Source organism: Kitasatospora sp. NPDC091335 (assembly GCF_044757205.1).
Lineage (GTDB): Bacteria > Actinomycetota > Actinomycetes > Streptomycetales > Streptomycetaceae > Kitasatospora.
This window is the reverse complement of the sequence record NZ_JBIVUM010000010.1, coordinates 55,285-110,146: the sequence shown is the minus strand read 5'-3', so window position 1 is coordinate 110,146 and position 54,862 is coordinate 55,285. Positions and strand designations below refer to the sequence as shown.

The following is a 54,862-nucleotide window of genomic DNA, read 5'->3' as shown; positions in this document are numbered from 1 at the left end:
CCCCGCGCCCGCTGCTGGCCGTCAACCCGCGGGCCCGCTGGCGCGAGCTGATGGAGGCCCGCCGCCCCCTCTACCTGGAGGTGGCCACCGCCGTGGTCGACACCGCCGGGCGCACCCCGGAGCAGGTCGCGGACGCCGTACTGGAAGCACTGGAGCTGAAGACCCCCCATGACTGACACCACCGTCAGGATCCACGTCGGCGGCAGCGCCGGCCACGACCCGTACGACGTGCTGATCGGGCACCAGCTGCTCGGTGAGCTGGCGCCGCTGATCGGTCCCCGGGCCAAGCGGGTCGCGATCATCCACCCGGAGGCGCTGGCCGCCACCGCCGACGCCGTCCGCGAGGACCTGGCCGGCGAGGGCTACGAGGCGATCGCGCTCCAGGTGCCCAACGCCGAGGACGCCAAGAGCGCCGAGGTCGCCGCGTACTGCTGGTCGGTGCTCGGACAGACCGGCTTCACCCGCAGCGACGTCGTTGTCGGCCTCGGCGGCGGCGCCACCACCGACCTGGCCGGCTTCGTGGCCGCCACCTGGCTGCGCGGGGTGCGCTGGATCTCCATGCCCACCACGCTGCTCGGCATGGTCGACGCGGCGGTCGGCGGCAAGACCGGCATCAACATCGCCGAGGGCAAGAACATGGTCGGCGCCTTCCACCCGCCGGTGGGCGTGCTGGCCGACCTCGGCACCCTGGAGACCGTGCCGAAGCACGACTACGTCTCCGGCCTCGCCGAGGTCATCAAGTGCGGCTTCATCGCCGACCCGGCCATCCTCGACCTGATCGAGGCCGACCCCGAGGGCGCCAAGACCCCGGCGGGCCCGCACACCGTCGAGCTGATCCGCCGCGCCATCCAGGTCAAGGCCGACGTGGTCTCCGGGGACCTCAAGGAGTCCGGGCGCCGCGAGATCCTCAACTACGGCCACACCCTCGGCCACGCCATCGAACGCAACGAGCGGTACAAGTGGCGGCACGGCGCCGCGATCTCCATCGGCATGGTCTTCGCGGCCGAACTCGGCCGGCTGGCAGGGCGGTTGGACGACGAGACGGCCGACAGGCACCGCACCGTGCTGGCCTCGGTCGGCCTGCCGCTGAGCTACCGGGCGGACGCCTGGCCGAAGCTGCTGGACGCGATGAAGATCGACAAGAAGTCCCGCGGCGACCTGATCCGCTTCATCGTGCTGGACGGCCTGGGCAAGACCTCCGTGCTGGAGGGCCCCGACCCGTCCCTGCTGGTCGCCGCCTACGCGGAGGTCTCGGCGTGACCAGGGTGCTGGTGCTCAACGGCCCCAACCTGGGCCGGCTGGGCAGCCGCGAGCCGGACGTCTACGGCGCCACCTCGTACGCCGGACTGGTCGAGCGCTGCACCGCGCTCGGCCGGGAGTTCGGCTTCGAGGTCGAGGTGCGCGAGACCAACTCCGAGCAGCAGATGGTGGAGTGGCTGCACGAGGCGGCCGACGGGCAGCTGCCGGTGGTGATCAACCCCGGCGCGTTCACCCACTACTCGTACGCGATGCGGGACGCCGCCGCGCAGCGCACCGCGCCGCTGATCGAGGTGCACATCTCCAACCCGTACGCCCGGGAGACCTTCCGGCACACCTCGGTGATCGCCGCGGTGGCCTCCGGCACCATCGCCGGATTCGGGCTCGGCTCCTACGAGCTGGCGCTGCGTGCGCTGGCCGAGCAGCTCACCACGCGCTGAGGGTACGGGCGGTGGCCCGGCGGCGGACTGTGCCCGCTGCCGGGCCTCCGTGTAGTGTCCCCGCTGAGAGGTGTCGGGAGGTGTCGTGACGCAGTACGCCGGAGGCGGGCAGGTCCCGCCGCGTCCCGTCGCTCCGCCGGTGCCGCCGGGGGGCGGTCCGCGGGGGACGTCGTCGGGAACGCCGATCTCCGCTCCGCCGCCGGTCCGTCCGGCGCCCGCCCCCGCACCGGCTGCGCCTCCCCCCGCACCGGCGCCGAGCGCGCCGGTGCCCGCGGGAGGCACCGGGCACTTCGTGCTGCCGGCCGGGATGCCGGTCCAGCTGCCCACCCACCCGCCGCAGCGGCGCGCGCCCACCGGGCCGATCGCCGTCCTGCTGATCGGACCGGCCGGGGCCGGCAAGACCACCGTCGCCCGGTACTGGGCCGAGCGCAGGCCCACCCCGACCGCGCACATCAGCCTGGACGACGTCCGCGAGTGGGTGCAGTCCGGCTTCGCCAACCCGCAGTCCGGCTGGAACAACGCCTCCGAGGCGCAGTACCGGCTCGCCCGCCGCACCTGCGGCTTCGCCTGCCGCAACTACCTGGCCAACGGCATCTCCTGCATCGTCGACGACGCCGTCTTCCCGGACCGCCCGGCGATCGGCCTCGGCGGCTGGAAGCGGCACATCGGCCCCGGCATGATCCCGGTCGTGCTGCTGCCCAGCCTGGACTCGGTGCTGCACCGCAACGCCCGGCGCAGCGGCAACCGCCGCCTCGGGGACGAGGAGGTGGCCCGGATCCACGGGCGGATGGCCGGCTGGTACAACTCCGGGCTGCCGATCATCGACAACTCCGCCCTGGACGTCGCCGGGACGGCCGCCGAGCTGGACCGCGTCATCCTGGCCAGGCTGATGGGCGTCCCGGTCCGCTGACCCGCACGGTCGTGGAAGTGTCAGGGCCGGCTGCGATGATGGACGGGTCCTGTCGCAGCGCCCGGAGGAGCTGACGCCCGTGCCGGAAGGCCACATCATCCACCGCCTCGCCACCGAGAACCGGAAGGCCTTCGGCGGCCGCCCGGTCAGGGTCTCCAGTCCGCAGGGCCGGTTCGCCGACGAGGCCAAGGTGATCGACGGGCAGCTGCTCACCGGCGCGGAGGCCACCGGCAAGCACCTCTTCCTCGGCTTCGAGGAGGGCGGCTGGGTGCACGTCCACCTCGGCCTCTACGGCGGGTTCACCTTCGGCACGGGCCCGGCACCGGAGCCGGTCGGGCTGGTCCGGCTGCGGCTGGAGAACGAGGACGGCTACGCGGACCTGCGCGGCCCCAACACCTGTGCGCTCGTCACGGAGGAGCAGAAGGCGGCCGTCGCCGCCCGGCTGGGGCCGGACCCGCTGCGCGCCGACGCCGACGCGGAGGCCGCCTGGCGCCGGATATCGGGCAGCCGGACGACGGTCGCGGCGCTGCTGATGGACCAGAAGGTGCTGGCCGGGGTGGGCAACGTCTACCGGGCCGAGGTGCTGTTCCGCCACGGCATCGACCCGCACCGGGCCGGGCGCGACCTCACCCGCCGGGAGTGGGACGCGATCTGGGCCGACCTGGTCGCGCTGATGCGCGAGGGTGTCACCGCAGGCCGGATCGACACCGTCCGCCCCGAGCACACCCCCGAGGCGATGGGCCGTCCGCCCCGGGTGGACGACCACGGCGGTGAGGTCTACGTCTACCGGCGGGCGGCCATGCCGTGCCTGGTCTGCGGCACCGACGTGCGGACGGAGGAGCACGCCGCCCGCAACCTCTTCTGGTGCCCGAGCTGCCAGGCGGCCTGAGCGGAACCGGTCCTGTGTCGTAGGCGGCCCTGCTGACCTGCGACGATGGACACTGTGCTCGTCGAGCCGCCCGTCCCCGAACCCGTACCGCCACGTGTGAGCGTGGCGTGGAAGGAAGCCCCATGATCTTCATCACCGTCAAGTTCCCGGTCCGCCCCGAGCGCGTCGACGGCTGGCTCGACCTGGTCGACGAGTTCACCCGTGCCACCCGGAACGAGCCCGGCAACATCTTCTTCGAGTGGTCCCGCAGCGTCGACGACCCCAACGAGTTCGTCCTGGTCGAGGCGTTCCGCGACGGCGAGGCCGGCAAGGAGCACGTGGAGTCCGCGCACTTCGCCAAGGCCATGGAGGACCTGTCGTACGCGGTGGCCGCCAAGCCGCGGATCGTCTCCACCGAGATCCCCGGCATGGACGGCTGGGCTGAGATGGGGGAGATCACCCCCCGCTGACACCCGGAGTGCCCCTCCGGCCCGGCGCCCAGCCCGTAGGCTGGGGCCCGGGCCGGTCGGAGGGAGCGGGCAGATGGAGCGGCACGAGGTGGCCAACACCCTGTCGGGGGCCACGGTGGGCGGCCATGTGGTGCAGGCCGGGACCATCGGATCGCTGCACATCCACCAGCCCGAACAGAAGGCGAGACCTCGTCAGGTCCGGTCGCCGCACGGCCCGTTCGTCAACCGCGAGCCGGAACTCGCCGCCCTCGCCGAGGCCCTGGCCCCGGTCGAGGCGGGCGGACTCGGGATCGTGGTGTTCACCGGTCTGGGCGGGGTCGGCAAGACCGAGCTGATCGCCAAGTTCACCGAGGAGCACCGGGCGAGCTTCCCGGACGGCGACCTCTACGCGGACCTCCTCGCCTACCGGCACCAGGGCGGGGTGGACCTCCCCGAGCTGCTGGCCGGCTTCCTGCGCGCCCTCGGCACCGAGCCGCCGGCCGTGGAGGCCGAGCGGTTCACGGCCTTCCGCACCGCCACCGCCGAGCGCCGCTGCCTGTTCTTCCTGGACAACGTCGAACACGCCGCGGAGGTCCGGGCGCTGCTCCCGGCCCGCGGGCTGGTGGTGGTCGCGAGCCGGCGCCGGCTGCCCGCGCTGCGGACGGACGGCGCGCGGGTGCGGCAGCTCGGGCCGCTGAGCGCGACGGCGGGCGCCGAGCTGGTGCGCGGCTGGGTGGGCTCGGGGCGGGGCACCGACGGGGAGCTGGCGGAGCTGGTCGAGCTGTGCGGCGGACTGCCGCTCGCGCTGAACGCGGTCGGCAGCCAGCTGCTGGACCGCGACAGCCTGCCGGTCGGCCGGGTGGTGGCCGAACTGCACGACCGCGAGGGCAGGTTGGCGATGCTGGAGGACGAGGAGAACGATCTCGGCGCGACGTACGACCTGGTCTACGAACGGCTGTCGCCGGAGGGCCGGGCGCTCTACCACCTGATCGGCGTGCACCCGGGCCCCTTCGTGTCCGCCGGACTGGCGCGGGCGGTCGGCGTCCGGCGGGCCGAACGGGCGATCGGGGAGCTGCGCGGCGTCCACCTGCTGGACGAAGTGCTGGACGACGACGGCGAGGACCGCTTCCGGGCCCATGACGTGGTGCGGACGCACGCCTACGGCCGGGCGCGGGAACTGCCCGACCGCGAGGGGCTGCTCGCCGGAGTCGTCGCGTACTACCGCGGCCGGGCGTCGGCGGCCGACCGGGCGATGGCAGGGAAGCGGCTGCGCCTCCAGGAGCCGAGCGGTGACGACCTGCCCCGCTTCCCGTCCGGGACCGCGGCCCTGGAGTGGCTGTACGCCGAACGCGCCAACTTCCGCGCCGTGGTGGAGGCGGCGGCCGAGCAGGGCCGGCACGGCGAGGTGTGGCGGCTCTGCGAGTCGCTCTGGCCGCTCTACCACGGCCGGAAGCTCTACCAGGACTGGATCGCCGCCCACCGGCTCGGCATCGAGTCGGCCCAGTGGGACAACCGGCCGGCCGCCGTGGTCCGGATGCGCAACCAGCTCGCCAGGGCCCACTTCGAGCGCGGGGAGCACCGGCTCGCCGCCGAGCAGTTGGCGCTCGCCACGGAGCTGGTCCCGCTGGTGACCGACCGTCAGGTGGTGGGGGTGCTCTACGAGACGGACGGTCTGCTCTGCCTGGCCGACGGGCGCCCGGCCGACGCGGTGGAGCGGTTCACCCTGGCCCTGGTGGCGAACCGGGGCGACGACCACGGCGAGATCGTCCAGAGCTACAACGTGGCGCAGGCGCTGATCGCCGACGGCCGTCCCGGGGAGGCGCTGGCCCTGCTGGCCGGGGCCACCGCCCAGGCGGGGCGGACGCGGGACGAGGACATGCTGATGAAGCTGCCGCTGGTCCGCGCCCGGGCCCACCGGGCGCTCGGGCAGCTGGACCTCGCCGTCGCCCAGGCGGACGACTGCGCCCGGCAGGCCAGGGAGCGGAGCCAGTACGCCAAGGAGGCGCAGGCGCACACCCTGCTGCTCGGCCTCGCCGAGGAGCGGGGCGACGTGGAACTGGCGGAGCGCAGCCGCGAACGGCTGCGGGAACTGGCCGGTCAGGGCCCGTCCTAGGAGCCTACGGGCCGGTACTGAAGGACACCCGGGTACGGTGGCCGCCGGTGCGGACGGTGAGTCCGTGGTCGGGGAGGCCGGCCGGGTCGCCGCCGTCGGCGAGCCAGGAGGCGACGGCGGAGCCGAGCAGCAGCGGGTCGATGCCGGGGTCGGGGCGGCCCCAGTCCGGTTCGGCGCGGGCCTCCAGCAGCGGGCCGCCGCGCAGCCGCAGCAGGTGGCGGGCCGGGCCGAGGGCGGCCACCGCGACGGCGAGGCCGGGCAGTTCGGCGGCGGTGTCGGCGAGCCAGCGGGTGGCGGGGCGTTCGGCGTGGGCCTCGGTGCGGGCGAGCACCTCGGCGGTGTGGCGCAGGGCGTCGCCGGGGTGGTCGTCGGTGAGGGCGTGGAAGCCGCGCGGGGTGTGGTCGCGCGGGTCGAAGGGGTAGCGCCGGAGGCTGACCTCGGTGCCCTCGCTCACTCCCTCGACGTCGTACGCGGTGGGCCCCTCGGCGGTCGCGGGGCGCGGAACGGGCCTGGGGTAGGGCGGTACGGCCGGTTCGTCCGCGGGTTCGTCGAGTCCGTCCAGGAAGGAGTAGAGCAGCGGGCGCAGCAGGTGGGCGGATTCGCCCTGGTGGGCGAGCGAGCGGCCGGTGACGCCGCTGAGGTCGGCCGGGCCCCGGGCCAGGGCGAGTTCGAGCTGGGCGGCGAGGTCCCCGTCCGGGTCGAGGACGGGCGCGGCCTGGCCGAAGGCGTAGCCGGGGGAGTGCGGGTCGAGTTCGGCGGCGCCGGTGGCGACGAGCACGGTGTGGTGTTCCAGGGCGGCGCCGTAGACGGTGACCGAGCCGTGGTCGCCGATCACGCAGTCGGCGGCGACGAGTGCGGCCTGCCAGCCCTGGTGGGGCGGGATCAGGCGCAGGCCCATCCGGCGGGCGTCGTCGAGCAGCGCCTCGGGGTCGTGGCGGCTCCAGACGTTGGGGTGCAGGACGACGGCCACGGTGTACTCGTCGGCGGGCAGCCGGCGGACCAGCCGCTGGGGGAGGTCGGGGTGGCGGCCGAGCAACGAGTGCCCGCTCCAGGTGGAGCTGACGACGACGAGCCGTCGGCCGCCGGTGGCGCCGAGCGCGGCGCGGTAGCCGTCGCGGGAGCGCCGGCTGGTGAGCATCCGGTCGAAGCACGGGTCGCCGACGACCCGGGCGACGTCCAGCGCCTCGGGGCAGGAGACCCGAAGCCGGTCCAGCTGCTCGGGGTGGGAGAGGCCGAGGACGTCCACGAACACCCGTCCGCGGTGGGTGAGTTCGTTGCGGGACAGGCCGGCGGCGGTGACCGTGTCGCCGGTGGACTCGGTGACCAGGCGGTTGTAGCCGACGCCGTGCGGGAGGACGACGAGGCGGGCGTCCAGGCGGTGCATGGAGGAGTGGACGGCGCAGGCGACGGCCAGGTCGAAGCGGTGCCGGACGGCGTCCTCCCAGTCCAGCACGGTGAAGCCGGGCAGGCCGCGCAGGTAGTCGTCCAGGGCGCGGTCGGCGAAGGCGGAGCCGGGGTTGACGGTGAAGTACCGCTCGATGCCGTCCGGGCTCAGCAGGGTGAGGACGTCCAGGACCCGGGTGGCCGAGGTGAGGGTGCGGGCGACCGCCAGCACGCGGGCCCTGACCGGTCGGGTGCTCCAGCGGTCGGCGGGCCAGGCGTGGGGGTGGGACGGCACACCATGATCGTACTCATCCGGCTCCGCCGCGGCACGGTTTCCGAGTGGGGGTCAGCCCGCCGCCGCGCTGGGCTCGTGGTGCTCGGCGGCGGCGCACTCGTCGAGGAGGGGGCGCATGGCCTCGTCCACGAGCCGGTAGCGCACCACTCGTCCGTCCCGGTCGCCGGTGACCACCCCGGCGGTGCGGAGCAGGCGCAGGGCCTGGGAGACGGCGGGGTCGCGCATGCCGGTGGCGACCGCCAGGTCCGTCACGGCGAGCGGGCCGGCCCGGTGGAGGGCGAGCAGCAGGGCGAGGCGTCCGGGGTCGGCGAGCAGCGAGAAGCGCTCGGCCCAGGTCCGGACGTGCGCGGGATCGCCGATCGCGGCGATGGCCTCGCAGACCCGGTGCCCGTCGATGGTGCGGTGGCCCACGCGGTCGGCAGGTACGAGATGCATGCCGGCATTCTCGCAGGCAAGGGTCTGTGATCCTGGACACCTGCGCACGTGCGCAGCCTTGCACGGGTCGGGCGGGGCCCCTACGGTGTAGCCCGCCGTGGTGCTCGGGAAGACCGGTGACGGACCCTCAGGGGTCCCCAGTCCGGAGCGGCCCTCGCCACTGTGATCGGGTCGTTCCTCCGCCCGCGGAGGAGCGTCGTCCGTACCCATGGAGCCACTGGGTGCCCCGCGCACCTGGGAAGGCGGGTACGGGCGTCCCGTAAGCCAGGAGACCGGCCACGGCATCTCACGAGGTTTTCCACGAGGTGCTGGAGCGTGATCCGCAGATGACCCTGCCCGAAACCGTTGCCGCCGGGGCGAATCCGGCGCCCTCGGTGCTGCCCAGCTTCCAGTGGCGGCGCGAGGACACCATCCGTACGGCCGGGCTGATGGGGGTGATCCTGGCCATGCACGTGGTGGCCTTCGGGACGCTCCTCTTCCTGGTCGCGCCCGAGAAGTACGAGGTCGGCACCCAGGTCTTCGGGGTGGGCCTGGGCGTCACCGCCTACACCCTCGGGATGCGGCACGCCTTCGACGCCGACCACATCGCGGTGATCGACAACACCACCCGCAAGCTGATGGCGGACGGCAAGCGCCCCGTCTCGGTGGGCTTCTGGTTCGCCCTCGGGCACTCCTCGATGGTGGTGCTGATGGCCGCCCTGGTGGCGGGCGGCGCGCAGCTGGCGAACACCCTGATGGACGACGAGTCGGCCACCCACAAGTGGCTCGGCGTGGTCGGCACCACCACCTCCGGCGTGTTCCTCTACCTGATCGGCGCGCTCAACCTGGCGGCGCTGCTCGGCATCCTCAAGGTGTTCCGTTCGATGCGCGCCGGGCAGTACGACGAGAAGGAGCTGGAGGCCCACCTCGACTCGCGCGGCTTCATGGCCCGGGTGCTGAACCGGGCGACCCGTTCGATCACCAGGCCGGGCCAGATGTTCCCGGTCGGCATGGTGCTGGGCCTGGGCTTCGACACCGCGACCGAGGTCACCCTGATGGTGATGGCCGGCTCGGGCGCGGCCTCCGGGCTGCCCTGGTACGCGATCGTCTGCCTGCCGCTGCTGTTCGCGGCCGGGATGAGCCTGTTCGACACCCTGGACGGGACGTTCATGAACTTCGCGTACCAGTGGGCCTTCGCCAACCCGGTGCGGAAGGTGTACTACAACCTGACCATCACGGGTCTGTCGATCGCGGTGGCCTTCATCATCGGCACCATCGAGCTGGTCGGGGTGCTGCACGAGAAGCTGGACCTGACCGACCCGGTCACCGGGTTCGTCGCCGAGATCTCGCTGGACAACGTCGGGTACGCCATCGCCGGGCTGTTCGTGGTGGTCTGGGCGATCGCGATCGGGTACTGGAAGCTCGCCCACGTCGAGAAGCGCTGGACGCCCGGCCAGGGGGCACAGAAGCACTGACCCGTGCGCGGAACGGCGCCTCCCCGCGCCGGGGGGAGGCGCCGTCCGGGTGGGCGGGGTCAGCGCTCCTCGCGGAAGTCGACGTGCCGGCCGGCGGCCGGGTCGAACTTGCGCAGGACCATCCGGTCCGGGTCGTTGCGGCGGTTCTTGCGGGTCACGTACGTGAAGCCGGTGCCGGCGGTGGAGCGGAGCTTGATCACCGGGCGCAGTTCGCTGCGGGCCATCGGGCGTCCTCCTGGGGCCAGGGGCGGCGGGTCCCGGTCGGTGGACCGAGCCCGTGCGCCGAAATGGAATTCATTTCCACCCCGTCCAACGTGGGCCCGGCCCCGCCCATTCCCGGCGTCCGACGCCCGGGGGAGCGGGGAACCCGGCGCGTGCCCGAGGGGGAGGGCACGGAAGCGCGGGGGGCGCGCAAGGGGTACTGGGGGTTCTGTCGGGGGTGCTCGGCGGGCGCTTCGGGCCGGGGGTTCGTAGGCTCGACGCATGGCGGATGCGTACGCGGGGCGGCGGGAACGGGTGAGGGAGCACTGCAGTGCGACGGGGGCCGATGCGGCCCTGGTCACCCGTGCGGCGAACGTGCGGTACCTCACGGGCTGCGCGCCCTGTGGGGCGACCCTGCTGCTCACCAGGGAGAGAGCGCTGCTCGCGCTGCCGGACGACCTGCCCCCGGACGACTCGGGGGAGCACCTGATCGCCCCGGACGTCGCCCGGATGCCGGTGGCGACCGGAGCGGACACCGCGCTGGCCGCCGCGGCCGCCGCCGCCAGGTCCGGTGTGTCGGGCCTGGCCGTGGAGGAGCACGACCTGACCGTCAGCAGGCACCGGGCGGTGGGGGGCCTGGCCGAGGGGGCCCGGCTGGTGGACCTCGGCCGGGTGGTCGAGGGGCTGCGAGTGGTCAAGGACGAGCACGAGATCGCCGACCTGCGGATCGCCGCCGAGATCGCCGACCAGGCGCTCGGCGAGCTGCTGGAGTCGATCCTGGTCGGCCGCACCGAGCGGCACCTGGCGATGGAGCTGGAGCGCCGGATGATCGACCACGGCGCCGACCGGGCCGCCTTCCCGGTCTCGGTCGGCACCGGCAGCCACTCCGGCCAGGCCGCCCACCAGCCGACCGACCGCCGGGTGGAGGAGGGCGACTTCCTGACCGTGGTGATGGGCGCCCAGTACCGGGGCTACGGCGTCTCCACCGCCCGTACCTTCGTGATCGGCGCAGCCCCCGCGCCCTGGCAGGTGGAGCTGCACCGGCTGGTCTTCCGGGCCCAGCGGGCCGGGCGGGAGGCCCTCGGACCAGGAGTGGAGCAGTGCGTGCCCGACCGGGCCGCCCGGCAGGTGCTGGAGGCGGCCGGCCACGCCGAGGCCTCCCCGCACCCGGTGGGCCACGGCATCGGGCTGGAGATCCGGGAGGCGCCGCGCCTCGGTCCGTCGGACATGGGTAAACTGGACAGCCGCGTGCCGGTCACCGTCGGCCCAGGGGTCCACCTCCCGGGCAAGGGCGGCGTCCGGATCGAGGACACGCTCGTCGTGCGCCCCTTCGAAGAGGGCGGGCCCGAGCTGCTCACCATCACCACCAAGGAGCTCCTCGCCCTGTGACCGCGGCCCTCCGGCCGTCGGCGGCAGGACGCGAACCTTGGTTCCTTGACAGCTATATCCAGGAGTAAGTGCGCCCGTGGCTTCCACGAACGATCTCAAGAACGGCATGGTCCTCAAGCTGGACGGCGGCAAGCTCTGGTCCGTCGTGGAGTTCCAGCACGTCAAGCCCGGCAAGGGCCCGGCCTTCGTGCGTACCAAGCTGAAGGAGGTCCTGACCGGCAAGGTCGTCGACAAGACCTTCAACGCGGGCACCAAGGTCGAGACCGCCAACGTCGACAAGCGCACCATGCAGTTCTCGTACAAGGACGGCGAGAACTTCGTGTTCATGGACATGAGCACCTACGACCAGCTGACCATCGAGCCGCTCGTCGTCGGCGACGCCGCCAAGTACCTGCTCGAGGGCTTCGAGGCCACCGTCGCGCAGAACGAGGGCTCGGTCCTCTACATCGAGCTCCCGGCCGCCGTCGAGCTGGTCATCGCCGAGACCGAGCCGGGCGTCCAGGGCGACCGCTCCACCGGTGGCACCAAGCCGGCCACCCTGGAGACCGGCGCCGAGATCGCCGTCCCGCTCTTCGTCACCACCGGCGAGAAGGTCAAGGTCGACACCCGCGACGGCAGCTACCTCGGCCGGGTGAAGTAAGTCCGTGTCGGCCGCACGCAGCAAGGCCCGTACCCGGGCCTTCCAGATCCTCTTCGAGGCCGACCACCGCGGGGTAGACCCGCAGCGGGTCCTCGCCGACTGGGTGGCCCGCGCTCGCGAGCCCAAGCCCGACGAGGGCACCCCGCAGGTCGGTGAGTACACCATGGAGCTCATCGAGGGGTACGTCCAGCACGCCCGTCGCATCGACGACCTGATCGAGCAGTACGCGGTGGGCTGGACGCTCGACCGGATGCCGATCGTGGACCGCAACGTCCTGCGGCTCGGTGCGTACGAGCTGATCTGGGAGGACGGCGTCCCGGACGCCGTCGTCCTGGACGAGTCCGTCGAGATCGCCAAGGAGTTCTCCACGGACGACTCCCCGGCCTTCGTCAACGGCCTGCTCGCCCGCTTCCTGGAGCTGAAGCCGAGCATCCGCCGCTGACGGATCGACCTCGTGGGTCGACCTCGCGGGTCGACCCCGGGGATCGGCCTCACGGAACGACCTCGGAACGGCCGCCGGACCCGAACACGGGTCCGGCGGCCGTTCCGCGTTTCACCCGGGCGGCGTAGGGTGAGGGCTTACCCATCGGTAACTTGATGTCCGTCAGCACGCGTGAAGGGCAGGTCTCTCCCCATGACCACGGCGATCCGCAGCGAGTTCGACCAGGGCATCGCCCTGACCAGGCACCCCGAGGAGGCCGGCCGCTACGAGGCCGAGCTCGGCGCCGGCTGGCAGATCGGCGGCGGGGTGAACGGCGGACTGCTGCTCGCGGTGGCCGCACACGCGCTGTCGCTGGAGCACGGCACCCACCCGGACCCGGTGTCGATCAGCGGTTACTACCTGTCCGCGTCCACCCCGGGACCCGCCACCGTCCGCACCGAGGTGCTGCGCTCCGGCCGCGGCCTGTCCACCGGTACCGCCTCACTCAGCCAGGACGGCGTCGAGCGGCTGCGGGTGGTGGCCAGCCACGGCGACCTCGCCGCCGCCGACGGTGAGGTGCGCACCAGCGCGCAGCCGCCGCGGCTGCCGCCGCCCGACCAGTGCATCGGCGTCGAGCACGCGCCCAGGGAGCTGATCGCCCAGGCCGCCCTGCTGGAGCGGTTCGACCTGCGGCTGGACCCGGCCACCGTCGGCTGGGCGCTCGGGCAGCCCTCCGGCCAGGGGCGGATCCAGGGCTGGTTCCGGCTCGCCGACGGCCGCGACCCCGACCCGCTGCTGCTCCTGCTGGTCGCCGACGCGCTGCCGCCGGTCACCTTCGACCTGGGCATGCCCGGCTGGGCCCCCACCGTCGAGCTGACCGTCCACCTGCGCGCCAGGCCGGTACCCGGCTGGCTGCGGGTCACCCACGCCACCCGCAACCTGGCCGGCGGCTACTTCGAGGAGGACGCCGAGGTCTGGGACGAGTCCGGCCGCCTGGTCGCGCAGTCCCGCCAGCTGGCCCGGGTGCCCCGGTCGGCCTGACCCGCGGCCCCCGCATTACCGGTGGTTACATTCCTGTGACACGCCGTACGTGTGCGGCGCGCGCGGATGGGGAGGAAGACGGTCAGCGGCATGACCGCCGCGGACCGTCCACCCCTGAAGCCAGGAGCCACTCGTGAGCGAGCGCAGCGAGCGAACAGTCGATAGGTGCGTCTGGGCGAATGCCTCTGCCGAGCGCAGCGAGGTGGGCGCATGAGCCAGAAGGGTCGCGCCCGCCGCAACTCCGACTGCACCGCCGGCGGTTCGCGGCCCGCGGTGCGCGCGCCGCACGGGCCGCAGCGGGCCGGGGGCGCCGAGCAGGCGTTCGTCATCGGGGTGCTCGCCAACGCCGCGGACTTCGCCCGGGCCCGCGCCTGGGGGATCTCCGACGCCCCCGACCACGAGCGCTACCTGGCCGACACCGCCGACCTGCTGGCCGAGGCGCTGGAGCGGTTCGACACCGTCCGGGCCCGGATGTTCCACCCGCAGGACTTCGAGGAGTTCTGCGTGCTGCACGGGCTGGACCCGGCCGAGCCCGCCGCGCGGGACCGCTACCTGGTCAACCCGGCCCTCCAGACCCAGCTGCTCGCCTATCAGGGCGAGGAGCTGGCCGGGGACTTCGTGCCGCGCCTGGTGCGCGCCCGGGAGAACGGGCTGACGCTCTGCCACACCGACCTGCTGCTCGACGGGGGCCTGTACGGGGGCGCGGCCGCGCCCGACGAGGAGCACACCGCCTGGGTGCGCGCCGCCTACCGGCGCGGGGGCGAGGTGTTCCGGCGGATGCTGGTCGGCGCGGGCGCCGGCGTGTACGAGCTGCGCCTGCGGGTGGACGCACCCGGCGGGCAGCTGAACGCGGCGGCGCGGGTGCTCCAGTGGGAGGACGGCGTGGTCCGGATCAACGACGAGGACCTGGAGCTGGTCTGCGCGGTGCTCTGCGCCGGGCTGGCCCTGGAGCTGCCGGGCGTCGCGGTGCTGCACGGCTCGCAGGGCTCGGCCGCCTCCTGCGGGGAGTACCTGCCGGCCTCCTGGGCCTGGTCGAGCGGCGGGCAGGACTGGGCGCCCGCGGACCGGCAGGTCCGGCTGGACGGGGTGTCGGCGCAGCCCGGCTACAGCCTGGACACGGTCTGCTGACGCCTCCGGCCGTGCCACGCACCGCGGCGCGGCCCCCGCTCTGGGGAGCCGCGCCGTGACGTTTCTGCTTGCCAGCACAGGTGAAAAACGTGCTGGGCCGTGCCTGGATCCGCTGGCGGGAGCCGGTGCGGCGAGGCTCAGCTCACGTCTTCCTCGCGCACCGCGCGGCGCGCGTCGGGGTTCAGTACGCCCCACGAGATGAGCTGCTCGGTGAGGATCGACGGCGACTGGTCGTAGATGACCGCCAGGGTGCGCAGGTCGTCCTGACGGATCGACAGCACCTTGCCGTTGTAGTCACCGCGCTGGCTCTGGATGGTCGCCGCGTAGCGCTGGAGCGGGCCGGCCTTCTCGGAAGGGACCTGGGTCAGTCTCTCCAGGTCGAGCACCAGGCGCGGCGGCGGCTCTGCCGCGCCGCCGGGGGTGCCGCCGGGCAGCAGCTCCTGGACCGGGACGCCGTAGAACTCGGCCAGCTCGGCCAGTCGCTGCACGGTGACCGCACGGTCGCCGCGCTCGTACGAGCCGACGACGACTGCCTTCCAGCGCCCCTGGGACTTCTCCTCGACACCGTGCAGGGAGAGACCCTGCTGGGTGCGGATCGCTCGGAGCTTGCCTCCGAGTTGCTTCGCGTAGTCGCTGGACATTGATCTCCCCGGACGAGATTGTTTCGCGTTCAGTGGTGGGTCACGGGCGATTGTCGACGCCGTTACCGGTGGGTCCGACGTCCGTCTCGTAACTCACTGTGAGGTTACGTAGAGTAAGGTAGTTGCGTCAAGCCGAATGGGGCAGTCGTGCGAATGGCCCGCATCGTCGGCGCGTCCGGGGTGTTAACCCAGGGAAGCGGAATGGTGGCCGTCCGTTTGCGATCCAGTGCGCTGCTAGGATGACCGAAGCCCGCGCCCGGTCGGCGGGGGCCATCCCAGACATCCTTTAAGACCCGTCCAGTGAGGCGGGGAAGGAGGTCCGCTTCGGCATGACCACCAACCACGAACCGACGCCCCGGCCGCCCCACCAGGTGCTGGACGGCACGGACATCGCCCGGGTCATCACCCGGATAGCGCACGAGATCGTCGAGCGCGCCAAGGGCGCGGAGGACGTCGTGCTGCTCGGCATCCACACCAGGGGCGTCCACCTCGCCCGCCGGCTGCACGCCCGGCTGGCCCAGATCACCGGGCGCGAGATCCCGCTGGGCACCCTGGACATCACCATGTACCGGGACGACCTGCGGCTGAAGCCCGCCCGCGCCCTGGAGCACACCGAGATCCCGCCCGGCGGCATCGACGGCAAGCTCGTCGTCCTGGTCGACGACGTGCTCTTCTCCGGCCGCACCATCCGGGCCGCGCTCGACGCGCTGAACGACATCGGGCGCCCGCGCGCCGTCCAGCTCGCCGTCCTGGTCGACCGCGGCCACCGCGAGCTGCCGATCCGCGCCGACTACGTGGGCAAGAACCTCCCCACCTCGCTGCGCGAGGCCGTGCAGGTGCGCCTGTCCGACAGCGACGGCGTGGACGCCGTCCTGGTCGGCGACCGCGACCACGCCGCCCGCAGCTCCCAGGCCCTGGCCTCCAGGCCCACCGAACCGCACCTCCCGGAGTAACCCGCGTGAAGCGCCACCTCGTCTCCGCCGCCGATCTCAGCCGCGACGACGCGCTGCTGATCCTGGACACCGCCGAGGAGCTGGCCCAGCTCTCCGGCCGGGCCGTCAAGAAGCTGCCCACGCTGCGCGGCCGCACCGTCGTCAACCTCTTCTTCGAGGACTCCACCCGGACGAAGACCTCCTTCGAGGTCGCCGAGAAGCGACTCTCGGCCGACGTCATCAACTTCTCCGCCAAGGGCTCCTCGGTCTCCAAGGGCGAGAGCCTCAAGGACACCGCGCTGACCCTCCAGGCGATGGGCGCCGACGCGGTGGTCATCCGCCACCACGCCTCCGGTGCCCCGGCCCGGCTGGCCCAGTCCGACTGGCTGCACGGCAGCGTGATCAACGCCGGTGACGGCACCCACGAGCACCCCACCCAGGCGCTGCTCGACGCCTTCACCATGCGCCGCCACCTCAACCCGGGCGGCGGCAACGACCTGGCGGGCCGCCGGGTGACCCTCGTCGGCGACGTGCTGCACAGCCGGGTCGCCCGCTCCAACGTCCACCTGCTGAACACCCTCGGCGCCCAGGTCACCTTCGTCGCCCCGCCGACGCTGCTGCCGATCGGCATCGAGAACTGGCCCTGCGAGATCAGCTACGACCTGGACAGCGTGCTGCCCAAGACGGACGCGCTGATGATGCTGCGGGTGCAGCGCGAGCGGATGAACGCCGCGTTCTTCCCGACCGAGCGCGAGTACAGCCGCCGCTACGGCATGAACGGCCGCCGGATGGCCCAGCTGCCTGACCGGGCGATCGTGATGCACCCCGGCCCGATGGTCCGCGGCATGGAGATCACCGCCGAGGTCGCCGACTCGCCGCGCTGCACCGCGATCGAGCAGGTCGCCAACGGCGTGTCCGTCCGGATGGCCGTCCTCTACCTGCTGCTCGGCGGCGCCGTCTTCGCCGACGCGTCCACCGACGCCCCCCGTACCGACTCCGTGGAGACCGCCAAGTGACCAGCTACCTGATCCGCAACGCCAAGATCCTGGGCGGAGCCCCGCAGGACCTCCACCTCGCCGACGGCGTGATCAAGGAGATCGGCACCGGCCTGGCGGTCGAGGCGGACATCGACATCGACGCCACCGGGCTGGTCGTCCTGCCCGGCCTGGTCGACCTCCACACCCACCTGCGCGAGCCCGGCCGCGAGGACGCCGAGACGGTGTTCACCGGCACCCGGGCCGCCGCGATGGGCGGCTTCACCGCCGTGCACGCGATGGCCAACACCACCCCGGTGGCGGACACGGCCGGCGTGGTCGAGCAGGTCTGGCGGCTCGGCCAGGAGGCCGGCTACTGCGACGTGCAGCCGGTCGGCGCCGTCACCGTCGGCCTGGGCGGCAAGAAGCTCGCCGAGCTCGGCGCGATGCACGAGTCCGCCGCGGGCGTCCGGGTCTTCTCCGACGACGGCAAGTGCGTGGACGACGCGGTGCTGATGCGCCGCGCCCTGGAGTACGTCAAGGCCTTCGACGGCGTCGTCGCCCAGCACGCCCAGGAGCCGCGGCTGACCGAGGGCGCCCAGATGAACGAGGGCCAGGTCTCCGGCGAGCTCGGGCTCGGCGGCTGGCCGGCCGTCGCCGAGGAGTCGATCATCGCCCGCGACGTGCTGCTCGCCGCGCACGTCGGCTCCCGGCTGCACGTCTGCCACGTCTCCACGGCCGGCTCGGTCGAGATCATCCGCTGGGCCAAGTCCAAGGGCTGGGACGTCACCGCCGAGGTGACCCCGCACCACCTGCTGCTCACCGACGAGCTGGTCCGCAGCTACGACCCGGTGTACAAGGTGAACCCGCCGCTGCGCACCGCCGAGGACGTCCAGGCGCTGCGCGAGGCGCTGGCCGACGGCACCATCGACGCCGTCGCCACCGACCACGCGCCGCACCCGGCCGAGGACAAGGACTGCGAGTGGGCCGTGGCCGCGATGGGCATGGTCGGCCTGGAGACCGCGCTGTCGGTCGTGCAGCAGACCATGGTCGACACCGGCCTGCTGAACTGGGAGGGCGTCGCGGACCGGATGTCGCACCGCCCGGCCCGGATCGGCCGGCTCGCCGGGCACGGCCGGCCGGTCTCGGTGGGTGAGCCCGCCAACCTCGTGCTGTTCGACCCCGCGTACCGTGGTGCCGTGAACCCGGACAGCTTCGCCACCCGCAGCCGCAACACCCCCTACAAGGGCCTGGACCTGCCCGGGCGGGTGCACGCCACCTTCCTGCGCGGCCGGGCCACCGTGCTGGCCGGCGAGCCGGTCGAGCAGGACGGCACGCGGTGATGGACCACGCCGCACTCGCCCAGGAACAGGCGAAGGTCACCAACTGGCCCGGCTACATCGGCTGGTCCGTCGGCCTGCTGATCCTGATCGGCCTCGTCTACTGGCTGATGCGCCAGGGCTGGAACTGGCGGCGCACCCTGCAGTCCGGCATCCCGCCGCTGCCCGCGGTGCCGGCCAGGGCCGGGCGCACGATCCTGGAGACCAGCGGGCGGTACCACGGCACGACCACCGCGGGGAACTGGCTCGACCGGGTCGTCGCGCACGGCCTCGGCACCCGCAGCCGCGCCGACCTCACCCTCGGCGAGGACGGCCTGCTGGTGCAGCGCCCCGGCGCCGTCGACTTCTGGATCCCGGCCGACCGGCTGACCGGTGCCCGAACGGACTCCGGGATCGCCGGCAAGGTCGTCCCCTCCGGGCTGCTCGTCGTCACCTGGACCCTTGCCCAGGCCCCGGCCGGGGAGGCCGCCGTGGACACCGAGCCGGACACCGAGCTGGACTCCGGCTTCCGGGCCGACCACCCCGACGAGCACGCCGCCTGGGTCGAGGCGATCACGCAGCTCGCCACACGTACGAAGACGAAGAAGACGGAAGAGGCCGCCAAATGACCGCACCTGCCCCCACCACGCAGCGCCAAAGGCGGGAGCGTACGCCTGCCGTGCTCGTCCTGGAGGACGGCCGGACGTTCCGCGGCGAGGCTTACGGCGCCACCGGCGAGACCTTCGGCGAGGCGGTCTTCAACACCGGCATGTCCGGCTACCAGGAGACCCTCACCGACCCGTCGTACCACCGCCAGGTGGTCGTCATGACCGCCCCGCAGATCGGCAACACCGGCTGGAACGACGAGGACGACGAGTCCAAGCGGATCTGGGTCGCCGGCTACGTGGTGCGCGACCCCGCCCGGGTCGCCTCCAACTGGCGCTCCCGCCGCTCGCTCGACGAGGAACTGGTCGCCCAGGGCGTCGTCGGCATCAGCGGCATCGACACCCGCGCGCTGACCCGCCACCTGCGCGAGCGCGGCGCGATGCGCTGCGGCATCTTCTCCGGCGAGGCGCTGGCCGACCAGGCCGCCCTGCTCGCCCGGGTGCAGCAGTCGCCCGAGATGAAGGGCGCCGACCTGTGCGCCGAGGTCGCCACCACCGAGCCGTACGTGGTGCCCGCGATCGGTGAGAAGCGCTTCACCGTCGCCGCGCTGGACCTCGGCATCAAGGCGATGACCCCGCAGCGGATGGCCGAGCGCGGCATCGAGGTGCACGTGCTGCCGTCCGACTCGACGCTGGAGGACGTCTACGCGGTGAACCCGGACGGCGTCTTCTTCTCCAACGGCCCGGGCGACCCGGCCACCGCCGACCACCAGGTCGCCGTCGCGCAGGGCGTGCTGGAGCGCGGGACCCCGTTCTTCGGGATCTGCTTCGGCAACCAGATCCTCGGCCGCGCACTGGGCTTCGGCACCTACAAGCTCAAGTACGGCCACCGCGGCATCAACCAGCCGGTGCAGGACCGCACCACCGGCAAGGTCGAGGTGACCGCCCACAACCACGGCTTCGCCGTGAACGCCCCGCTGGACAAGGTGAGCGACACCCCCTTCGGGCGGGTCGAGGTCTCCCACGTCTGCCTCAACGACGACGTGGTCGAGGGCCTCCAGGCGCTCGACGTCCCCGCGTTCAGCGTGCAGTACCACCCCGAAGCGGCCGCCGGTCCGCACGACGCCGCCTACCTGTTCGACCGCTTCGTGAAGCTCCTGGAGGGCCAGCGTGCCTAAGCGCACTGACATCAAGTCCGTCCTGGTGATCGGCTCCGGCCCGATCGTGATCGGCCAGGCCGCCGAGTTCGACTACTCGGGTACGCAGGCCTGCCGGGTCCTCAGGGCCGAGGGCCTGCGGGTCGTCCTGGTCAACTCCAACCCGGCCACGATCATGACCGACCCGGAGATCGCCGACGCCACCTACGTCGAGCCGATCACCCCGGAGTTCGTCGAGAAGATCATCGCCAAGGAGCGCCCCGACGCGCTGCTGCCGACCCTGGGCGGCCAGACCGCGCTCAACACCGCGATCTCGCTGCACGCGGCGGGCACGCTGGAGAAGTACGGCGTCGAGCTGATCGGCGCCGACGTCGAGGCGATCAACAAGGGCGAGGACCGCGAGCTCTTCAAGGGCGTCGTCGAGGCCGTCAACGCCAAGATCGGCCACGGCGAGTCCGCCCGCTCGGTCATCTGCCACACCATGGACGAGGTGCTGGCCGGCGTCGACACGCTCGGCGGCTACCCGGTCGTCGTCCGCCCCTCCTTCACCATGGGCGGCGCCGGCTCCGGCTTCGCCCACAACGAGGAGGACCTGCGCCGCATCGCCGGCCAGGGCCTGACCCTCTCGCCGACCACCGAGGTGCTCCTGGAGGAGTCCATCCTCGGCTGGAAGGAGTACGAGCTGGAGCTGATGCGCGACAAGAACGACAACGTCGTGGTCGTCTGCTCCATCGAGAACTTCGACCCGATGGGCGTGCACACCGGTGACTCGATCACCGTCGCCCCGGCGATGACCCTCACCGACCGCGAGTACCAGATCCTGCGCGACGTCGGCATCGCCGTCATCCGCGAGGTCGGCGTCGACACCGGCGGCTGCAACATCCAGTTCGCCGTCAACCCCGACGACGGCCGGATCATCGTCATCGAGATGAACCCGCGCGTCTCCCGCTCCTCGGCGCTCGCCTCCAAGGCCACCGGCTTCCCGATCGCCAAGATCGCCGCCAAGCTGGCCGTCGGCTACACCCTGGACGAGATCCCGAACGACATCACCGAGGAGACCCCGGCCTCCTTCGAGCCGGCCCTCGACTACGTCGTGGTCAAGGTGCCGCGGTTCGCGTTCGAGAAGTTCCCGAGCGCCGACGCGACGCTGACCACCACCATGAAGTCGGTCGGCGAGGCGATGGCCCTCGGCCGCAACTTCCCCGAGGCGCTCCAGAAGGCGCTGCGCTCGCTGGAGAAGAAGGGCTCCCAGTTCTCCTGGACCGGCCCGGTGGGCGGCAAGGCCGAGCTGCTGGAGAAGGCGGCCGTCCCGACCGACGGCCGGATCAACACCGTGATGGAGGCCGTCCGGGCCGGCGCCACCCCGGAGGAGGTGTTCGAGGCCACCAGGATCGACCCGTGGTTCGTCGACCAGCTCTTCCTGCTCGACGAGATCGCCGGCGAGCTGGCCGAGGCCGCCGAGCTCACCCCCGAGCTGCTGCGCCACGCCAAGCGGCACGGCTTCTCCGACCAGCAGATCGGCGAGATCCGCGGCCTGAAGCCGGACGTCGTCCGCGAGGTGCGCCACGCCCTCGGCATCCGCCCGGTGTTCAAGACCGTCGACACCTGCGCCGCCGAGTTCGCCGCCAAGACCCCGTACTTCTACTCGTCCTACGACGAGGAGAACGAGGTCGCCCCGCGCACCAAGCCCGCGGTGATCATCCTGGGCTCGGGTCCGAACCGCATCGGCCAGGGCATCGAGTTCGACTACTCCTGCGTGCACGCCTCCTTCGCGCTCGCCGACGCCGGGTACGAGACCGTCATGGTCAACTGCAACCCGGAGACCGTCTCCACCGACTACGACACCTCCGACCGGCTCTACTTCGAGCCGCTCACCCTGGAGGACGTGCTGGAGATCGTCCACGCCGAGCAGCAGGCCGGCCCGCTCGCCGGTGTGATCGTCCAGCTCGGCGGCCAGACCCCGCTGGGCCTGGCCCAGGCGCTCAAGGACAACGGCGTGCCGATCGTCGGCACCCAGCCCGAGGCGATCGACCTCGCCGAGGAGCGCGGCGCCTTCGGCCGCGTGCTGCGCGACGCCGGCCTGCCCGCGCCCAAGCACGGCACCGCCTTCTCCTTCGAGGAGGCCAAGGCGATCGCCGACGAGATCGGCTACCCGGTCCTCGCCCGCCCGTCCTACGTGCTCGGCGGCCGCGGCATGGAGATCGTCTACGACGAGGCCTCGCTCGCCTCGTACCTGGAGCGCCACGCCGGTCTGATCTCCGAGCACCCGGTGCTCATCGACCGCTTCCTGGACGACGCGGTGGAGATCGACGTCGACGCGCTCTACGACGGCACCGAGCTGTACCTCGGCGGCGTCATGGAGCACATCGAGGAGGCCGGCATCCACTCCGGCGACTCCGCCTGCGCGCTGCCCCCGATCACCCTCGGCGGCCACGACATCAAGCGCCTGCGCACCTCCACCGAGGCCATCGCGCGCGGCGTCGGCGTCCGCGGCCTGATCAACATCCAGTTCGCCCTCTCCGGCGACATCCTGTACGTCCTGGAGGCCAACCCGCGCGCCTCCCGGACCGTCCCGTTCACCTCCAAGGCGACCGCCGTGCCGCTGGCCAAGGCCGCCGCCCGGGTCTCGCTCGGCGCCACCATCGCCGAGCTGCGCGCCGAGGGCCTGCTCCCGGCCGAGGGCGACGGCGGCACGCTGCCCGCCGACGCGCCGATCGCGGTCAAGGAGGCCGTGATGCCGTGGAGCCGCTTCCGCGACATCCACGGCCGCGGGGTGGACACCGTGCTCGGCCCGGAGATGCGCTCGACCGGCGAGGTCATGGGCATCGACAAGGTCTTCGGCACGGCCTACGCCAAGGCCCAGACCGGTGCCTACGGCGCGCTGCCGACCAAGGGCAAGGTCTTCGTCTCGGTGGCCAACCGGGACAAGCGCAACCTGGTCTTCCCGGCCCGCGCGCTGGCCGGCCTCGGCTTCGAGCTGCTCGCCACCGCCGGCACCGCCGAGGTGCTCCAGCGCGGCGGCATCCCGTCCACGCTGGTGCGCAAGCACAGCGAGGGCGAGGGCCCGAACGGCGAGCGGACCATCGTCCAGCTGATCCACGACGGTGAGGTCGACCTCATCATCAACACGCCGTACGGCACCGGCGGCCGCCTCGACGGCTACGAGATCCGCACCGCGGCCGTGGCCCGCGCGGTGCCCTGCCTGACCACCGTCCAGGCGATGGGCGCGGCCGTGCAGGGCATCGACCGGCTGCTGCGCGAAGAGGTCGGGGTGATGTCGCTCCAGGAGCACGCCGAGCTGATCAACGCCGGCCGCAAGTAGCACCACCGCAGTGGGGGGCACCGGAGCCTTTGGGTGCCCCCCATATCCATGCCCACTTCCATGCCACGTACGGTCCGCGCCGCGGGAGTTGAACCACCCTTGTACAAGTTCCTCTTCGATCTCGTCTTCAAGAAGATGGACCCGGAGAAGGCCCACCACCTGGCCTTCTTCTGGATCCGCCTGGCCTCCTCGGTGCCCGGCCTGCGCACCCTGGTGCGGCTGGTGCTCGCCCCGCGCGACCGGGCCCTGCGCACCGGCGCCCTCGGCCTCGACCTGCCGGGCCCGTTCGGCCTGGCGGCCGGCTTCGACAAGAACGGCGTCGGCATCGACGGCCTGTCGATGCTCGGCTTCGACTACGTCGAGATCGGCACCGTCACCGGCGAGCCCCAGCCCGGCAACCCGGAGCCCCGGCTGTTCCGCCTGGTCGAGGACCGCGCGCTGATCAACCGGATGGGCTTCAACAACCAGGGCTCGGCCCGGGTCGCCGCCCGGCTGGCCGCCCGCCCGCACACCAGCTCCACCCCGGTGCTCGGCGTCAACATCGGCAAGACCAAGGTGGTCGAGGAGGCCGACGCGGTCGCCGACTACGTGAAGTCCACCGAGCGGCTGGCCCAGTACGCCGACTACCTGGTGGTCAACGTCAGCTCGCCGAACACCCCCGGGCTGCGCAACCTCCAGGCCGTGGACCACCTGCGGCCGCTGCTCTCCGCCGTCCGCGAGGCCGCCGACCGGACCACCGCGCACCACGTGCCGCTGCTGGTCAAGATCGCCCCCGACCTGGCCGACGAGGACGTCGACGCGGTCGCCGACCTCGCCCTGGAGCTGGGCCTGGACGGCATCATCGCCACCAACACCACGATCGGCCGCGAGGGCCTGCGCACCGACGCCGGGCGGGTCGAGGAGATCGGCATGGGCGGCCTGTCCGGCGCCCCGCTCAAGGCCCGCGCCCTGGAGGTGCTCCAGCGGCTGCGCGCCCGCACCGAGGGCCGGCTGACCCTGGTCTCGGTCGGCGGCATCGAGACCGCCGAGGACGCCTGGCAGCGGATCGTCCACGGCGCCGACCTGGTCCAGGGCTACAGCGCCTTCATCTACGAGGGCCCGTTCTGGTGCCGGCGGATCCACAAGGGCCTGTCCGCCAAGGTCCGCGAGGGCGGCTTCCGCAGCCTGGCCGAGGCCGTCGGCAGCGCCGTGCGCAGCTCCTGAACCCCTCCCACCACCCCAGGCCACCCCAGGAAAGAGACGACATGACCCTCGCCCCGTTCGGCGCCCGGCTGCGCAAGGCCCTCGACACCCGCGGCCAGCTCTGCGTCGGCATCGACCCGCACGCCTCCCTGCTCGCCTCCTGGGGCCTCGGCGACGACCTCGCCGGGCTGGAGACCTTCAGCCGCACCGTGGTCGAGGCGCTGGCCGACCGGGTGGCCGTGCTCAAGCCGCAGGCCGCCTTCTTCGAGCGCTTCGGCAGCAAGGGCGTCGCCGTGCTGGAGAAGACCGTCGAGGAGGCCAGGGCGGCCGGCGCGCTGGTCCTGATGGACGCCAAGCGCGGCGACATCGGCTCCACCATGGCCGCCTACGCCGAGGCCTTCCTGTCGCCGGGCAGCCCGCTGTTCTCGGACGCCGTGACGGTCAGCCCGTACCTGGGCTTCGGCTCGCTGCGCCCGGCCCTGGACCTGGCCAGGGAGCAGGGCTGCGGCGTCTTCGCGCTGGCGCTCACCTCCAACCCGGAGGGCGCCGAGGTGCAGCGCGCGGTGGGCGCGGACGGCGAGCCGGTCGCGGCCTCGGTGCTGCGGCAGCTGGCGGCGGAGAACGAGGGCGCCGCGCCGCTCGGCTCCTTCGGCGCGGTGGTCGGCGCGACGCTGGCCGACGCGGGCGTGGAGCTGGCCATCAACGGCCCGCTGCTGGCCCCCGGGATCGGCGCCCAGGGCGCGACCATGGCGGACCTGCCGCGGGTGTTCGGCGGCGCGGTGATCAACGTGGTGCCGAGCGTGAGCCGCGACGTGCTCAGGCACGGCCCCTCGGTGACGGCCCTGCGGGAGGCGGCGGAGCGCTTCGCCGGGGAGTTCGCGGACGCCGTCGGGTAGCCGTCGGGCCGGCCGGCGAGGTAGCCGCGCCGTGACCGTGCGCAGTGTCCGCAGGACGGCGGCGGCGCCCGGGAGTTGACGTGAGCGCCGTCACATCGGACCCGTCAAAGTTTCGCAATCGCGGTCATTTTGCCCTGGAAAGTCCTGGTCGGCCTTGGCTGACCAGGACTTTTCGTGTTCTTTTCCTGACGCGGAGCCGCAATCCGGGTAGTGTCCGGCGATAGGTCATCGGCGAGGCGCGATTTTCGTGGCTCCCGCAGGTCAGGGCCTTGTGGTTCCCCTTGCGGACGGTGTCCTCGGTACCGAACCAGTCATAGCTCAATCCCATCCATCCACACCCTGAGGTGAACGGCGTGGCTCTTCCGCCCCTTACCCCTGAACAGCGCACCGCCGCGCTCGCCAAGGCCGCCGAGGCTCGCCGGGAGCGCGCCGAGGTGAAGAACCGGCTCAAGCACTCCGGCGCCTCCCTGCACGAGGTGATCAAGGCCGGCAAGGCCGACAACGACGTCATCGGCAAGATGAAGGTCTCGGCTCTGCTGGAGTCCCTTCCGGGCGTCGGCAAGGTCCGGGCCAAGCAGATCATGGAGCGCCTCGGCATCAGCGAGAGCCGGCGTGTCCGCGGCCTCGGAACGAACCAGATCGCTTCCCTGGAGCGGGAGTTCGGCGGTGGCGCCGCCTGACCGTGCCCCCGTGGTCCCAGGATCCCCCGCGATCCGGGATAATCGGTGCATGAGTGAGCGTCCGCGGCTGACCGTGCTCTCCGGCCCTTCGGGGGTCGGCAAGAGCACGGTCGTCGCTCATATGAGGAAGATGTACCCCGAGGTCTGGCTCTCGGTGTCGGCGACGACCCGCCGCCCGAGGCCCGGCGAGAAGCACGGGGTCCAGTACCACTTCGTCGACAACGACGAGTTCGACAAGCTGGTCGCCAACGGCGAACTGCTGGAGTGGGCCGAGTTCGCCGGGAACCGCTACGGGACCCCGCGTGCGGCCGTGCTGGAGAAGCTGGAGCGCGGCGAGCCGGTGCTGCTGGAGATCGACCTCCAGGGCGCCCGGCAGGTGCGCGAGTCGATGCCCGAGGCGCAGCTGGTCTTCCTGGCTCCGCCGAGCTGGGACGAGCTGGTCCGCCGGCTGACCGGCCGGGGCACCGAGTCGCAGGACGTGATCGAGAAGCGGCTGGAGGCGGCCAAGATCGAGCTCGCCGCCGAGCCGGAGTTCGACACGACCCTTGTCAACACCTCCGTCGAGCAGGTAGCGGCCGAACTGCTAGCCTTGCTCGGTGTAGCCTGACCTGTCTGTCTTTTCCACCCTTTCGGAAGGTTTTAGCGTGTCCTCTTCCATGACCGCGCCCGAGGGCATCATCAACCCGCCGATCGACGAGCTGCTCGAGGCCACCGACTCCAAGTACAGCCTCGTGATCTACGCCGCCAAGCGCGCGCGCCAGATCAACGCGTACTACTCCCAGCTGGGCGAGGGCCTGCTGGAGTACGTCGGCCCGCTGGTCGACACCCATGTGCACGAGAAGCCGCTGTCGATCGCGCTGCGCGAGATCAACGCCGGCATGCTGACCGCCGAGGCGGTCGAGGGCGCCGCCTGAGGCAGCCCCGCACCTTTCCCGGAGGGCCCGGCGGAATCGTTTCCGCCGGGCCCTCCGGCGTTCCCGCTCGCGGGTGGGGCGCCGTGCGGGTGCCGTCCCGGGGGTCGTAGGGTGAGCGGGTTCCGGATCGGGAGAAAGGTCGGTACGTGACTGTGGACGCCCCCCGCGTGGTCCTCGGCGTGAGCGGCGGGATCGCCGCGTACAAGGCGTGCGAGCTGCTGCGCCGCTTCACCGAGTCCGGCCACCAGGTGACCGTGGTGCCGACCGCGGCCGCGCTGCACTTCGTCGGCGAGGCGACCTGGGCGGCGCTCTCCGGGCGCCCGGCCGCCACCGAGACCTGGGAGCGCGTGCACGAGGTGCCGCACGTGCGGATCGGGCAGCAGGCCGACCTGGTGGTGGTCGCCCCGGCCACCGCCGACCTGATCGCCAAGGCCGCCCACGGCCTCGCCGACGACCTGCTGACCAACACCCTGCTCACCGCCCGCTGTCCGGTCGTGGTCGCGCCCGCCATGCACACCGAGATGTGGGAGCACCCGGCCACCAGGGACAACGTCGCCACGCTGCGCCGCCGCGGCGTGATCGTGCTGGAGCCGGCCGTCGGGCGGCTCACCGGCAAGGACACCGGCAAGGGCCGGCTGCCCGAGCCGTCCGCGGTCTTCGACGCCTGCCGGGCCGTGCTGCGCCGCGGCGGGGCGGTGCCGACCGACCTCGCGGGCCGGCACGTGGTGGTCTCGGCCGGCGGCACCCGGGAGCCGCTGGACCCGGTGCGCTACCTGGGCAACCGGTCCTCCGGCAAGCAGGGCTACGCGCTCGCCGTGACGGCCGCGGCGCGCGGGGCCAGGGTGACGCTGCTCTCGGCCAATGCCGAGCTGCCGGACCCGGCCGGGGTGGACGTGGTGCACGTCTCGACCGCGCTGGAGCTGCGCGAGGCCGCGCTGGAGGCCGTCCGGGACGCGGACGCCGTGGTGATGGCCGCGGCGGTGGCGGACTTCCGGCCCGCGGAGTACGCGACCGGCAAGATCAAGAAGGTCGAGGGGACCGAGCCGGCGCCCGTCGCCCTGGTCCGCAACCCCGACATCCTGGCCGAGCTGGCGGCCCACCGGGCCCGTTCGGGTCAACTCGTGGTGGGCTTCGCGGCGGAGACCGACGACGTGCTCGCCAACGGCCGGGCCAAGCTCGTCCGCAAGGGTTGTGACCTGCTCGTCGTGAACGAGGTGGGCAACGGCAAGGCCTTCGGCCGGGACGTCAACGAGGCCGTGGTACTGGGCTCGGACGGCAGTGAGACGGCCGTTCCGGTGGGTCCGAAGGAGGCGCTCGCGGACGTGGTCTGGGACCTGGTCGCGAAGCGGCTGGAATCGGTCGCGATGTGATCGGAACCGGTCGCGCGGCGGGCGAGAATTCCTGAAGCGGGTGACGTTCGACGGAACCAGACCGTTAGACTCCTGGAATCAAGTCTTTCCGGAGATCCCCGGCCCGCCCGGGGAGCTTCAGTCAGCAGCCGCTGCAACCCCAGGGAGCGCTGTGTCTCGCCGCCTGTTCACCTCGGAGTCCGTGACCGAGGGACACCCCGACAAGATCGCTGACCAGATCAGCGACACCATCCTTGACGCTCTCCTGCGGGAGGACCCGACTTCCCGGGTCGCCGTGGAGACGCTCATCACCACCGGCCAGGTGCACGTGGCCGGCGAGGTGACCACCAAGGCGTACGCGCCGATCGCCCAGCTCGTCCGGGACAAGATCCTGGAGATCGGCTACGACAGCTCCAAGAAGGGCTTCGACGGCGCCTCCTGCGGCGTCTCGGTGTCCATCGGTGCCCAGTCGCCCGACATCGCGCAGGGCGTCGACACCGCGTACGAGGCACGGGTCGAAGGCGCCACCCAGGGGGACGACGGCGACGACCTGGACAAGCAGGGCGCCGGCGACCAGGGCCTGATGTTCGGCTACGCGTCCGACGAGACGCCCGAGCTCATGCCGCTGCCGATCACCCTGGCGCACCGCCTCTCCCGGCGGCTGACCGAGGTGCGCAAGAACGGGACCATCCCCTACCTGCGCCCCGACGGCAAGACCCAGGTCACCATCGAGTACGACGGCGACAAGGCCGTCCGCCTCGACACCGTGGTCGTCTCCACCCAGCACGCCAGCGACATCGACCTGGAGTCGCTGCTCACCCCGGACATCCGCGAGTTCGTGGTCGAGCCGGAGCTGAAGGCGCTGGCCGAGCAGGGCATCAAGCTCACCACCGAGGGCTACCGCCTGCTGGTCAACCCGACCGGCCGCTTCGAGATCGGCGGCCCGATGGGCGACGCCGGCCTCACCGGCCGCAAGATCATCATCGACACCTACGGCGGCATGGCCCGCCACGGCGGCGGCGCCTTCTCCGGCAAGGACCCGTCCAAGGTGGACCGCTCGGCCGCGTACGCGATGCGCTGGGTGGCGAAGAACATCGTCGCCGCCGGCCTCGCCCGCCGCGCCGAGGTGCAGGTCGCGTACGCGATCGGCAAGGCCGAGCCGGTCGGCCTGTTCGTGGAGACCTTCGGCACCGAGACGGTGCCGGTCCTCTCCATCCAGAACGCCGTCTCCGAGGTCTTCGACCTGCGTCCGGCCGCGATCATCCGCGACCTGGACCTGCTGCGCCCGATCTACTCCCAGACCGCCGCCTACGGCCACTTCGGCCGTGAGCTGCCGGACTTCACCTGGGAGCGCACCGACCGGGTGGAGCAGCTGAAGGCCGCCGTGCAGGACTGACGTCCGCAGCGCGAGGAGCGGCGCCCGTCCCCGTCCGGGGGCGGGCGCCGCTTCGTGCATTGTCGGTGTGACCTGGTAGTAGTTGGTGACGATGAGCAGCACAGGGGAGAACGGGGCCGGCGAGCCGGAGCAGCTGGCGTTCATCCGGGAGACGGTCAAGCGGGCCAAGCCGCGCACCTGGCACGGGGCCAAGCCGGCCGAGCACCTGCCGGTGGCCCGGGTCGTGGTGGACAAGGGCGTGCTCACCATCGACAAGTTCTTCGACTACGCGGTGCCGGCCGGCATGGCCGAGGAGGCCCAGCCGGGGGTCCGGGTGCGGGTGCGGTTCGGGGCGCGGGTGGTGAAGGGCCAGCGCGAGGGCGGGGAACTGCACGACGGGTTCATCGTCGCCCGGCTGGAGAAGAGCGACTTCGCCGGCCCGCTCGCCCCGCTGGCCCAGGTGCTCTCGCCCGAGCCGGTGCTCACCCCGCAACTGCTGCGGCTGTGCCGCACCGTCGCCGACCGGTACGCCGGGACGCTGGCCGACGTGCTTCAGCTGGCCGTCCCGCCCCGGCACGCCAAGGCCGAGGCCGAGCCCTCGCCGCCGCCGCTGCCGGCCCCCGCCGCGCCCGCGCCCGGCGGCTGGCAGCGCTACCCGGCCGGGCCGGACTTCCTCGCCGCACTGGCCGGCGGCGGCTCGCCGCGCGCGGTCTGGCCGGCGCTGCCGGGGCCCGGCTGGCCGTACGAGATCGCGCGGGCGGTGGCGGCGGCGCTGGCGAGCGGGCGCGGGGCGATGGTCGTGCTCCCCGAGGGGCGCTCGGTGGCCCGGGTCGACCAGGCGCTGACCGAACTGCTCGGCCCCGGGATGCACGTGGCGCTGGAGGCCGACCTCGGCCCGCGCGAGCGCTACAAGCGCTGGCTCGCGGTGAGCCGGGGCTCGGTGCGCGCCGTGATCGGGACCAGGGCCACCATGTTCGCCCCGGTCCGGGACCTCGGCCTGATCGTGGTCTGGTCGGACGGGGACGGCAGCCACAGCGACCCGCGCGCCCCGCACCCGCACGTGCGGGAGGTGGCGCTGCTGCGCGCCGCGGACGAGGGCGCGGCGGTGCTGCTCGGCGGGCACGCGGTGACGGTGGAGGGCGCGCAGCTGGTCAGCACCGGCTGGGCGCGCCCGCTGGTCGCCGACCGGGAGACGGTGCGGCAGGTCGCGCCCAGGGTGCGGACCGTCACCGACCAGGACCAGCACCGGGACGCCGCCGCACAGGCCGCCCGGCTGCCCTCGGTGGGCTGGGAGGCCGCCAGGGAGGCGCTGGCCGCCGGGCACCCGGTGCTCATCCAGGTGCCCAGGCGCGGCTACGTGCCCAGGCTGGCCTGCGGGCGCTGCCGCACGCCCGCCCGCTGCCGGCGCTGCGAGGGGCCGCTGGAGGCGCCCTCGGCGGACGCCCTGGTCTGCGGCTGGTGCGGGGAACAGGAGAGCGACTGGCACTGCCCCGAGTGCGGATCCTTCCGGCTGCGGGCCCAGGTGGTCGGGGCCCGGCGGACCGCGGAGGAGCTGGGCAAGGCGTTCCCGCGCATCCCGGTGCGGACCTCGGGCCGGGAGGCGGTGCTGACCACCGTGCCGGACGAGCCCTCGCTGGTGATCTCCACGCCGGGCGCCGAGCCGGTGGTGGAGGGCGGCGGCGGGTACGGGGCCGCGCTGCTGCTGGACGGCTGGGCGCTGCTCAGCCGGCCCGACCTGCGGGCGGGCGAGGAGGCGCTGCGGCTCTGGCTCGCGGCGGCCGCGCTGGTGCGGCCCTCCACGGAGGGCGGGACGGTGGTCGTGGTCGCCGAGCCCTCGGCCCGTCCGGTGCAGGCGCTGGTGCGCTGGGACCCGCTGGGGCACGCCGGGCTGGAGCGGGACGAGCGGGCACAGCTGCACTTCCCGCCGGTGTCGCGGATGGCCGCGGTGAGCGGGAGCCCGTCGGCGGTCGCGGACCTGCTGAACCTGATCCGGCTGCCGGAGGGGGCGGACGTGCTCGGGCCGGTGCCGGTGCCGGCGCTGCGGGGGGAGGAGCAGGAGCGGGCGCTGGTGCGGGTGGCGCCCGGGCAGGGGAACGCGCTGGCGGCGGCGCTCAAGGCGGCGCAGATCGCGCGGATCGCGCTGCGGACGGCGGAGCCGGTGCGGGTGCGGGTGGATCCGATGGACATCGGCTGAGGGGTCTGCTTCTGCCCGGGGGGCGGCGACAGGGCCTGGTGGAGTGGTGAGTCGGCGGGGCGGTGAGCGGGTGGGGCCTGGCGGGGCGCCGGGGTGTCCGGGTGAGCGGGTGGGGCGGGGTGAGTGGGCCACCCCGCCCCGGAGGGCCCGGTTGCGGGGCTCGGTCAGCCGCGCAGCGGGATGCCGGGTCGGTCCGCCTGGGAGCGGTCGACGGGGGTGCCGCGGTCGGTCGGTGCGCGGTCGACGGGGGTGCGGTCGATGGGGATGTGGTCCATCGGGCCGCGGTCCATGGGGATGTGGTCCATGGGGGTGCGGTCGACGGGCATGTGGTCCATCGGGCCGCGGTCCAGTGCGGTGCGGTCGATGGGGGTGCGGTCGAGCGAGGTGCGGTCCAGACCGCCGCGCTCCAGGCCGGTTCGGTCGAGGCTGCCCCGCTCCAGGCTGGCGCGGTCCAGGCCGCCCTGGCGGGCCGCCGGGACGGTCGTGGCCAGACCGGTGCGCTCGGTGCCGACGGCGGGCAGCTCCTCGGAGCGGTCCGGGCGGCCCTGGCCGGGAACGCCGCCGCTCGCGGCGAGGAGTTCGCTGGTCGGGCGGCGCATGCCGTAACGCCGGTGTACGGCCTGCTTGGTGACCCCGAGGGCGGAGCCCACCGAGTCCCAGGAGAAGCCCAGCGCCCGGTCGAACTCGACCGCCGCCGCCACCAGGGTCTCCACGCTCTCCCGCAGTTCCTGCGCCAGGCGCACGGTCGGCGCCGGCGCCCGCCCGTACACCACGAAGCCGGCCGAGGTGCTCGGTCGGCGCGGACGGTAGACGTTGCCCAGTTGAGCGGTGAGCGTCCGCAGCGCGTCGACCTGCCGCCTCACCCGCTCGATGTCCCGCACCAGCAGGTGCAGGCTCGCCCTCGCCCGGGCGTCGTGGTTGATCTGCTCGGCCATGGCCTACGTGCCACCTTCCGTACGGTTCAGCTCGGCCGGGACTCGGTGTCCCGTGTGCCCGGCCCCGGTCAATCTCTCTTGACAACGCCGAATCGGGGGCCGGGGTAACGCGGCTCGGCACAGTCGGGGTGTGGCGGAGGCCGATCAGGGCCAGGGAAGGGGGTTCCGGCGGGGTGGGGGAGGGGCAGGGAGAGGAAGGGGAGGGGCCGGGACGAGGGGGCGCGGGACGTCCGGGCGGGTTGCATAGACTGGCGGGTGAACCAGTAGCCGACCGCAGCCCGCGCCCCAACGGACAGGAGCCCGCACCCCGTGGCGATCCAGCCGATCCGTCTCTTCGGAGACCCCGTCCTGCGGGCCACCGCCAAGCCGGTGACCACCTTCGACAAGGAACTGCGCAAGCTGGTCGCCGACCTCACCGAGACCATGCTGGACGCCCCGGGAGCCGGCCTCGCCGCGCCCCAACTCGGCGTCTCGCTGAGGGTGTTCACGTACCACGTGGACGGCGTCACCGGGCATCTGATCAACCCGGACCTGTCGCTGAGCGAGGAGGAGCAGGACGGCCCCGAGGGCTGTCTGTCGCTGCCCGGCCTGCGCTACGACACCAGGCGCGCGTACGGCGTGGTGGCCAAGGGCTTCACCATGTACGGCGATCCGGTGACGCTGGAGGGCACGCAGCTGCTCGCCAGGTGCATCCAGCACGAGACCGACCACCTGGACGGCATCATCTTCATCGACCGGCTCGACCGCGAGCAGCGCAAGGCCGCGCTCAGGGCGATCCGGGAGGCGGACTGGGACGGCGGGCGGGCCCCGGTGGTCAAGGTCTCGCCGCACAGCACCTTCGGGTCCGCCCGCTGAAGCCCGCTGGATTCCTGAACTTCTGTTTGCAGAAAGGTACTTGATGCGTCTCGTCTTCGCCGGCACCCCCGAGGTCGCCGTTCCCGCCCTGGACGCCCTGCTCGCCTCGGACCGGCACGAGGTCGTCGCCGTGGTCACCCGCCCCGACGCCCCGGCCGGGCGCGGGCGCAAGCTGGTCGCCAGCCCCGTCGCCCAGCGCGCCGAGGAGGCCGGGATCGAGGTCCTCAAGCCGGCGAAGCCCAGCGACCCGGACTTCGTCGCCCGGCTCACCGAACTCGCTCCCGACTGCTGCCCGGTGGTCGCCTACGGCGCGCTGCTGCGCCCCGGCACCCTGGAGATTCCCAAGCACGGCTGGGTCAACCTGCACTTCTCGCTGCTGCCCGCCTGGCGCGGCGCGGCGCCCGTCCAGCACGCGGTGCTGGCCGGCGACGAGGTCACCGGCGCGTCCACCTTCCTGATCGAGCAGGGCCTGGACTCCGGCCCGGTCTACGGCGTGATCACCGAGGAGATCCGCCCGGCCGACACCAGCGGCGAGCTGCTCACCCGGCTGTCGGTCTCCGGTGCGCGGCTGCTCGCCGCCACCATGGACGGCATCGAGGACGGCTCCCTGCACGCCGTGCCGCAGCCGGCCGAGGGCGTCACCCTGGCACCGAAGATCTCCGTCGAGGACGCGCGGATCGACTGGAACCACCCCGCGCTGCGGATCGACCGCGTGGTGCGCGGCTGCGCCCCGGCGCCCGGCGCCTGGACGGAGTTCCGGGGCGAGCGGCTGAAGGTCACCGGGCCGGTCAGGCTGCTGACGGACTCCGCCGAGCTGGCGCCGGGCGAGGTCGCGATGGCAGGCAAGAACAGCGTCCGGGTCGGCACCGGCAGCCACGACGTCGAGCTGGGCGAGGTGCGTCCGCAGGGCAAGAAGGAGATGCGGGCCGCCGACTGGGCCCGGGGCGCGCGGCTGGAGGCGGGGGAGCGGCTCGGGGGCTGAGCTCCGGGTTTGGCGTTACTGTTCGTCTGAGATCGTTCGATCGGACCGTCCGTTTCCGGCCGTTCGCATTCGTCTGTTCTCGTTTGAGTTTGTTCCAGTCCGTTCGAGTTCGTCCGAGCTCGTCCGGGTTCGTTGATAACCACCGCAGCACCTTGAGGCACCTGTGACCACCCCCAGCGCCAAGCGCGCCCCCCGCCCGCACCGCCGCCCGAAGAAGGACCCGGCCCGGATCGTCGCGTTCCGCGCGCTGCGCGCCGTCGACGAGCGCGACGCGTACGCCAACCTGATCCTGCCCTCGCTGCTCAGGGAGGCCGAGCAGAAGGGCATGGACCGGCGCGACGCCGCCCTCGCCACCGAACTGGTCTACGGCACCCTGCGCCTGCAGGGCACCTACGACGCGATCATCGCCGCCTGCATCGACCGGCCGCTCGGCAAGGTGGACCCGCCGGTACTGGACGTGCTCTCGCTCGGCGCCCACCAGCTGCTCACCACCCGCATCCCCAGTCACGCGGCCGTCTCGGCGACCGTCGAGCTGGCCCGGGTGGTGCTCGGCGACGGCAAGGCGAAGTTCGTCAACGCCGTGCTGCGCCGGATCAGCGCCCGCGACCTGGACGCCTGGATCGAGCAGGTCGCCCCGCCGTACGACCAGGACGCCGAGGACCACCTGGCCGTCGTGCACTCGCACCCGCGCTGGGTGGTCTCCGCGCTCTGGGACTCCCTCGGCCGCTGGCAGCCGGACGCCTCCGGGCGCGCCGCGCTGGAGGAGCTGCTGCGGGCCGACAACGAGCGCCCCGAGGTCACCCTGGTCGCCCGGCCCGGCCGGGCCACCGTCGGCGAGCTGGCCGAGGCGCTGCCGGAGGCCGAGCCGGGGCGCTGGTCCCCGTTCGCGCTGCGGCTCGCCGAGGGCGGCGACCCTGGCTCGGTGGCGGCGGTGCAGGAGAACCGGGCGGGCGTGCAGGACGAGGGCAGCCAGCTGGTCGCGCTGGCGCTGGCCGCGGCGCCGGTCGAGGGCCAGGACCGGCTCTGGCTGGACGGCTGCGCCGGCCCCGGCGGCAAGGCCGCACTGCTCGCCGCGCTGGCCGCCGAGCGCGGCGCGGCGCTGGTCGCGAGCGAGAAGCAGCCGCACCGGGCCCGGCTGGTGGCGCGGGCACTGGCGGGCAACCCCGGTCCGTACACGGTGATCGCGGCGGACGGGACGCGCCCGGCCTGGCGGTCCGGCGGCTTCGACCGGGTCCTGGTCGACGTGCCGTGCTCCGGCCTCGGCGCGCTGCGGCGCCGCCCGGAGGCGCGCTGGCGGCGCCGTCCTGCCGACATCGCGGCCTTCGGCCCGCTCCAGCGGGACCTGCTGCGCTCGGCGGTCGAGGCCACCCGGGTCGGTGGCGTGGTCGGCTACGCGACCTGCTCGCCGCACCTCGCGGAGACCCGGGCGGTCGTGGACGACGTGATGCGGAGCGAGGGCGGCCGGGTCGAGTGGATCGACGCGCGCCCGCTGCTGCCCGGCGTCCCGGCGCTCGGCGACGGGCCGGACGTGCAGCTGTGGCCGCACCTGCACGGGACGGACGCGATGTACCTGGCGCTGCTGCGGCGCACCGCCTGACCTGCTGACGCGCCTTCCCGGCCGGGGTCCGCCACCCCGGCCGGGAAGGCGTCGGTCGCTTCGCAGGGTGGGGGCTGATTTGTCGGGCAGCGGCGGGGGTTGACGGCGGTTCAGGTGTCGGGTTCCATGGCTTCTGTGTGGCCGCTCGGCTGCATGATCTTGGGGGCAGGCTTCGTCGCGTCGAGCGGCGGAGCAGGGGAAGCGACCTCACAAGACATGCGGCGCGATGCGGCTGTTCTCGTTGTGCGGGGTGCGATCCTCCACGGCTGCCCTCCCCGATGCCGGGAGGCGAAGAGTGTCATCGGACGTTCGACGATCGCGGGGCGAAGCCGTCGGGTCGGGGGGCGCGCCGGCGCCGCGGGTGCTCCGGGTGCCCCGGACTTCTCGGGCTTCCGGGGTGTCCAGGGCTTCTCGGGCAGGGCTGGGGCTGGACGGCCGCAGGCTCGACCTGGTCGCCCTGCTGGCGATCGTGGTGGTGTGTGCCCTGATCTGCCTGCTGGCCGGTCCGGGGGCGCTCCAGGCGGTCATCGGCGCGGCGGGCATCCTGTTCGCCGCCTGGCGGACGCCGCGGCGGTCCGGGCGGGAGGAGGACCGCGGGGACGGGCCTCGGGGGTGAGGGGTCGCGGATCCGGGGGCTCGCACCTCCCGTAGGGGGAGGTAGCGGGGGGCCATGAACGGCGACGCGACGTGCACCACCGGTGAGGCGGCCCGGCGGCCCTGATCGGGGAGTTCCTGGCAGGGGTGTTCGATGGCGCCGGGCGGGCCGGCCGGTTCGTCTCCGTGGCGCGCTCGTTGAAGTGGGGCTGCCGGAGGAGCCGTCGGTCGAACAGGTGGCGGCCTGGGCGGAGTTGGCGCAGCTAGCGGGGGGCCGGGAACTGCTGCGCGGGCTCGCCGAGGCGGAGGCAGTGGAGGCAGCGGAGGCGTCGGCCGGGGCGGTGCGGACTGGCACCGGACTGCCGAGGCCCGGACTGGCGGTGGCCGTCCGGGAGTTGGCGGGCCGGCCGTCGCGGCGGGGGTGGAGCCGGAGGCGGCGGCCGTGGTCGCGGCGCTGGTGGTGCGGTACGGGCCGTGGTGCGTGGGGGCGGGGGCGGTGCCGGGGGGTGCCGGGGCGGTGCGTGACCGGTTGGCGGTGGTCAACGGTCGGGCCGCGCCGGAGAGCCGGGCGGCGGAGGTGGACTGGGTGGCGCGCGCCGTGGCGTGAGCCGGTTTCGCGGTCGGTGCCGGTGGTGTCGGCGCTGGGGGTGTCGGCGCTGGGGGTGTCGCGGCTGGTGGAGCTGGGGGCTGGGAGCTGGGGGCGGCTACCGGTGGGTGGGGCCGGGGTAGGCGGTGAGGAAGGCGTGGGCCTGGGCGCGGAGGTGGTCGACCGGCGGGTCCTCGCAGATCACCTCCAGACCGAGTCCGGTCGCCTGGCCCAGGTGGTAGTAGGACTGGTAGGCGAGGTACGGGCGGTGGCCGTCGGTGGGGTCGAGTCCGACGGCGAAGGTCGCGAAGTGGGTCCGTTCGCCCTTGGCCTGGGCGGGCTCGGTGCGGGAGAGCTGCCATTCGAACTCGTACGGTTCGGGTTCGGCGGGCAGGTCCAGCAGGGCCTGGGCGAGCCGGCGGACGTCGTCCGGGTCGGCGAAGGGGAGCGACTCCGACCAGGCGGGGGCCGCGGCGAGCAGTTCCCAGCCGTCGCCGTTGTGGCCGACGGTCAGGGCCCACTCGCCGTTCGGGTCCTGCCAGCGGCAGCTGATGATCGGGTCCACGGCGGTCAACCTCCCTGTGGCGCTGGGTCGTTCGTGCCTCCTCATCGTGGCACACCGGGCATCCCGCAGGCCTCGGGCGTGAGCCGTCCGCGGGCTCGTTGCCAGGCCTCCTGGAGCGCGCGGTAGCCGAGGACGGTGATGTCGTGCTCGGCGAGCGCCCGGTGTGCCTCGGGGGAGACCAGGAACTCGTGGTCGGTCTCCCGGACGCGTCGGCCGTCGTCCGGGGTGTGGGCGGTCGGGTCGCGGGGGTTCTGGCCGGGCAGGGCGGGGTGCAGGGCCCACTCGGTGAGGCCCGGCGGGAGGGCGGCGAGCAGCCGGGCGTAGTGGGCGGGCTTGTCGTCGAGGGGGACGGCGAAGCTGTCGAGGAAGCCGTGGTCCACGACGGGCAGGCCGCGTTCGCGCAGCCGGGCCAGCGCGGGCGGCAGCCAGACCCGGACCGCCAGGCCGTACTCGGCGCCGAGGGCGAGGGTGAGGTCGAGGATGTCCTCGCGGCCGCCGTCGGCGAGGCAGTGGAAGTCGAGGTGGGTGGGGGCGAGTCCGGCCGCCGCCACCGCGTCGATCTGGGCGCGGAACTCACGCTCGACGTGGTCGGTCCTGGCCCGGGCGAGCAGGTCGGCGCGCCCGGCCGGGGTGGGGGCGAACAGCGCACCGGTGGCGTCGAGGAGGGAGGGCACCCGGTCGCGGGCGGCGAGCGGGCCCCAGCGGCGGTCCGGGGACTCGCGCACCGAGGTCTCGCAGACGAGGGTGAGGTGGACGCCGAAGGGGACCTCCGGGTGCCGGCGCAGCAGCCGGAGCGCGTGCGGGGCGGCGGCGCACGCGGTCATCAGGCTGCACGAGGCGGCGATGCCGTTGCGGACGGCGTCGATCACGGCGAGGTTGACGGACTCGTCCAGGCCGAGGTCGTCGCAGTTGAGCAGCAGGAGGCGGGCCTCGGGCGGGTGGCCGAGGAGGTGGTTGGCGGTCGGGGTCGGGGGCGTCGTGGCGGCCGTGGGCATGGGGGCAGTCTGTCCCGGCGCCGGAGTTCGGCGCCCGGGGATTTCCGCCGAGGGCACGGGGCGCTCGGGGTGACGGGCGCTCCGGGTGACGGGTGGTCAGGCGGTGCCGGGTTGCCCCCGGCCGGCGTCGGGCTGCGGCTGGTCGGCGTCGGGGGCCGGGTGCCAGGGGCGGTCCGGGCGGGTCAGGACCGGGGCGGAGGTGAGGCGCAGGGCGTACACCTCGCGGTCGGTGGCCTGGTACGGGACCTGGCCGAGGTACTCGTGGCCGGTCAGGTGGCACCAGGCGGGCAGGTCGAGCGGGGCGGCGGGGTCGGTGGTCTGGATGTGGACCACCGCGCCGGCCGGGAGGTGCGCGATCCGGGCTCGCAGCCGGAGCAGGAGCTGGACGCAGAGCAGGCCGGTGCCGTCGATGGTGAGGGCGGGGGCCTCGGTGGCGGTGTCCGCGGTGTCGGTGGCGGGGGCTTCGGGGGCGGTCATCGGGGGGTCTCCTGGGTGATGCGCCAGAGGCGGCGGGGCAGTCCGCCCTCCTCGAAGGGATGGACGTCGGTCAGCCGCCAGCCCTCGGCGAGCGCGTCCACCAGCTCGCGGGGGAAGAAGTGGACGGCGAAGCCGCCGTGCTCCCAGATGTCGTCCCCGTGGCCGGCGCCGGCGCCGTAGTGGGCGTCGCCGGTGTGGCGGACGGTGTAGACGAAGGTGCCGCCCGGGCGCAGGACGCGGCGGACCTCGGCGACGAGCGCCGTGATCTCCTCGGTGGAGAGCGCCATGCAGAGCAGCATGTGGGCGAAGACCGCGTCGACGGAGGCGTCGGGGAGGGGCAGTGGGTCGCGGACGTCGTGGGCGAGGGTCGAGAGCCGGTCGGCCAGGCCCTGGTCCACCGCGGCGGCGTGCAACTGGTCCAGGCCGGTCGGACTGAAGTCGGCGGCCACGACGCGGAAGCCGGTGCGGGCGAAGAACAGTGCGTCGCGGCCGTGGCCGGCGCCGAGTTCCAGCACGTCCCCGGCCCCGGCGGCGGTGAACACCCCCGCGGCGTACTCGGCGGGCGCGGAGGGCTGCTCGCCGTACATCCCGGGGTTGGCGGTATAGGTCCGCTGCCAGTGCGTGCGTTGGGCGTCGGCGAGGGCGGGCTCCCGGCCGGGCCCGGTACCGGGGGTGTCGGTCATGGCGCTGCCCTTCGCGGGGGTGGGGTGGTGCGGGTGGTGCGGGTCGGGCGGGTGGTGCGGGTCGTGTGGGGCCAGCCTAGGACGTGGTGCCGGGCGGTGGGTGTGGCGGGGTGCGCGGCTCAGCCGAGCCGCTGGCCGGGGGCGGTGCCGCCGAGGCGGGTGAGCAGGGCGGACAGCCTGCCGAGGTCCTCGGTGCTCCATTGCTCTGCCGCGAAGTGGTCGGCGGCGACCTGGCGGGCGGTGTGCAGCATCTCGGCGAGCCGGTCGCGGCCGGTCGGGGTGAGGGCGGCATAGGCGACCCGGGCGTCGCGGGCGGCGGCCTCGCGGGCGACCAGACCGATCCGCTCCAGCGGCGCGAGACCGCGGGTGACGCCGGAGGCGGTGAGCCCGAGGGCCTCGGCGAGGTCGACCCGGCGCATCCGGCTGCCCGGGGCCTGGGACAGGTGGAGCAGCATGGTGAAGTCGGCCAGGCTGACGCCGTGCAGGCTGCTGAGACTCGCGTCGAAGCGCCTGACCACGGCCGTCTGGGCGCGGACCAGCCGCAGGGCGGTGTCCAGCGGGTCGGGGCTCGGGCCCGTCGTGGACTGTGCCGGCTTCGTCTGTTCTGTCATTGCCACCTCCTTGACTGCTCAAGTATATCCGAAGAGGAGGCCGTCAAGGAGGTGGCGAAGGGGGGAGGGGGTCGGGTCAGTGCGAGGCGTTGGCGGCGCGTCGCTGCCGCTTGCCGAGCGGCGCCTGGGAGAGGTCCTCGGCCTGGGACCGGAGGTTCTTGTGGCCGTAGCCCCGTTCGGCCAGCCAGCTCCGCGCCGACTGCTCGGCCCGCTCGGTGGCCTCCAGGATGTCCTCCTCGGCCTCGCCGCCGTCGAGGAAGCGGAAGGTGAAGGCGGCCCGGGCGGACAGGTCGTAACTGAGGTGGCCCTCGCGGGTGAAGGCGGCGTGCAGCACGTCGTGCTCGGGGGCGGCGGCGAGCAGTTCGGCGCGCTGTTCGGCGGTGAGGCCGTCGAAGACGCCGCGCACCATGATGCGGAAGGTTCGGGTGGTGGTCATCCCCCGACCATAGGCAGTGCGGGCCGCCGACCGCCAACACGATTTCGGCGGGGCGGGGCGTGGCAGCCTGGGGAGGGTCCGCCTCCGGGTCGGCCGGGCGGCTGGTGGTCGGCCGGTGGGGCCCGGAGGTCCGGGCTGATGCGCATCGGCGACTGCGGGAGTCCTTTCAGCCGGAGGTGAGGACTTCGGCGAGCTGGTCCGCGTACCGGGTGAGCCGGTCGCGGGCGAGGGCGGCGGGCTTGGCGGTGGGCTTGACGAAGGGCATGTGTGCTCCCGTCCGGTCGGGGTGGGCGCGGGTCGGAGTGCCCCGCCCCGGAGAGGACGAAACTGACGATCATTCAGTTCCGCCTCGTGGAAGTGGAGGTGGAGAGCGCGCTCACGGAACACGGTGGAGGCTCCCTTCTGCGGCGGCCCGGGTGGCCGTCCTCGCGGTGACTCCAAGATTGATCGCCGAGGGCCCGTTCGCGCATGTGCCGATCGGCAGGATTGTTGGGGGAAAGCGGCCGGGCCTCCCCTGCCGATCGGCAGGGGAGGCCCGGAGTGCGGGGCGCGGGGTGTGCGGCGGGAGGTGCGGCAGGGGGAGGGGGAGCGGCTACGCCCGTGCCGGGAGCCGGGTGCAGACCGCCCCCGCCGTCAGCGGGGCGGGCTCGGCGCCCAGGGTGGCGAGGGTGAAACCGGTGGTCAGCGCGCTGATGTCGCGGGACTCGCGGAGCAGGTAGTGGTTGGCGCCCGGGGCCTCGTAGCGTGCGAGGCCGGGGACGACCTGCCGGGCGCGCAGCGCGTACTCCAGGGACTGGGCGGCGTTGGCCGAGCTGTGGTCGCCGGTGCCGTGGACGATCAGGACCCGCCGCCCGGCCAGCTGGTCCACCGGGTCGCCGCTGGGCAGCCAGGGGGCGATCCCGGCCACGCCGACCACGGACGGGTGCCCGGCGCACCAGAACGCGGCGCGCCCGCCCAGCGAGTTGCCGATCAGGACGGCCGGCGTGCCCGGGTACCGCCGGGCGAGCTCGTCGAGCGCCCAGCGGGTGTCGACCGCGGTGTCGGCGTCGGCGCCGTTCCAGCCGCCGTGGCGGTAGCGCAGCAGGTGCACCGCGAGGCCGTGCGGCCGGCCTCGGTCGGCGAGTTCGGTGGCCAGGTCCCGCAGGCCCAGCTCGGCGACCTTCATCGGTGCGCGCCGGCTGCGGATGAATCCGCCCGGCAACAGCAGGGCGACGCCGTTGACCGGCCCCTCGCCCTGCCACGGGGTCAGCTCTGCGGTGCGCGGACGCTGCGCTCGGAACACGCGATATCCCTCCTGATTCGTACAGACGGATTCTACGGTTCCGATGACGGGTCGCGGTGCGCGAGCAGGGACCACAGCACCCACCCGGAGACCCGGTTGCGCACCACCATGACCTTCGCCCAACGGGCGCCGAGCGGCGAGGTCCAGGTGTCCACGACCTCGACCCGGTCACCCGAACTGGCTAATCCGATGACGGGCTCCTCGCCGAAGTGGTCGACCCGGACGTTGGCGGCGTTGGCCGACACCTCCCACCAGCCCGAGCCGACCTCGGGTGCCAGGTCGGTGCCCGCGGTGACCGCGGCCGGGACGAGCAGGATGCCCAGCGCCACCACGGTGGCCGTGGCACGGCCGATCACGGCCACGGGAACCTCCTCGCGGTGCTGTGCGTGGGCAACGGGGGCGGCGTGGAGAGCGAGGGAGGCATGTACAGCAGAACGAGCGGACCGGTGGTGCGCGCACTGCCCGTGGCGGAGGCTCACTCGGTCGGCTCAGCGCGGGCCGGGAATTCCGCGGCCGACGGGCTGGACTCGCCTTGACGTGACGCCAACTCGCCTGTAGTGGGCGGGTGTTGCGGTGGTGGGAGGGATGTTCCAGGTCCCTCGTTCGTGGGGCGCGCCAGTGTGCGGAAGGGGTGGAGACCGGAGTGGAAAGTCGGGCGGGCCGACTTCCCGCTCCGAGTTGGGGGTGTGTACGGGCCGCGAGGTTCGCCGGTGCGCGCCCGTCGCTCACCGCATGCCGCTGACCGGCGGGACACGGGGCCGGGGTGGCGCGGTTTCGGGCGGCGGTCCGCACACAGGGGTGGTAACAGTGTTTCCCATCGGTTACGTTGTTGCCCATGAGCACGCCCTACCAGGACGCGCAGCGGGCCGGCCAGGCCGCCGTACGCGCCGTGATCCTCGACCGCGCCATCGCGCTCCTCGTCACCGAAGGCCCCGCCGGGCTGACCGTGCGCCGGATCGCCGCCGAGATCGGCTCCTCGACCAAGGTGCTGTACACGATGTTCGGAGGGAAGGAGGGGTTGCTCGACGCGCTGTACCGCGAGGGCTTCGCGCGGCTGCGCCGGGCACAGGACGAAGTGTCGCGCGGAGAGGGTCCGTTGGCGTACCTGACCGCGCTCGGCCGGGCCTACCGGGAGCGCGCGCTCGCCGAACCCGCCTACTACCGGGTGATGTTCGAGCAGCCGGTGTCCGGATTCCGGCCCGGCGCCGAGGCCCTGGCCGTGGCGGACGGGGCGTTCGGCGCCTCGGTGGCCGCCGTGGACGCCTGCATGGCGGCCGGGGTCTTCCGGCCCGGCGACGCCCACGAGGTCTCCAAGCTGTTCTGGGCGGCCACCCACGGCGCGGTGAGCCTGGAGCTGGCCGGCCACTTCGCCCCGGCCGAGGCGGGCGCGCGCTACGAGGAGCTGATGGCCGCGCTGGGGCGGGCGTTCGGCGCCGGCGCCCCGACACCTGACGAGACGGCGACACCATGAGGAGAGACGCCATGCGTGGGACCACCACGAGCCGGACCACCACGAGCCGCAACCGCTACCTGTCCGGGAACTTCGCCCCGGTGACCGAGGAGGTCACCGCCCACGACCTGCCCGTCACCGGCCGGATCCCGGCCCACCTCGACGGCCGCTACCTGCGCAACGGCCCCAACCCGCTGGGCATCGAGGACCCGGCCGCGCACCTGTGGACGCTCGGCGCGGGCATGGTGCACGGCGTCCGGTTACGGGACGGTCGCGCCGAGTGGTACCGCAACCGCTGGGTGCGCTCCGGCGCGGTCGCCGACCGGCTCGGCGAGCCCCGGCGCGGCACGCCCGTCGACGAGCGGCTGGACATCTCGCCCAACGTGCAGGTCGCCGGCCTCGCCGGGCGCACCTACGCCCTGACCGAGGGCGGCATCCGCCCGTACGAACTCACCTACGAGCTGGACACGGTGGGCCCGTGCGAGCTGGGCGCCACGCCCGAGGGGTACAGCGCCAACGCCCACTCGATCCTCGACCCGCACACCGGGGAACTGCACTCGCTGGCCTTCCGCTACGGCTCGGAGCAGGTGCAGCACATCGTGATGGACGCCGGCGGCGCCGTCCGGCGCGGCACGCTGATCGAGGTGCCGGGGAACCCGTACATGCACGACTTCGCGCTCACCGAGCGGTTCGTGCTGCTGTACGACACGCCGGTGGTGTTCAGCGCGGCGCACCTGGCCACCGGCGTGCCCTTCACCTGGGACGAGCGGCGCCCCGCCCGGCTCGGGGTGATGCCCCGCGAGGGCGGTGCGGTGCGGTGGTTCGAGCTGTCGCCGCACCTGGTCGGGCACACCCTCAACGCGTACGAGCGGACGGCGGATTCGCTGGTGGTCGACGTCGTGCGGCACCCGCCGGGGATGGACCTGCGCGACATCGGCGCGAGCCGGCCCACGCTCGACCGCTGGACGGTCGACCTGGCGGCGGGGACGGTGCGGGAGGAGCGGCTGGACGACCGGGTGCAGGAGTTCCCGCGCCTCAACTCGCGCCACACCGGCCGCCCCTACCGCTACGGCTACGCGGCCGCCGTCGAGCTCTACGCGTCGCCGGCCGGCCCCGGGGACGACCGTCCGGACGAGGGCTTCAGCAACGCCCTGCTCAAGCACGACCTGCGCCGGGGGACCGTCGAGGCCCACGAGTTCGGGCGCTACGGGGCGGTCGGCGAGGGGGTGTTCGTCGCCGCCGAGTCGCCGGCGGCGGAGGACGACGGCTACCTGATGGCGTACGTCCTCGACCCGGCCCGGGGCGCGACGGACCTGGTGATCCTCGCCGCCGAGGACTTCACCGGCGAGCCGGTGGCCCGCATCCACCTGCCGGTGCGGGTGCCGCTGGGCCTGCACGGGAACTGGGTGCCGGGCGGCGAGCCGGGCCGCGGCTGAGAGGCCTCCAGGGCGGGCGCGGTGCGGGCGATCGGGCGCGCCCGGGCCGGCAGTCACCTGCCGACCCGGACCGCCCCGGCAGCCCCCGCCGCCGCTGTCGTCGCGGGCTCCGGTCAGACGGTCCCGCCGGGAGCGGGCCGCTGCTTCAGGGCGTCGACGACGGTCCGCTCCAGGACGGCGGTGCGCTCGGTGACCGTCCCGGGCTTGACGTTGTTCACCTGCTTGACCTGGACGCCGCGACTGCCCAGGTAGGCGAAGGTCGTACGGTCGAAGACGAGTTCGATGCGTTCGCCGGTCTTCTCGTCCAGGCGGGCCAGGGCGAGGCCGGTGCGGCCGGCGGCGTCCTGGGAGTTCTGGACGACGACCACACCGGGGATGTCCGCGGCGGCCCGGTAGAGCGCGGCGGCGTTCTGGGCCGGTACGAGCTGCTCGTTGACGACCGCCTTGATCGTCTCGAACGCCTGCTGGTCCCGGTCACGCGGGCCGCCGGTGGTCGCGTAGATCGCCTTCAGCAGCGGCTCCGGGTCGGTCGGCTGGGCCTTGAGCCAGTCGTACGACAGGTTGGGGGCCTCGCCGGGGACGTCCTTGCCGTTCACCGGCTTGGAGTGGGGGTTGTCCTTGCCGAGGCCCAGGCCGCCCTCGGGCAGCTGGCCGGGCTCGTCGACCCAGCCGCTGCGCGCGTCGGGGGACTTCCAGACCTCGCGCTGGTGCAGCGGCTGCACCCACGTCCTGGACTCGTCGTTGTCGGCGTTGTGCGAGTAGGACAGGTAGGAGACCTCGCTCTTGACGTAGATGTACTGGCCGGGCTTGGGCTCCGGGGTCCGCTGCTTGCTCACGGCGGCGGCGATCTGCTGGACGGTCGAGACGAGCTGGAGGGCGCTGCCCTCCTCGACCGGCACGACGGGCGCTTCCACGGAAGCCGACCCCGTCCGCGGTGCGCCGCCGGTCAGCGCGTTGACGGCGACGACGGCGGCGAGCGCGGCGGCGGTGACCGGGAGGGCGATCAGCAGGGCGCGCCGAGCCGGCCGCTTCGCGGTCGGGGGTGCGGGAGTGCGGATCTCGTTCAACAGGTGCTCCTCGAACAGCAGCTGACGGTCGAGCGGCATCGGGGGGATCGACGGGGCCGGCAGCAGCCGGGCGAGCTCCGCGTGGTCCGGATCCGTGGGGTCCAGGGGTTCGGTCCGCTTCCAGAACTTGCGGGTCATCCGTACGTCTCCTCGTGCGACTCGTACGACCGGGCCGCGCAGGTGCGGCCGCCCTGTACTTGTCCGGGACGCGGAAGCGGTTCCCGGTTCTTCCTCAGTTCCTGTCCGGCGAGTCTGCGCAGTCGGGTGCGGGCGCGTGAGAGGCGCGAACGCACGGTGCCGACGGGGACCCCGAGCGCGGCGGCGGCCTCGGCGTACCCCAGTCCGGACCAGACGCACAGGGTGAACACCTCGCGCTCGGAGCGGCGCAGTCGCTTCAGCGCCCGCTGGGCGGCGGCCAGCTGGTCGGCGTCGGCCATCCGCCCGACGAGTTCGTCGGCGAAGTCCGGGACGGTGTCGCGGGCGGGCAGGCGTCCGAGGGCCGCGTGGTGGCGGCGTGCGGCACGGCGGGTGTTGCGCAGCACGTTGACGGCGATGCCCATGAGCCACGGGCGCGGGCCGGCCTCGTGGTCGAGGAGCCGGCCGCGCAGCCGCCAGGCCTCCAGGAAGGTCAGTGAGACGACGTCCTCGGCGAGGTCCCGGTCACCGCTCACGCGGACGGCGTGCCGATGGACCAGGGGGGCATGGTCGCGGAAGAGTTCCCTGAACGCCTCGGGGTCCCCCGCGCGTATCCGGGCGTGCAATGTGTAGTCCACGAAGTGCCTTGTCCGCCACGGGCGCCCGGTTCCGGTGACCTGCCTCACACGGGGCGCCAGGGGGCCAATATGTGCCCCTGAAAATCACCGGGGCCGGGTGGCCCGGAGGGAGTAGGACTGCGGGGCGGGGGAGCCGGCCGGGACGCGGAAGTGGGCGTGGTCGTGCTCGTGGAGGAAGTCCAGGCGGAGTCCGGCGCCGGCCAGGGCGGTGACGACCTCGCCGAGGCCGTGCTGCCACTGGACGGTGACGGTGGAGTCGAGCCGGGCGTCCGGGTCGGCGTAGGTGCCGGGGAAGTCGACGACGATCGGCGTGCGCTCGAAGTAGTCCTCCTCGAAGGTGCGCCCGTCGTCGGCGAGCACGTCGGCCACCGGGTGGTGCTCGGCGAGGTAGAGGAAGCCGCCGGGGGTGAGGAGCGAGGCGACCGTACGGGCCCAGCGGGTGAGGTCGGGGAGCCAGCAGAGGGCGCCGAAGCCGGTGTAGACGATGTCGTACGTCCGGCCGTCGAGCGCCTCGGCGGCGTCGTGGACGTCGGAGGTGACGAACCGGGCGTCGGCGGCGCCGATCCGGGCGGCGAGGTCGGCGGCCGCCGCGACGGCGGGGGCGGAGAAGTCGAGCCCGGTGACGACGGCGCCGCGGCGGGCCCAGGAGAGGGTGTCGAGCCCGATGTGGCACTGGAGGTGGAGCAGCGTGCGGCCGGTGACGTCGCCGACCTCGGCGGGCTCGTAGTCCTGGAGGGTGTCGCGGCCCGCGACGAAGCCGGGCAGGTCGTAGAAGGCTCCGGCGGTGTGGACGGGGACGCGCTCGTCCCAGTTCGCGCGGTTGGCGGTGAGCCAGTCGGGGGTGTCGGGAGTCGCGGTCATGTCGGGCCACGCTAGCCAGTGACCGGAGGGCGGGCAATCGGTTTCCGGACGGGTGACAAGGCGGGGCAGCCGGCTGACGGGGTAGCGCGGACGGGTGACGGCGCCGGGCCCGACGGGTGAAGGCGCCGGGCCGGGACTTCCGGCGATCCCGCCGTCCACGGCCTGGTATGTACGGGGCATGGCCGGGGTTTTCCCTGCTCTTTGTTCCGGATCATGACCGGCTCTGCGACGATCCGGTGATCGTCGCCCCGCGCGGTGGGCGGCGCGTCGCAGGGGAGAGACCGGCATGGCCGTTTGGCCCGCGGACAGGGTCGTCAGGGCGCGGTGGGGCGCCGGCTTCGCCTGGGGCAGGGAGACCTGGCTGGTGGTCTCCGGCGGCGTGCTCGGGGCGATGTTCGCGAGCATGGGGCTGGCGGTCCTGTTCGGCCCGGCGAACGGGTTCGGCGGCGACAGCCTGGCCTACATGGGGATCATCAGCATCCTCGGGCTGATGCCCTGCGGCGCGGGCTTCGTCTGGGCGCTGATCCACCCCAGGGCCGGGTTCCCCTCGGCCGCCGCCGGCGCCCTGCTCGGGCTCGGGATCTTCGTCGCCTTCGCCGGGGACGGCCTCAACGACTCCTGGAAGGTGCCGCCGGACCGGCCGTCCACGATCCGCGCGGTGGGCAGCTGGGCCAGCGGGGACCTGGTGGTGCGGGTCCGCCCGGACCTGGTGGTGGCGTACCGCGCTGCCACCGGGGCCGTCGCCTGGAGCTGGACCCCGCCCGGGGAGGACTCGGTGTGCGCGATGAGCCGCGGGACCGGTCCGGGGGACCAGGGCAGGGCCGGCGCCGTCGGATTGATCGGCCACTCGCCGCACGACCGGCCGTGCTCGGCCGTGACGGCGCTCGACCTCGCCGACGGCAGGGAGGGCTGGACCGCCACCGTGGACGCGCCCGCCAGGGACGGGGACGACGCGACGCCCGACGTGGTCGCCGTGGCAGGACCGCAGGCCCTGCTCCAGGAGCGGAGCGGCTGGCGCGCCGTACGGCTGGCGGACGGCCGGGACGTCTGGCGCAGCACGCCCGACCCCGGCTGCACGCCGTTGCAGGTCGCGGGCGGCGCCGGGGACGCCGTGACGGTCGCGCGGTGCGGCGACGCGGCGCCCGTGCTGCGCTCGCTGGCACCGGCGGACGGGCGGGAGCGGGAGCGGATCGCGCTGCCGGCGGCGGGCGGGCTGCGCAACCTCGCGGTGCTGTCGGTCGACCCGCTGGCGGTCTGGGTGGACGCCGGGGCCGAGCGCGGCACCCACGCGGTGCTCGGCTACGACCGGTCCGGCCGGCAGCGGGCGGCGATACCGGTCGCCGGGGACGAGTACGACCTGGACGTGATGCTGGGCGGGCTGCACGCCTTCGACGAGTTCAGCGCCCGGCCGCTGTTCGGCGGGGTGGTCGTCGGGGACCTGTTCATCGTGCCGGGGGAGAAGCCCGGCGACGTCGGCATCAGCGGCGGCAGGCACCCCGGCAGGACCGCCACCGGGCGGCTGCTGGCGTACTCGCTCGCGGACGGCGGCAAGCGCTGGACGGCGGAGCTCGACGACCAGGTGACCGGCCTGGTGGTGGACGGCGCCTCGGTGTGGGCGATGACCCGGGGCCGGGTGACCAGGGTGGAGGCGGCGACCGGGCGGCGGAGCGCCGTGCTGGACGTCAACGGCACCGCCTCGCTCTACCCGGTGGACCTGTCGCTGTCCGGCCCGGAACGCTTCACCGTGGTGGCCGAGGACGGGACGCGGGACGAGCCGCCGGTGCGGGGGCTGAGCTGATCCGGGGCCGCACCCGGGGCCGCACCCGGGGTCGCCGAGGGGGCGCCCGTGCCCGGGGTGTCCGCTGCGGGCCGTGGGCCTGAGCCTTCCGGGCGGTTGTGTCAGGCTGGTGGAGGAGCACCGCCGACACCGGGAGGCTCGTGATGGCGGAGATCAGGGTGAACGGGGTGGGGCTGCACTACGAGGCCCACGGCGAGGGCCCCGGCGTCGTGCTGGTGCACGGCTCCTGGAGCGACGGGGACTCCTGGGCGCGGGTGCTGCCCGGCCTGGCCGAGTCCACCACCGTGGTCGCCTACGACCGCCGGGGGCACAGCCGCAGCGAGGACCCGCTCACCCAGGGTTCGGTGCACGAGGACGCGGCCGACCTGGCCGGGCTGCTCCACGCGCTGGGCCTCGCCCCCGCCTTCGTCTACGGCGACTCCTACGGCGCGCTGGTCGCCCTCAGGCTCGCCGCCGCCAGGCCCGACCTGCTGAGGGGGATCGCCGTGCACGAGCCGCCGGGCACCGGCATCCTGCTCGCCGACCCGGACCTGCGGCCGATCGGCACCGGCTTCGCCGACCGGATCGCCGCCGTCCGGGAGCTGCTGGAGCAGGCCGAGTCCGCCGCGGCGGCCGAACTGTACGTGGACAGCCTCGCCCTCGGCCCCGGCGCCTGGGAGCAGCTGCCCGCGCCGGTGCGGCACAGCTACATCCGCAACGCGCCCACCTACCTGGACGAGCTGCGCGACCCGGACGCGCTCGACCTCGACCTCACCGGGCTCTCCCGGTTCGGTGAGCCCGCGCTGCTCACCCAGAGCGACGACAGCGCGCCGATGTTCGGCGAGGTGCTGGACCTGATCGACCTCGCCCTGCCCAAGCCGGAACGCCACCTGTACGAGGGCGCCGGGCACGCCCCGCACCTGTCGCAGCCGGAGGAGTGGGTGCGGGTGGTGCTGCCGCGCGCGCTGCGCTGAGGCGGGTGACCCCCACGTGGCCCACGGGTCACCGCGTGGAGGCGCCCCAGCCGTCGTCCGGCGGGCCGCCGTCCGGCTCGGGGCAGTCGACGTGCTCGTAGCCCCACAGCACCGCCTTGTGCAGCACCCACTCAGGGAACGGCGGCTGGTCGTAGCCGTCGCGGTCGGTGAGCACCAGCTCGACCCTGACCTCCTCGGCGGGCGAGAACTCCAGGTTCCGCTGGCCCGGGAGGTTCTCGTACGTCACCGTCCGCCAGCCGTGGCCGGTGGCGGCCAGCGCGGCCATCAGGTCCGGCTCCGCGACGTGGGTGTCGAGCGTCAGCGAACCGCCGCCCGGCTGCGGGAGGTCGAGCTCGCCGTGCCAGACCGGCAGGGAGAGCGCGTGGAGCCGGCGGCAGCGGCAGAACACCGTCTGCACGTCGCCCCAGCCGAAGGCGTGCGGCCAGCGGTGGCCTCGGTGGATGCCGCCGCCGTCCCACGGATCGCCGTAGTGGGCGGCGAGTTCGGGCAGCGAGGCGCCGTAGCGCAGCTCGCCGAGGCCGCCCGTGGTGGCCAGGCCGGTGACGAGGGGGAGGAAGCCCGTCAGCCCAGGCACCCGCGCACCGCCTCGATCAGCCGGTTCGCCCGGGCGTCGCCGTGGCCGATCATCCGGTTGGCGACGTAGCCGAAGCCGACGCCGAACTCGTCGTCCCCGAAGGCGAACTGGCCGCCGGCGCCGTCGTTGCCGAAGCTGCGCGCGCCGAGCAGCGGGCGGAAGGCGGGGGAGTCGAGCAGCAGGCCGGAGCCCCAGCGGGCGCCCAGGTCGAAGCCCAGGAAGCCCGCGCCGGAGGAGACCTCGCGCACCGCGTCCGTCACGGTGTCGGGGGAGAGCAGGCGGGGCGTGCCGCCCAGGCCGGTGGCCGCCGCCGCGTAGAGGCCCGCCAGGCCGGTGGCCGAGGCGACGGCGCCAGCGCCGGGCAGCTCGATCGCGTGCAGGGCCGGGTCGTTCCAGCCGTGCGGCACGTCCAGGCCGGGGAAGACCAGGGCGCCGTTCATGGTGACGATCCTGGTGAGCAGGTGCTCGGGCCCGGGCAGCGGGCGGCGGCCATCGGCCTCCACCAGCCGGGCCAGGAACGGCAGTTCACTCTCCGGCAGACCGATCCAGAGCGGCAGGCCGAGCGGCTCGGCGATCTCCTTGCGCAGGAACCCGCCCGGGGTCAGGCCGGTGATCCGGCGGATCACCTCGCCGACCGCGAAGCCGAACACATGGCCGTGGTACTCGTGGGTGGTGCCCGGCTCCCACAGCGGCTGCTGCGCCTCGATCGCCCGGATCACCGGATCCCAGGCGGCGACCTCCTCGAAGGGGAGCACCGCGTCCAGGGCCGGGAGGCCGGCGCGGTGGCCGAGGACCATCCGGGTGGTCACGGACTGCTTGCCGTTCCGGGCGAACTCCGGCCAGTAGCGGGCCACCGGCGCGTCCAGGTCCAGCCGGCCCTGCTGGGCGAGCAGGTGCGCGCAGATGCTCACCGGGCCCTTGGCACAGGAGAACACCGGCACCACGGTGTCCTGCGTCCAGGCCCGCCCGGTGCGCTCGTCGGCCGTGCCGCCCCACAGCTCGACCACCTTCCGGCCGCCGGCGAACACCGTGACGGCGGCGCCCAGTTCGGGGAAATCGGCGAAGTTGGCGGCGAAGACGTCCGCGACGGCGCCGAAACGCTCGTCGGCCCAGCCCTGGTGCTGCTGCATGATGTGGTGGCCCCGTTCTGCGCTCAAGATCGACCGAACCACGCTACGGGAGCCGGGCGGCCGTGACGAGGGGATTTCACCAGGCCGGGACTGGTGGGACGGATGTGGCAGACTCGCCTGCCGTCGAGGAGGATCGAGAGGATGAGGACAGGGGAAGCCGGGTGGATCGCGAGGCACTGACGGCGCTCTGGGAGCGGCGGTGGCCCGGCACGGAGCCCGTCGGGTACGAGCTCCGCAATCGGACACGCGACGTGTGGGTGCGCTTTCACAGCCTGCCCGAGTCCAAGCGCTACCCCGACGACGAGCGCGAGTACGCGATCGTCCTGGAGCGCTACAACACCGTGCTGGACGAACTGTTCGCCGGTGCCGAGGTGTACGTGCTCACCCCGAGGTGGAGCAACCGGACGAGCGTCCCCCGGATGCGCCGGGACGCGAAGCACTGGCGGACCTGGCTCCAGGAGGACGACCCCGAGCCGGCGTTCCGCACGTACTGCCACGTCTTCGTGGAGCGGCGGCGGTGGCGGCCGGGCAGCCTGGACCGGCTGCTGCGCCGGGTCGCCTACGACCGGGAGGGTGGGGTGATCATCACCGGCACCGGCATGCGGCGGCTGTACCACCCGTACGACGGCGGCGCGGACGTCTACCTGGCCACGACCGAGGAGCGCGACCGGCTGAAGGAGCGGCACGCTGGGTGGCTGTCGAGCCACCCCAACGGTCTGTGAGGGTCCGACCTGCACCAGGGCTTGTCGCCGGGCCCGTTCGTCACGCACAGTGTCCGGAGCGCGTCGACGATCACGCGCCCCGGCAGTCACGGCTGCCGCAGTGAGTGAGGGAGCGAGCCATGGCCGTCAGTCTGAGCAAGGTCGAGCAGAGCGCGCCGGCGTTGGTGAGCCTCTACAAGACGGCCGGCGCCTCGGTGGAGCGGCGCGGGCTCGGAGGCCAGCGGCTGGCGGTGTACCTGGTGATCGACTACTCCGGCTCGATGAGGCCGTACTACAAGGACGGCAGCGTCCAGGCGCTCGCGGACCGGGTGCTGGGGCTGTCGGCACACCTGGACGACGACGGGAGCGTGCCGGTCGTCTTCTTCTCCACCGAGGTCGACGCCGAGGCGGAGATCGTGCTGGAGGAGCACGCGGGCTGGATCGACCGGATCGTCGCGAAGCTCGGGCACATGGGCAAGACCAGTTACCACCTGGCGATGGACGCGGTGGTTCGGCACTACCAGGAGAGCGGTGCCACGGCGCCGGCCCTCGTCCTGTTCCAGACGGACGGCGGGCCGATCAACAAGAAGGCGGCGGAAGCACGCCTGTGCGAGGCGGCGAAGCTGCCGATCTTCTGGCAGTTCATCGGCTTCGGTGACCCGGGCAGCAAGCAGTTCGACTTCCTGCGGAAGCTCACCGGGCTCGCGGTCCCGGAGATGCGCCCCATCGACAACGCGGGCTTCGTCCACCTGGGGCGCGATCCCCGGAAGGTCTCCGACCAGAAGCTGTACGACCAGTTGCTCGCCGACGTCCCCGCGTGGCTGGCGGCCGCCCGGGCCCAGGGCATCGCGCCGGAGGGGCCGGCGTTGCAGGCGCCGGCGGTGGAGGTTGCGGCGACGCCCTCTGAACGCCGGGGCTTCTGGGCGTCGCTGCGGGCGTGGCTGGGGATGGGGAGCCGCTGATTTCTCCGGCCACGCGGTCAGGCCGCGTGGCCGGGAGCGGGGGTCAGGCGGTGAAGCGGGGGTCGCGGGCTTCGATGGCCTGGACGAAGGCGGTCCATTCGCCCTGGTTGAAGGCGAGGTGGGGCCGATTGGGGTTCTTGTCGTCGCCGACCCAGACATCGCCGTTGTCGAAGCGGGCGACAACCACGCAACTGCCGTTGTCGTCAGCGGAGAAGGGGGACTTGACCCACTCGGCGTCGGCGGGGTTGTGGTTGTAGGGGTCGTGTCGGTCGCGCATCTGGGCCTCCCGGGTGGGGTCAGGCGGTGAAGCGGGGGTCGTGGGCTTCGATGGCCTGGACGAAGGCGGTCCATTCGGCTTGGTTGAAGGCGAGGTGTGGGCGGTTGGGGTTCTTGTCGTCGCCGACCCAGATGTCGCCGTTGTCGAAGCGCGCGATGACCACGCAACTGCCGTTGGAATCGGCGGAGAAGGGCGACTTGGCCCACTCGGCGTCGGCGGGGTTGTGGTTGTAGGGGTCGTGTCGGTCGCGCATCTGGGCCTCCCGGGTGGGGTCAGGCGGTGAAGCGGGGGTCGTGG

Annotated in this window: 56 protein-coding genes, 1 pseudogene and 1 riboswitch (1 of these 58 cut by a window edge); of the genes and pseudogenes, 37 read left to right on the top strand and 20 right to left on the bottom strand. The window is 73.5% G+C overall.

Annotation, left to right across the window (positions count from 1 at the left end; genetic code table 11):
• The 7 genes from ACIQOW_RS21970 to ACIQOW_RS21940 all read left to right on the top strand — a co-directional run.
• A protein-coding gene (locus tag ACIQOW_RS21970) for a shikimate kinase (RefSeq protein WP_401087453.1) crosses the window boundary here: on the top strand, window positions 1-176 show its 3' portion. The gene continues 346 nt to the left of window position 1, outside the view; only the last 176 of its 522 coding nucleotides appear in the window; its start codon lies beyond the left edge, outside the window; its stop codon occupies window positions 174-176.
• Complete coding sequence (aroB, locus tag ACIQOW_RS21965; RefSeq protein WP_188297216.1) at window positions 169-1,260, top strand: 3-dehydroquinate synthase; 1,092 nt, start codon at window positions 169-171, stop codon at window positions 1,258-1,260. The genes ACIQOW_RS21970 and aroB overlap by 8 nt, the downstream gene beginning before the upstream one ends.
• A complete protein-coding gene (gene aroQ / locus ACIQOW_RS21960) occupies window positions 1,257-1,697 on the top strand; it encodes a type II 3-dehydroquinate dehydratase (RefSeq protein ID WP_401087451.1) in 441 nt (146 codons plus the stop codon). The genes aroB and aroQ overlap by 4 nt, the downstream gene beginning before the upstream one ends.
• Window positions 1,698-1,767: 70 nt before the next feature.
• Window positions 1,768-2,607, top strand: a complete 840-nt coding sequence (locus ACIQOW_RS21955) for an AAA family ATPase (protein ID WP_401087449.1) — start codon at window positions 1,768-1,770, stop codon at window positions 2,605-2,607.
• Between the two features lie 79 nt (window positions 2,608-2,686).
• Entirely contained in the window at window positions 2,687-3,496 is an 810-nt protein-coding gene (locus ACIQOW_RS21950) for an Fpg/Nei family DNA glycosylase (RefSeq protein WP_188297219.1), read from the top strand.
• Window positions 3,497-3,618: 122 nt separating this feature from the next.
• Window positions 3,619-3,945, top strand: coding sequence for a putative quinol monooxygenase (locus ACIQOW_RS21945; protein WP_188297220.1), 327 nt, complete (start codon window positions 3,619-3,621; stop codon window positions 3,943-3,945).
• A gap of 73 nt (window positions 3,946-4,018) precedes the next feature.
• Window positions 4,019-6,037, top strand: coding sequence for an AAA family ATPase (locus ACIQOW_RS21940; RefSeq protein ID WP_401087447.1), 2,019 nt, complete (start codon window positions 4,019-4,021; stop codon window positions 6,035-6,037).
• 4 nt (window positions 6,038-6,041) lie between these two features.
• Here the strand turns inward: ACIQOW_RS21940 and ACIQOW_RS21935 are convergent, their stop codons facing one another.
• Window positions 6,042-7,715 carry a hypothetical protein gene (locus ACIQOW_RS21935; protein WP_401087445.1) on the bottom strand — a complete coding sequence of 558 codons (1,674 nt, stop codon included), beginning with the start codon at window positions 7,713-7,715 and terminating at the stop codon, window positions 6,042-6,044.
• Window positions 7,716-7,766: 51 nt separating this feature from the next.
• The gene (locus tag ACIQOW_RS21930) at window positions 7,767-8,150 is read right to left on the bottom strand and encodes a metalloregulator ArsR/SmtB family transcription factor (RefSeq protein ID WP_188297222.1); all 384 of its coding nucleotides are present in this window, start codon (window positions 8,148-8,150) and stop codon (window positions 7,767-7,769) included.
• Window positions 8,151-8,231: 81 nt separating this feature from the next.
• A riboswitch (cobalamin riboswitch) is annotated at window positions 8,232-8,446 on the top strand.
• Between the two features lie 30 nt (window positions 8,447-8,476).
• On the opposite strand from ACIQOW_RS21930, the gene ACIQOW_RS21925 reads away from it, so the two are divergent.
• Window positions 8,477-9,604, top strand: a complete 1,128-nt coding sequence (locus ACIQOW_RS21925; protein WP_401087442.1) for a HoxN/HupN/NixA family nickel/cobalt transporter — start codon at window positions 8,477-8,479, stop codon at window positions 9,602-9,604.
• A 59-nt stretch (window positions 9,605-9,663) separates the two neighbouring features.
• Here the strand turns inward: ACIQOW_RS21925 and rpmG are convergent, their stop codons facing one another.
• The gene (gene rpmG, locus ACIQOW_RS21920; protein WP_188297224.1) at window positions 9,664-9,828 is read right to left on the bottom strand and encodes a 50S ribosomal protein L33; all 165 of its coding nucleotides are present in this window, start codon (window positions 9,826-9,828) and stop codon (window positions 9,664-9,666) included.
• A 259-nt stretch (window positions 9,829-10,087) separates the two neighbouring features.
• On the opposite strand from rpmG, the gene ACIQOW_RS21915 reads away from it, so the two are divergent.
• From ACIQOW_RS21915 to ACIQOW_RS21895, 5 genes are all read left to right on the top strand, one after another.
• Window positions 10,088-11,194: a M24 family metallopeptidase gene (locus ACIQOW_RS21915; RefSeq protein WP_401087440.1), complete on the top strand. Its 1,107-nt coding sequence runs from the start codon at window positions 10,088-10,090 to the stop codon at window positions 11,192-11,194.
• A gap of 76 nt (window positions 11,195-11,270) precedes the next feature.
• Window positions 11,271-11,834 (top strand): elongation factor P, encoded by a 564-nt coding sequence (efp, locus tag ACIQOW_RS21910; RefSeq protein WP_401087438.1) that lies wholly within the window; start codon window positions 11,271-11,273, stop codon window positions 11,832-11,834.
• A 4-nt stretch (window positions 11,835-11,838) separates the two neighbouring features.
• Complete coding sequence (gene nusB, locus ACIQOW_RS21905; RefSeq protein WP_188297227.1) at window positions 11,839-12,276, top strand: transcription antitermination factor NusB; 438 nt, start codon at window positions 11,839-11,841, stop codon at window positions 12,274-12,276.
• A gap of 192 nt (window positions 12,277-12,468) precedes the next feature.
• The gene (locus tag ACIQOW_RS21900) at window positions 12,469-13,296 is read left to right on the top strand and encodes a thioesterase family protein (RefSeq protein ID WP_401087436.1); all 828 of its coding nucleotides are present in this window, start codon (window positions 12,469-12,471) and stop codon (window positions 13,294-13,296) included.
• A 210-nt stretch (window positions 13,297-13,506) separates the two neighbouring features.
• Window positions 13,507-14,424 carry a hypothetical protein gene (locus tag ACIQOW_RS21895; protein ID WP_401087435.1) on the top strand — a complete coding sequence of 306 codons (918 nt, stop codon included), beginning with the start codon at window positions 13,507-13,509 and terminating at the stop codon, window positions 14,422-14,424.
• 137 nt (window positions 14,425-14,561) lie between these two features.
• Here ACIQOW_RS21895 and ACIQOW_RS21890 read toward each other — a convergent pair whose 3' ends face one another.
• The gene (locus ACIQOW_RS21890; protein ID WP_188297230.1) at window positions 14,562-15,065 is read right to left on the bottom strand and encodes a transcriptional regulator; all 504 of its coding nucleotides are present in this window, start codon (window positions 15,063-15,065) and stop codon (window positions 14,562-14,564) included.
• A gap of 329 nt (window positions 15,066-15,394) precedes the next feature.
• On the opposite strand from ACIQOW_RS21890, the gene pyrR reads away from it, so the two are divergent.
• From pyrR to ACIQOW_RS21820, 14 genes are all read left to right on the top strand, one after another.
• Window positions 15,395-16,018, top strand: coding sequence for a bifunctional pyr operon transcriptional regulator/uracil phosphoribosyltransferase PyrR (gene pyrR, locus ACIQOW_RS21885; protein WP_188297231.1), 624 nt, complete (start codon window positions 15,395-15,397; stop codon window positions 16,016-16,018).
• Between the two features lie 5 nt (window positions 16,019-16,023).
• The gene (locus ACIQOW_RS21880; protein WP_401087432.1) at window positions 16,024-17,013 is read left to right on the top strand and encodes an aspartate carbamoyltransferase catalytic subunit; all 990 of its coding nucleotides are present in this window, start codon (window positions 16,024-16,026) and stop codon (window positions 17,011-17,013) included.
• The gene (locus ACIQOW_RS21875; RefSeq protein WP_401087430.1) at window positions 17,010-18,314 is read left to right on the top strand and encodes a dihydroorotase; all 1,305 of its coding nucleotides are present in this window, start codon (window positions 17,010-17,012) and stop codon (window positions 18,312-18,314) included. Before ACIQOW_RS21880 ends, ACIQOW_RS21875 begins: the two co-directional genes overlap by 4 nt.
• Complete coding sequence (locus tag ACIQOW_RS21870; protein ID WP_401087428.1) at window positions 18,314-18,919, top strand: hypothetical protein; 606 nt, start codon at window positions 18,314-18,316, stop codon at window positions 18,917-18,919. Before ACIQOW_RS21875 ends, ACIQOW_RS21870 begins: the two co-directional genes overlap by 1 nt.
• Window positions 18,916-20,073: a glutamine-hydrolyzing carbamoyl-phosphate synthase small subunit gene (gene carA / locus ACIQOW_RS21865; protein ID WP_401087426.1), complete on the top strand. Its 1,158-nt coding sequence runs from the start codon at window positions 18,916-18,918 to the stop codon at window positions 20,071-20,073. The genes ACIQOW_RS21870 and carA overlap by 4 nt, the downstream gene beginning before the upstream one ends.
• Window positions 20,066-23,374, top strand: a complete 3,309-nt coding sequence (carB, locus tag ACIQOW_RS21860; protein WP_401087424.1) for a carbamoyl-phosphate synthase large subunit — start codon at window positions 20,066-20,068, stop codon at window positions 23,372-23,374. Before carA ends, carB begins: the two co-directional genes overlap by 8 nt.
• A 99-nt stretch (window positions 23,375-23,473) precedes the next feature.
• Window positions 23,474-24,577: a quinone-dependent dihydroorotate dehydrogenase gene (locus ACIQOW_RS21855; protein WP_188297237.1), complete on the top strand. Its 1,104-nt coding sequence runs from the start codon at window positions 23,474-23,476 to the stop codon at window positions 24,575-24,577.
• A 41-nt stretch (window positions 24,578-24,618) separates the two neighbouring features.
• Window positions 24,619-25,452 carry an orotidine-5'-phosphate decarboxylase gene (gene pyrF, locus ACIQOW_RS21850; RefSeq protein ID WP_401087422.1) on the top strand — a complete coding sequence of 278 codons (834 nt, stop codon included), beginning with the start codon at window positions 24,619-24,621 and terminating at the stop codon, window positions 25,450-25,452.
• A gap of 353 nt (window positions 25,453-25,805) precedes the next feature.
• Window positions 25,806-26,132: an integration host factor, actinobacterial type gene (gene mihF, locus ACIQOW_RS21845; RefSeq protein WP_030056187.1), complete on the top strand. Its 327-nt coding sequence runs from the start codon at window positions 25,806-25,808 to the stop codon at window positions 26,130-26,132.
• Window positions 26,133-26,181: 49 nt separating this feature from the next.
• Window positions 26,182-26,739, top strand: a complete 558-nt coding sequence (gmk, locus tag ACIQOW_RS21840) for a guanylate kinase (protein WP_188297239.1) — start codon at window positions 26,182-26,184, stop codon at window positions 26,737-26,739.
• A 37-nt stretch (window positions 26,740-26,776) separates the two neighbouring features.
• Window positions 26,777-27,046, top strand: coding sequence for a DNA-directed RNA polymerase subunit omega (gene rpoZ / locus ACIQOW_RS21835; protein ID WP_188297240.1), 270 nt, complete (start codon window positions 26,777-26,779; stop codon window positions 27,044-27,046).
• Window positions 27,047-27,198: 152 nt separating this feature from the next.
• Complete coding sequence (gene coaBC / locus ACIQOW_RS21830) at window positions 27,199-28,416, top strand: bifunctional phosphopantothenoylcysteine decarboxylase/phosphopantothenate--cysteine ligase CoaBC (protein ID WP_401087738.1); 1,218 nt, start codon at window positions 27,199-27,201, stop codon at window positions 28,414-28,416.
• Between the two features lie 151 nt (window positions 28,417-28,567).
• Window positions 28,568-29,791 (top strand): methionine adenosyltransferase, encoded by a 1,224-nt coding sequence (gene metK, locus ACIQOW_RS21825; RefSeq protein WP_401087420.1) that lies wholly within the window; start codon window positions 28,568-28,570, stop codon window positions 29,789-29,791.
• 91 nt (window positions 29,792-29,882) lie between these two features.
• Complete coding sequence (locus ACIQOW_RS21820; protein ID WP_401087418.1) at window positions 29,883-31,964, top strand: primosomal protein N'; 2,082 nt, start codon at window positions 29,883-29,885, stop codon at window positions 31,962-31,964.
• Between the two features lie 589 nt (window positions 31,965-32,553).
• Here the strand turns inward: ACIQOW_RS21820 and ACIQOW_RS21815 are convergent.
• Window positions 32,554-32,899, bottom strand: a pseudogene (locus ACIQOW_RS21815) (hypothetical protein); the annotation flags it as partial.
• 309 nt (window positions 32,900-33,208) lie between these two features.
• Between ACIQOW_RS21815 and def the strand changes: the two are divergent.
• The 4 genes from def to ACIQOW_RS21795 all read left to right on the top strand — a co-directional run bounded on the left by def (window position 33,209) and on the right by ACIQOW_RS21795 (window position 36,949).
• Window positions 33,209-33,754, top strand: a complete 546-nt coding sequence (def, locus tag ACIQOW_RS21810; protein WP_401087416.1) for a peptide deformylase — start codon at window positions 33,209-33,211, stop codon at window positions 33,752-33,754.
• Between the two features lie 43 nt (window positions 33,755-33,797).
• Complete coding sequence (fmt, locus tag ACIQOW_RS21805) at window positions 33,798-34,736, top strand: methionyl-tRNA formyltransferase (RefSeq protein WP_401087414.1); 939 nt, start codon at window positions 33,798-33,800, stop codon at window positions 34,734-34,736.
• A gap of 163 nt (window positions 34,737-34,899) precedes the next feature.
• Window positions 34,900-36,333 (top strand): RsmB/NOP family class I SAM-dependent RNA methyltransferase, encoded by a 1,434-nt coding sequence (locus tag ACIQOW_RS21800; RefSeq protein ID WP_401087412.1) that lies wholly within the window; start codon window positions 34,900-34,902, stop codon window positions 36,331-36,333.
• A 397-nt stretch (window positions 36,334-36,730) separates the two neighbouring features.
• Complete coding sequence (locus ACIQOW_RS21795; protein ID WP_401087410.1) at window positions 36,731-36,949, top strand: hypothetical protein; 219 nt, start codon at window positions 36,731-36,733, stop codon at window positions 36,947-36,949.
• 682 nt (window positions 36,950-37,631) lie between these two features.
• Here the strand turns inward: ACIQOW_RS21795 and ACIQOW_RS21790 are convergent.
• The 8 genes from ACIQOW_RS21790 to ACIQOW_RS21755 all read right to left on the bottom strand — a co-directional run bounded on the left by ACIQOW_RS21790 (window position 37,632) and on the right by ACIQOW_RS21755 (window position 42,924).
• Window positions 37,632-38,078 (bottom strand): hypothetical protein, encoded by a 447-nt coding sequence (locus ACIQOW_RS21790; protein ID WP_401087408.1) that lies wholly within the window; start codon window positions 38,076-38,078, stop codon window positions 37,632-37,634.
• 41 nt (window positions 38,079-38,119) lie between these two features.
• Window positions 38,120-39,073, bottom strand: a complete 954-nt coding sequence (locus ACIQOW_RS21785; protein WP_401087407.1) for a polysaccharide deacetylase family protein — start codon at window positions 39,071-39,073, stop codon at window positions 38,120-38,122.
• A gap of 96 nt (window positions 39,074-39,169) precedes the next feature.
• Window positions 39,170-39,550, bottom strand: coding sequence for a sulfurtransferase TusA family protein (locus tag ACIQOW_RS21780; protein WP_401087406.1), 381 nt, complete (start codon window positions 39,548-39,550; stop codon window positions 39,170-39,172).
• The gene (locus tag ACIQOW_RS21775) at window positions 39,547-40,233 is read right to left on the bottom strand and encodes a class I SAM-dependent methyltransferase (protein ID WP_401087404.1); all 687 of its coding nucleotides are present in this window, start codon (window positions 40,231-40,233) and stop codon (window positions 39,547-39,549) included. Before ACIQOW_RS21775 ends, ACIQOW_RS21780 begins: the two co-directional genes overlap by 4 nt.
• Before the next feature lie 119 nt (window positions 40,234-40,352).
• Window positions 40,353-40,844 carry a MarR family winged helix-turn-helix transcriptional regulator gene (locus ACIQOW_RS21770; protein WP_401087402.1) on the bottom strand — a complete coding sequence of 164 codons (492 nt, stop codon included), beginning with the start codon at window positions 40,842-40,844 and terminating at the stop codon, window positions 40,353-40,355.
• Window positions 40,845-40,920: 76 nt separating this feature from the next.
• A complete protein-coding gene (locus tag ACIQOW_RS21765) occupies window positions 40,921-41,280 on the bottom strand; it encodes a DUF6204 family protein (RefSeq protein ID WP_401087400.1) in 360 nt (119 codons plus the stop codon).
• A 592-nt stretch (window positions 41,281-41,872) separates the two neighbouring features.
• Window positions 41,873-42,562: an alpha/beta hydrolase gene (locus ACIQOW_RS21760; RefSeq protein WP_401087398.1), complete on the bottom strand. Its 690-nt coding sequence runs from the start codon at window positions 42,560-42,562 to the stop codon at window positions 41,873-41,875.
• Between the two features lie 32 nt (window positions 42,563-42,594).
• Window positions 42,595-42,924 (bottom strand): hypothetical protein, encoded by a 330-nt coding sequence (locus ACIQOW_RS21755; RefSeq protein WP_188301584.1) that lies wholly within the window; start codon window positions 42,922-42,924, stop codon window positions 42,595-42,597.
• Window positions 42,925-43,397: 473 nt separating this feature from the next.
• Between ACIQOW_RS21755 and ACIQOW_RS21750 the strand changes: the two genes are divergently transcribed.
• Both ACIQOW_RS21750 and ACIQOW_RS21745 read left to right on the top strand, forming a co-directional pair.
• Window positions 43,398-44,033 (top strand): TetR/AcrR family transcriptional regulator, encoded by a 636-nt coding sequence (locus tag ACIQOW_RS21750; RefSeq protein ID WP_401087396.1) that lies wholly within the window; start codon window positions 43,398-43,400, stop codon window positions 44,031-44,033.
• Window positions 44,034-44,044: 11 nt separating this feature from the next.
• On the top strand, window positions 44,045-45,448 hold the full coding sequence (locus ACIQOW_RS21745) for a carotenoid oxygenase family protein (protein WP_401087394.1): 1,404 nt from the start codon (window positions 44,045-44,047) through the stop codon (window positions 45,446-45,448).
• A gap of 113 nt (window positions 45,449-45,561) precedes the next feature.
• On the opposite strand, the gene ACIQOW_RS21740 is transcribed toward ACIQOW_RS21745, so the two are convergent.
• The 3 genes from ACIQOW_RS21740 to ACIQOW_RS21730 all read right to left on the bottom strand — a co-directional run bounded on the left by ACIQOW_RS21740 (window position 45,562) and on the right by ACIQOW_RS21730 (window position 48,149).
• On the bottom strand, window positions 45,562-46,653 hold the full coding sequence (locus ACIQOW_RS21740) for a CU044_5270 family protein (protein WP_401087393.1): 1,092 nt from the start codon (window positions 46,651-46,653) through the stop codon (window positions 45,562-45,564).
• On the bottom strand, window positions 46,650-47,288 hold the full coding sequence (locus ACIQOW_RS21735; protein ID WP_401087391.1) for an RNA polymerase sigma factor: 639 nt from the start codon (window positions 47,286-47,288) through the stop codon (window positions 46,650-46,652). Before ACIQOW_RS21735 ends, ACIQOW_RS21740 begins: the two co-directional genes overlap by 4 nt.
• A gap of 84 nt (window positions 47,289-47,372) precedes the next feature.
• Window positions 47,373-48,149: a class I SAM-dependent methyltransferase gene (locus tag ACIQOW_RS21730; RefSeq protein WP_401087389.1), complete on the bottom strand. Its 777-nt coding sequence runs from the start codon at window positions 48,147-48,149 to the stop codon at window positions 47,373-47,375.
• A 286-nt stretch (window positions 48,150-48,435) separates the two neighbouring features.
• Between ACIQOW_RS21730 and ACIQOW_RS21725 the strand changes: the two genes are divergently transcribed.
• Both ACIQOW_RS21725 and ACIQOW_RS21720 read left to right on the top strand, forming a co-directional pair.
• Window positions 48,436-49,947: a PQQ-binding-like beta-propeller repeat protein gene (locus ACIQOW_RS21725; RefSeq protein WP_401087387.1), complete on the top strand. Its 1,512-nt coding sequence runs from the start codon at window positions 48,436-48,438 to the stop codon at window positions 49,945-49,947.
• Window positions 49,948-50,090: 143 nt separating this feature from the next.
• Window positions 50,091-50,900, top strand: coding sequence for an alpha/beta fold hydrolase (locus ACIQOW_RS21720; protein WP_188301577.1), 810 nt, complete (start codon window positions 50,091-50,093; stop codon window positions 50,898-50,900).
• Window positions 50,901-50,928: 28 nt separating this feature from the next.
• On the opposite strand, the gene ACIQOW_RS21715 is transcribed toward ACIQOW_RS21720, so the two are convergent.
• Together ACIQOW_RS21715 and ACIQOW_RS21710 are read right to left on the bottom strand one after the other, a co-directional pair.
• A complete protein-coding gene (locus ACIQOW_RS21715) occupies window positions 50,929-51,495 on the bottom strand; it encodes a hypothetical protein (protein WP_401087385.1) in 567 nt (188 codons plus the stop codon).
• The gene (locus tag ACIQOW_RS21710) at window positions 51,483-52,625 is read right to left on the bottom strand and encodes a serine hydrolase domain-containing protein (RefSeq protein WP_401087736.1); all 1,143 of its coding nucleotides are present in this window, start codon (window positions 52,623-52,625) and stop codon (window positions 51,483-51,485) included. Before ACIQOW_RS21710 ends, ACIQOW_RS21715 begins: the two co-directional genes overlap by 13 nt.
• Window positions 52,626-52,786: 161 nt before the next feature.
• On the opposite strand from ACIQOW_RS21710, the gene ACIQOW_RS21705 reads away from it, so the two are divergent.
• Both ACIQOW_RS21705 and ACIQOW_RS21700 read left to right on the top strand, forming a co-directional pair.
• Window positions 52,787-53,347 (top strand): hypothetical protein, encoded by a 561-nt coding sequence (locus ACIQOW_RS21705; protein WP_401087383.1) that lies wholly within the window; start codon window positions 52,787-52,789, stop codon window positions 53,345-53,347.
• A gap of 119 nt (window positions 53,348-53,466) precedes the next feature.
• On the top strand, window positions 53,467-54,288 hold the full coding sequence (locus tag ACIQOW_RS21700) for a VWA domain-containing protein (protein ID WP_401087382.1): 822 nt from the start codon (window positions 53,467-53,469) through the stop codon (window positions 54,286-54,288).
• A 43-nt stretch (window positions 54,289-54,331) separates the two neighbouring features.
• On the opposite strand, the gene ACIQOW_RS21695 is transcribed toward ACIQOW_RS21700, so the two are convergent.
• The gene (locus ACIQOW_RS21695; RefSeq protein ID WP_401087379.1) at window positions 54,332-54,565 is read right to left on the bottom strand and encodes a DUF397 domain-containing protein; all 234 of its coding nucleotides are present in this window, start codon (window positions 54,563-54,565) and stop codon (window positions 54,332-54,334) included.
• A 19-nt stretch (window positions 54,566-54,584) separates the two neighbouring features.
• Complete coding sequence (locus tag ACIQOW_RS21690; protein WP_401087377.1) at window positions 54,585-54,818, bottom strand: DUF397 domain-containing protein; 234 nt, start codon at window positions 54,816-54,818, stop codon at window positions 54,585-54,587.
• Window positions 54,819-54,862 lie beyond the last annotated feature (44 nt).

Bases quoted from the DNA above. Each gene is read 5' to 3' on its own strand.
- ACIQOW_RS21895 (WP_401087435.1), top strand. From the start codon at position 13,507: ATGAGCCAGAAGGGTCGCGCCCGCCGCAACTCCGACTGCACCGCCGGC.
- ACIQOW_RS21710 (WP_401087736.1), bottom strand. From the start codon at position 52,625: ATGCAGCAGCACCAGGGCTGGGCCGACGAGCGTTTCGGCGCCGTCGCG.
- ACIQOW_RS21900 (WP_401087436.1), top strand. From the start codon at position 12,469: ATGACCACGGCGATCCGCAGCGAGTTCGACCAGGGCATCGCCCTGACC.
- ACIQOW_RS21765 (WP_401087400.1), bottom strand. From the start codon at position 41,280: ATGACCACCACCCGAACCTTCCGCATCATGGTGCGCGGCGTCTTCGAC.
- ACIQOW_RS21785 (WP_401087407.1), bottom strand. From the start codon at position 39,073: ATGCCCACGGCCGCCACGACGCCCCCGACCCCGACCGCCAACCACCTC.
- aroB (WP_188297216.1), top strand. From the start codon at position 169: ATGACTGACACCACCGTCAGGATCCACGTCGGCGGCAGCGCCGGCCAC.
- pyrR (WP_188297231.1), top strand. From the start codon at position 15,395: ATGACCACCAACCACGAACCGACGCCCCGGCCGCCCCACCAGGTGCTG.
- ACIQOW_RS21915 (WP_401087440.1), top strand. From the start codon at position 10,088: ATGGCGGATGCGTACGCGGGGCGGCGGGAACGGGTGAGGGAGCACTGC.
- carA (WP_401087426.1), top strand. From the start codon at position 18,916: ATGACCGCACCTGCCCCCACCACGCAGCGCCAAAGGCGGGAGCGTACG.
- ACIQOW_RS21820 (WP_401087418.1), top strand. From the start codon at position 29,883: ATGAGCAGCACAGGGGAGAACGGGGCCGGCGAGCCGGAGCAGCTGGCG.
- ACIQOW_RS21740 (WP_401087393.1), bottom strand. From the start codon at position 46,653: ATGACCCGCAAGTTCTGGAAGCGGACCGAACCCCTGGACCCCACGGAT.
- ACIQOW_RS21945 (WP_188297220.1), top strand. From the start codon at position 3,619: ATGATCTTCATCACCGTCAAGTTCCCGGTCCGCCCCGAGCGCGTCGAC.
- ACIQOW_RS21730 (WP_401087389.1), bottom strand. From the start codon at position 48,149: ATGACCGCGACTCCCGACACCCCCGACTGGCTCACCGCCAACCGCGCG.
- ACIQOW_RS21700 (WP_401087382.1), top strand. From the start codon at position 53,467: ATGGCCGTCAGTCTGAGCAAGGTCGAGCAGAGCGCGCCGGCGTTGGTG.
- ACIQOW_RS21720 (WP_188301577.1), top strand. From the start codon at position 50,091: ATGGCGGAGATCAGGGTGAACGGGGTGGGGCTGCACTACGAGGCCCAC.
- ACIQOW_RS21775 (WP_401087404.1), bottom strand. From the start codon at position 40,233: ATGACCGACACCCCCGGTACCGGGCCCGGCCGGGAGCCCGCCCTCGCC.
- ACIQOW_RS21750 (WP_401087396.1), top strand. From the start codon at position 43,398: ATGAGCACGCCCTACCAGGACGCGCAGCGGGCCGGCCAGGCCGCCGTA.
- fmt (WP_401087414.1), top strand. From the start codon at position 33,798: ATGCGTCTCGTCTTCGCCGGCACCCCCGAGGTCGCCGTTCCCGCCCTG.
- pyrF (WP_401087422.1), top strand. From the start codon at position 24,619: ATGACCCTCGCCCCGTTCGGCGCCCGGCTGCGCAAGGCCCTCGACACC.
- gmk (WP_188297239.1), top strand. From the start codon at position 26,182: ATGAGTGAGCGTCCGCGGCTGACCGTGCTCTCCGGCCCTTCGGGGGTC.
- ACIQOW_RS21725 (WP_401087387.1), top strand. From the start codon at position 48,436: ATGGCCGTTTGGCCCGCGGACAGGGTCGTCAGGGCGCGGTGGGGCGCC.
- ACIQOW_RS21940 (WP_401087447.1), top strand. From the start codon at position 4,019: ATGGAGCGGCACGAGGTGGCCAACACCCTGTCGGGGGCCACGGTGGGC.
- ACIQOW_RS21690 (WP_401087377.1), bottom strand. From the start codon at position 54,818: ATGCGCGACCGACACGACCCCTACAACCACAACCCCGCCGACGCCGAG.
- ACIQOW_RS21780 (WP_401087406.1), bottom strand. From the start codon at position 39,550: ATGACCGCCCCCGAAGCCCCCGCCACCGACACCGCGGACACCGCCACC.
- ACIQOW_RS21745 (WP_401087394.1), top strand. From the start codon at position 44,045: ATGCGTGGGACCACCACGAGCCGGACCACCACGAGCCGCAACCGCTAC.
- ACIQOW_RS21890 (WP_188297230.1), bottom strand. From the start codon at position 15,065: ATGTCCAGCGACTACGCGAAGCAACTCGGAGGCAAGCTCCGAGCGATC.
- ACIQOW_RS21695 (WP_401087379.1), bottom strand. From the start codon at position 54,565: ATGCGCGACCGACACGACCCCTACAACCACAACCCCGCCGACGCCGAG.
- ACIQOW_RS21770 (WP_401087402.1), bottom strand. From the start codon at position 40,844: ATGACAGAACAGACGAAGCCGGCACAGTCCACGACGGGCCCGAGCCCC.
- rpmG (WP_188297224.1), bottom strand. From the start codon at position 9,828: ATGGCCCGCAGCGAACTGCGCCCGGTGATCAAGCTCCGCTCCACCGCC.
- ACIQOW_RS21870 (WP_401087428.1), top strand. From the start codon at position 18,314: ATGGACCACGCCGCACTCGCCCAGGAACAGGCGAAGGTCACCAACTGG.
- ACIQOW_RS21925 (WP_401087442.1), top strand. From the start codon at position 8,477: ATGACCCTGCCCGAAACCGTTGCCGCCGGGGCGAATCCGGCGCCCTCG.
- ACIQOW_RS21930 (WP_188297222.1), bottom strand. From the start codon at position 8,150: ATGCATCTCGTACCTGCCGACCGCGTGGGCCACCGCACCATCGACGGG.